51 protein-coding genes and 2 pseudogenes (1 of these 53 cut by a window edge) are annotated in these 56,122 nt (G+C 67.9%); 38 read left to right on the forward strand and 15 right to left on the reverse strand.

Annotated features, from left to right (window positions below; translation table 11 throughout):
* The 7 genes and pseudogenes from ACTJI2_RS17590 to hemC form a co-directional block, all read left to right on the forward strand.
* Positions 1-227: pseudogene (locus ACTJI2_RS17590) on the forward strand (methyl-accepting chemotaxis protein); the annotation flags it as partial.
* A 164-nt stretch (positions 228-391) separates the two neighbouring features.
* The gene (locus ACTJI2_RS17595; protein ID WP_440842886.1) at positions 392-1,939 is read left to right on the forward strand and encodes a serine hydrolase; all 1,548 of its coding nucleotides are present in this window, start codon (positions 392-394) and stop codon (positions 1,937-1,939) included.
* A 64-nt stretch (positions 1,940-2,003) separates the two neighbouring features.
* Positions 2,004-3,269 carry a serine hydrolase domain-containing protein gene (locus ACTJI2_RS17600; protein WP_440842887.1) on the forward strand — a complete coding sequence of 422 codons (1,266 nt, stop codon included), beginning with the start codon at positions 2,004-2,006 and terminating at the stop codon, positions 3,267-3,269.
* A gap of 101 nt (positions 3,270-3,370) precedes the next feature.
* On the forward strand, positions 3,371-4,342 hold the full coding sequence (locus ACTJI2_RS17605) for an energy transducer TonB (protein WP_440842888.1): 972 nt from the start codon (positions 3,371-3,373) through the stop codon (positions 4,340-4,342).
* A 40-nt stretch (positions 4,343-4,382) separates the two neighbouring features.
* Positions 4,383-5,066: an alpha/beta hydrolase gene (locus tag ACTJI2_RS17610; protein ID WP_203323349.1), complete on the forward strand. Its 684-nt coding sequence runs from the start codon at positions 4,383-4,385 to the stop codon at positions 5,064-5,066.
* 110 nt (positions 5,067-5,176) lie between these two features.
* Complete coding sequence (locus tag ACTJI2_RS17615; protein ID WP_183639410.1) at positions 5,177-5,917, forward strand: LytR/AlgR family response regulator transcription factor; 741 nt, start codon at positions 5,177-5,179, stop codon at positions 5,915-5,917.
* Positions 5,918-5,986: 69 nt separating this feature from the next.
* A complete protein-coding gene (hemC, locus tag ACTJI2_RS17620; protein ID WP_440842889.1) occupies positions 5,987-6,910 on the forward strand; it encodes a hydroxymethylbilane synthase in 924 nt (307 codons plus the stop codon).
* 323 nt (positions 6,911-7,233) lie between these two features.
* On the opposite strand, the gene ACTJI2_RS17625 is transcribed toward hemC, so the two are convergent.
* Together ACTJI2_RS17625 and ACTJI2_RS17630 are read right to left on the reverse strand one after the other, a co-directional pair.
* Complete coding sequence (locus ACTJI2_RS17625; protein ID WP_183641243.1) at positions 7,234-7,956, reverse strand: DUF481 domain-containing protein; 723 nt, start codon at positions 7,954-7,956, stop codon at positions 7,234-7,236.
* Positions 7,957-8,398: 442 nt separating this feature from the next.
* On the reverse strand, positions 8,399-9,016 hold the full coding sequence (locus ACTJI2_RS17630) for a hypothetical protein (protein ID WP_183639408.1): 618 nt from the start codon (positions 9,014-9,016) through the stop codon (positions 8,399-8,401).
* A gap of 168 nt (positions 9,017-9,184) precedes the next feature.
* Here ACTJI2_RS17630 and ACTJI2_RS17635 point away from each other — a divergent pair, with 168 nt between their 5' ends.
* Positions 9,185-9,316, forward strand: a complete 132-nt coding sequence (locus tag ACTJI2_RS17635) for a hypothetical protein (protein ID WP_255443159.1) — start codon at positions 9,185-9,187, stop codon at positions 9,314-9,316.
* Here the strand turns inward: ACTJI2_RS17635 and ACTJI2_RS17640 are convergent.
* Positions 9,313-9,993 carry a hypothetical protein gene (locus ACTJI2_RS17640; protein ID WP_203323352.1) on the reverse strand — a complete coding sequence of 227 codons (681 nt, stop codon included), beginning with the start codon at positions 9,991-9,993 and terminating at the stop codon, positions 9,313-9,315. The two genes, ACTJI2_RS17635 and ACTJI2_RS17640, sit on opposite strands and share 4 nt — an antisense overlap.
* A gap of 143 nt (positions 9,994-10,136) precedes the next feature.
* Between ACTJI2_RS17640 and ACTJI2_RS17645 the strand changes: the two genes are divergently transcribed.
* Positions 10,137-11,108 carry a helix-turn-helix transcriptional regulator gene (locus tag ACTJI2_RS17645; RefSeq protein WP_183639406.1) on the forward strand — a complete coding sequence of 324 codons (972 nt, stop codon included), beginning with the start codon at positions 10,137-10,139 and terminating at the stop codon, positions 11,106-11,108.
* A gap of 326 nt (positions 11,109-11,434) precedes the next feature.
* Here the strand turns inward: ACTJI2_RS17645 and ACTJI2_RS17650 are convergent, their stop codons facing one another.
* Complete coding sequence (locus ACTJI2_RS17650; protein WP_225562324.1) at positions 11,435-12,034, reverse strand: lipocalin family protein; 600 nt, start codon at positions 12,032-12,034, stop codon at positions 11,435-11,437.
* A 165-nt stretch (positions 12,035-12,199) separates the two neighbouring features.
* Between ACTJI2_RS17650 and ACTJI2_RS17655 the strand changes: the two genes are divergently transcribed.
* The 11 genes from ACTJI2_RS17655 to hslU all read left to right on the forward strand — a co-directional run bounded on the left by ACTJI2_RS17655 (position 12,200) and on the right by hslU (position 23,222).
* Complete coding sequence (locus tag ACTJI2_RS17655; protein WP_183639405.1) at positions 12,200-12,523, forward strand: hypothetical protein; 324 nt, start codon at positions 12,200-12,202, stop codon at positions 12,521-12,523.
* A 101-nt stretch (positions 12,524-12,624) separates the two neighbouring features.
* Positions 12,625-14,724 carry a prolyl oligopeptidase family serine peptidase gene (locus ACTJI2_RS17660; protein ID WP_203323353.1) on the forward strand — a complete coding sequence of 700 codons (2,100 nt, stop codon included), beginning with the start codon at positions 12,625-12,627 and terminating at the stop codon, positions 14,722-14,724.
* 164 nt (positions 14,725-14,888) lie between these two features.
* Positions 14,889-17,009, forward strand: coding sequence for a S9 family peptidase (locus tag ACTJI2_RS17665; RefSeq protein ID WP_440842890.1), 2,121 nt, complete (start codon positions 14,889-14,891; stop codon positions 17,007-17,009).
* Between the two features lie 359 nt (positions 17,010-17,368).
* The gene (locus ACTJI2_RS17670; RefSeq protein WP_141455385.1) at positions 17,369-17,782 is read left to right on the forward strand and encodes a YbaN family protein; all 414 of its coding nucleotides are present in this window, start codon (positions 17,369-17,371) and stop codon (positions 17,780-17,782) included.
* Between the two features lie 40 nt (positions 17,783-17,822).
* The gene (gene lptM, locus ACTJI2_RS17675) at positions 17,823-18,071 is read left to right on the forward strand and encodes an LPS translocon maturation chaperone LptM (RefSeq protein ID WP_440842891.1); all 249 of its coding nucleotides are present in this window, start codon (positions 17,823-17,825) and stop codon (positions 18,069-18,071) included.
* Positions 18,068-18,928, forward strand: coding sequence for a diaminopimelate epimerase (gene dapF / locus ACTJI2_RS17680; RefSeq protein WP_440842892.1), 861 nt, complete (start codon positions 18,068-18,070; stop codon positions 18,926-18,928). Before lptM ends, dapF begins: the two co-directional genes overlap by 4 nt.
* Positions 18,916-19,596: a DUF484 family protein gene (locus tag ACTJI2_RS17685; protein WP_425504705.1), complete on the forward strand. Its 681-nt coding sequence runs from the start codon at positions 18,916-18,918 to the stop codon at positions 19,594-19,596. Before dapF ends, ACTJI2_RS17685 begins: the two co-directional genes overlap by 13 nt.
* Before the next feature lie 93 nt (positions 19,597-19,689).
* Entirely contained in the window at positions 19,690-20,646 is a 957-nt protein-coding gene (xerC, locus tag ACTJI2_RS17690) for a tyrosine recombinase XerC (RefSeq protein WP_192198077.1), read from the forward strand.
* 78 nt (positions 20,647-20,724) lie between these two features.
* Positions 20,725-21,021: a hypothetical protein gene (locus ACTJI2_RS17695; protein WP_203323357.1), complete on the forward strand. Its 297-nt coding sequence runs from the start codon at positions 20,725-20,727 to the stop codon at positions 21,019-21,021.
* A gap of 180 nt (positions 21,022-21,201) precedes the next feature.
* Positions 21,202-21,753 carry an ATP-dependent protease subunit HslV gene (gene hslV / locus ACTJI2_RS17700; protein ID WP_141455391.1) on the forward strand — a complete coding sequence of 184 codons (552 nt, stop codon included), beginning with the start codon at positions 21,202-21,204 and terminating at the stop codon, positions 21,751-21,753.
* Between the two features lie 104 nt (positions 21,754-21,857).
* On the forward strand, positions 21,858-23,222 hold the full coding sequence (gene hslU / locus ACTJI2_RS17705; RefSeq protein ID WP_183639397.1) for an ATP-dependent protease ATPase subunit HslU: 1,365 nt from the start codon (positions 21,858-21,860) through the stop codon (positions 23,220-23,222).
* Positions 23,223-23,259: 37 nt separating this feature from the next.
* Here hslU and ACTJI2_RS17710 read toward each other — a convergent pair whose 3' ends face one another.
* Both ACTJI2_RS17710 and ACTJI2_RS17715 read right to left on the reverse strand, forming a co-directional pair.
* Positions 23,260-23,949, reverse strand: coding sequence for an alpha/beta hydrolase (locus ACTJI2_RS17710; protein ID WP_183639396.1), 690 nt, complete (start codon positions 23,947-23,949; stop codon positions 23,260-23,262).
* A gap of 177 nt (positions 23,950-24,126) precedes the next feature.
* Complete coding sequence (locus ACTJI2_RS17715) at positions 24,127-24,576, reverse strand: nucleoside deaminase (RefSeq protein ID WP_183639395.1); 450 nt, start codon at positions 24,574-24,576, stop codon at positions 24,127-24,129.
* A gap of 116 nt (positions 24,577-24,692) precedes the next feature.
* Between ACTJI2_RS17715 and ACTJI2_RS17720 the strand changes: the two genes are divergently transcribed.
* Positions 24,693-26,297, forward strand: coding sequence for a hypothetical protein (locus tag ACTJI2_RS17720; RefSeq protein ID WP_440842893.1), 1,605 nt, complete (start codon positions 24,693-24,695; stop codon positions 26,295-26,297).
* A gap of 12 nt (positions 26,298-26,309) precedes the next feature.
* On the opposite strand, the gene ACTJI2_RS17725 is transcribed toward ACTJI2_RS17720, so the two are convergent.
* A complete protein-coding gene (locus tag ACTJI2_RS17725) occupies positions 26,310-27,410 on the reverse strand; it encodes an HlyD family secretion protein (protein WP_440842894.1) in 1,101 nt (366 codons plus the stop codon).
* A complete protein-coding gene (locus tag ACTJI2_RS17730; protein ID WP_440842895.1) occupies positions 27,407-29,071 on the reverse strand; it encodes an MFS transporter in 1,665 nt (554 codons plus the stop codon). The genes ACTJI2_RS17725 and ACTJI2_RS17730 overlap by 4 nt, the downstream gene beginning before the upstream one ends.
* Positions 29,072-29,173: 102 nt before the next feature.
* Between ACTJI2_RS17730 and ubiE the strand changes: the two genes are divergently transcribed.
* The 4 genes from ubiE (at position 29,174) to ACTJI2_RS17750 (ending at position 33,840) form a co-directional block, all read left to right on the forward strand.
* Complete coding sequence (ubiE, locus tag ACTJI2_RS17735) at positions 29,174-29,935, forward strand: bifunctional demethylmenaquinone methyltransferase/2-methoxy-6-polyprenyl-1,4-benzoquinol methylase UbiE (protein ID WP_192198072.1); 762 nt, start codon at positions 29,174-29,176, stop codon at positions 29,933-29,935.
* Positions 29,936-30,199: 264 nt separating this feature from the next.
* Positions 30,200-32,131: a M1 family metallopeptidase gene (locus tag ACTJI2_RS17740; RefSeq protein ID WP_192198071.1), complete on the forward strand. Its 1,932-nt coding sequence runs from the start codon at positions 30,200-30,202 to the stop codon at positions 32,129-32,131.
* 3 nt (positions 32,132-32,134) lie between these two features.
* Positions 32,135-33,115, forward strand: a complete 981-nt coding sequence (locus ACTJI2_RS17745) for an alpha/beta fold hydrolase (protein WP_440842896.1) — start codon at positions 32,135-32,137, stop codon at positions 33,113-33,115.
* Positions 33,112-33,840 (forward strand): hypothetical protein, encoded by a 729-nt coding sequence (locus tag ACTJI2_RS17750; protein WP_440842897.1) that lies wholly within the window; start codon positions 33,112-33,114, stop codon positions 33,838-33,840. Before ACTJI2_RS17745 ends, ACTJI2_RS17750 begins: the two co-directional genes overlap by 4 nt.
* Positions 33,841-33,877: 37 nt before the next feature.
* On the opposite strand, the gene ACTJI2_RS17755 is transcribed toward ACTJI2_RS17750, so the two are convergent.
* Positions 33,878-35,368: a diguanylate cyclase gene (locus ACTJI2_RS17755; protein ID WP_440842898.1), complete on the reverse strand. Its 1,491-nt coding sequence runs from the start codon at positions 35,366-35,368 to the stop codon at positions 33,878-33,880.
* 120 nt (positions 35,369-35,488) lie between these two features.
* Positions 35,489-36,421, reverse strand: coding sequence for a carbohydrate kinase family protein (locus tag ACTJI2_RS17760; protein WP_141455403.1), 933 nt, complete (start codon positions 36,419-36,421; stop codon positions 35,489-35,491).
* A gap of 334 nt (positions 36,422-36,755) precedes the next feature.
* On the opposite strand from ACTJI2_RS17760, the gene ACTJI2_RS17765 reads away from it, so the two are divergent.
* The 8 genes and pseudogenes from ACTJI2_RS17765 to ACTJI2_RS17800 all read left to right on the forward strand — a co-directional run bounded on the left by ACTJI2_RS17765 (position 36,756) and on the right by ACTJI2_RS17800 (position 46,640).
* Positions 36,756-37,802, forward strand: a complete 1,047-nt coding sequence (locus ACTJI2_RS17765; protein WP_141455404.1) for a rod shape-determining protein — start codon at positions 36,756-36,758, stop codon at positions 37,800-37,802.
* Between the two features lie 181 nt (positions 37,803-37,983).
* Positions 37,984-39,102: a rod shape-determining protein MreC gene (mreC, locus tag ACTJI2_RS17770; protein ID WP_440842899.1), complete on the forward strand. Its 1,119-nt coding sequence runs from the start codon at positions 37,984-37,986 to the stop codon at positions 39,100-39,102.
* Positions 39,099-39,578 carry a rod shape-determining protein MreD gene (gene mreD / locus ACTJI2_RS17775; RefSeq protein ID WP_183639385.1) on the forward strand — a complete coding sequence of 160 codons (480 nt, stop codon included), beginning with the start codon at positions 39,099-39,101 and terminating at the stop codon, positions 39,576-39,578. Before mreC ends, mreD begins: the two co-directional genes overlap by 4 nt.
* Before the next feature lie 7 nt (positions 39,579-39,585).
* Positions 39,586-41,433: pseudogene (gene mrdA / locus ACTJI2_RS17780) on the forward strand (penicillin-binding protein 2); the annotation flags it as partial.
* A 143-nt stretch (positions 41,434-41,576) separates the two neighbouring features.
* Positions 41,577-42,695, forward strand: coding sequence for a rod shape-determining protein RodA (gene rodA / locus ACTJI2_RS17785; RefSeq protein WP_440842900.1), 1,119 nt, complete (start codon positions 41,577-41,579; stop codon positions 42,693-42,695).
* A gap of 147 nt (positions 42,696-42,842) precedes the next feature.
* Positions 42,843-43,991, forward strand: a complete 1,149-nt coding sequence (mltB, locus tag ACTJI2_RS17790; protein ID WP_183639382.1) for a lytic murein transglycosylase B — start codon at positions 42,843-42,845, stop codon at positions 43,989-43,991.
* Positions 43,988-45,322, forward strand: a complete 1,335-nt coding sequence (locus ACTJI2_RS17795; protein WP_440842901.1) for a septal ring lytic transglycosylase RlpA family protein — start codon at positions 43,988-43,990, stop codon at positions 45,320-45,322. Before mltB ends, ACTJI2_RS17795 begins: the two co-directional genes overlap by 4 nt.
* Positions 45,323-45,440: 118 nt before the next feature.
* A complete protein-coding gene (locus ACTJI2_RS17800) occupies positions 45,441-46,640 on the forward strand; it encodes a D-alanyl-D-alanine carboxypeptidase family protein (RefSeq protein ID WP_183639380.1) in 1,200 nt (399 codons plus the stop codon).
* An 81-nt stretch (positions 46,641-46,721) separates the two neighbouring features.
* Here the strand turns inward: ACTJI2_RS17800 and ACTJI2_RS17805 are convergent, their stop codons facing one another.
* A complete protein-coding gene (locus tag ACTJI2_RS17805) occupies positions 46,722-47,180 on the reverse strand; it encodes a helix-turn-helix domain-containing protein (protein ID WP_183639379.1) in 459 nt (152 codons plus the stop codon).
* A gap of 75 nt (positions 47,181-47,255) precedes the next feature.
* On the opposite strand from ACTJI2_RS17805, the gene ACTJI2_RS17810 reads away from it, so the two are divergent.
* The 4 genes from ACTJI2_RS17810 (at position 47,256) to ACTJI2_RS17825 (ending at position 50,504) form a co-directional block, all read left to right on the forward strand.
* Positions 47,256-48,104 carry a class I SAM-dependent methyltransferase gene (locus tag ACTJI2_RS17810; protein ID WP_183639378.1) on the forward strand — a complete coding sequence of 283 codons (849 nt, stop codon included), beginning with the start codon at positions 47,256-47,258 and terminating at the stop codon, positions 48,102-48,104.
* On the forward strand, positions 48,101-48,598 hold the full coding sequence (locus ACTJI2_RS17815) for a DUF2938 domain-containing protein (RefSeq protein ID WP_440842902.1): 498 nt from the start codon (positions 48,101-48,103) through the stop codon (positions 48,596-48,598). The genes ACTJI2_RS17810 and ACTJI2_RS17815 overlap by 4 nt, the downstream gene beginning before the upstream one ends.
* A 260-nt stretch (positions 48,599-48,858) precedes the next feature.
* Positions 48,859-49,467 (forward strand): hypothetical protein, encoded by a 609-nt coding sequence (locus tag ACTJI2_RS17820; protein WP_440842903.1) that lies wholly within the window; start codon positions 48,859-48,861, stop codon positions 49,465-49,467.
* Between the two features lie 110 nt (positions 49,468-49,577).
* Positions 49,578-50,504 carry a DUF2268 domain-containing putative Zn-dependent protease gene (locus tag ACTJI2_RS17825; protein WP_203323372.1) on the forward strand — a complete coding sequence of 309 codons (927 nt, stop codon included), beginning with the start codon at positions 49,578-49,580 and terminating at the stop codon, positions 50,502-50,504.
* On the opposite strand, the gene ACTJI2_RS17830 is transcribed toward ACTJI2_RS17825, so the two are convergent.
* From ACTJI2_RS17830 to ACTJI2_RS17840, 3 genes are all read right to left on the reverse strand, one after another.
* On the reverse strand, positions 50,501-51,214 hold the full coding sequence (locus ACTJI2_RS17830; RefSeq protein WP_440842904.1) for an ankyrin repeat domain-containing protein: 714 nt from the start codon (positions 51,212-51,214) through the stop codon (positions 50,501-50,503). The genes ACTJI2_RS17825 and ACTJI2_RS17830 overlap by 4 nt on opposite strands.
* 103 nt (positions 51,215-51,317) lie before the next feature.
* Positions 51,318-51,878, reverse strand: a complete 561-nt coding sequence (locus ACTJI2_RS17835) for a hypothetical protein (protein WP_440842905.1) — start codon at positions 51,876-51,878, stop codon at positions 51,318-51,320.
* Between the two features lie 239 nt (positions 51,879-52,117).
* Positions 52,118-54,034 (reverse strand): TonB-dependent receptor domain-containing protein, encoded by a 1,917-nt coding sequence (locus ACTJI2_RS17840; protein ID WP_440842906.1) that lies wholly within the window; start codon positions 54,032-54,034, stop codon positions 52,118-52,120.
* A 145-nt stretch (positions 54,035-54,179) separates the two neighbouring features.
* On the opposite strand from ACTJI2_RS17840, the gene ACTJI2_RS17845 reads away from it, so the two are divergent.
* Positions 54,180-55,076, forward strand: coding sequence for a LysR substrate-binding domain-containing protein (locus ACTJI2_RS17845; protein WP_440842907.1), 897 nt, complete (start codon positions 54,180-54,182; stop codon positions 55,074-55,076).
* Here the strand turns inward: ACTJI2_RS17845 and ACTJI2_RS17850 are convergent.
* On the reverse strand, positions 55,073-56,122 hold the 3' portion of the coding sequence (locus ACTJI2_RS17850) for a pyrroloquinoline quinone-dependent dehydrogenase (protein WP_440842908.1). The gene runs 1,014 nt beyond the window's last position; the window shows 1,050 of its 2,064 coding nt (coding positions 1,015-2,064); its start codon lies beyond the right edge, outside the window; it ends in the stop codon at positions 55,073-55,075. The genes ACTJI2_RS17845 and ACTJI2_RS17850 overlap by 4 nt on opposite strands.

Below are 56,122 nucleotides of genomic sequence, written 5' to 3' on the forward strand. Positions count from 1 at the left end.
AACAGTCCGCCGGCATCGAGCAGGTCAACCAGACCATCACCCAGATGGACGAGACCACCCAGCAGAACGCGGCGGTGGTGGAAGAGGTGGCGGCCACGGCCGGCGATCTGCGGCAGCAGGCGCAAGGGCTGGAACAGGCGGTGTCGGTGTTCCGCCTGGCCGGCTCCGCCGGTGAAGAGGTACGCCGTTGGGTTACCGAGGCCGGCCGGCGCGTACTCGCGCCCTGATTGGCTGCGACGCTTCCCGCGTTTGCCGCATCCCGGGAAAGGTGGGTCGGACGGAAGGTCCGGCCCGCCTCTTTCTTCGCCCCTGCTTCAACCCTCCGCGCGCACGCGGCATCGAAACAGGACGTCGCCCGCCGGATGCGGAGCGCAAAAAGGACCGGAAGCGCATGAAAACCCTGCCGTTGCTGTTCGCCGCCCTGATGACCCTGTGGCAGATATCGACCGGTTCACTGCAGTTGCCGGCCACCGGCGGCGGTGGCGACAGGCAGGCCAGTGCCACGGCTCCGGCGCAGGCGCCGGCCGGGCTCGACGACTACCTGCGGACGAAAATGCAGAACCGGCGCATCCCCGGCATGCAGGTGGCGGTGATCCGCGACGGTCGCATCGTTTTTTCCCGCAGCTACGGCAAGGCCAACCTGCAGGACGACGTGGCGGTGACGCCGGACACGGTGTTCTCGATCAACTCGGCCACCAAGACCTTCACCGGCGTGGCGATCCTGCAACTGGCGCAGGCCGGCAAGCTGTCGCTGGACGATCCGGTGTCGCGCCACCTGGCGGATCTGCCGCGCGAGTGGCAGGCGATCACGGTGCGGCAACTGCTCAACCACACGTCCGGCCTGCCCGACATCCTGGTGCCGCCGCGCGCGCAGGGTACCGGCTCGCTGGTGGGCGAAGGCGGCGAGGAATCGGCCTGGGACACGGTGCGTACACTGCCGATGGCGTTCCCCACCGGCAGCGCCTATCGCTACAACCAGACCAACTATGTCCTGCTGGGCCGGATCATCGATTCGCTGGGCGGTGTTCCGTTCACCCGCTTCATCGCCGAACGCCAGTTCGCGCCGGCCGGCATGCGCCACGCCGGCTTCGGCGACTCGCGCGACGTCACGCCGCGTCGCGCGCAGCCCTACCGTTATCCGGGCGGCGCCACCTCGCCGGCCGCCGGCGCGTTGCAGCATGCGTTCGACGAGTTCCCGGCCATGCTGCGCACCGGTGCCGGCATCAACGCCAGCGCCGAGGACGTCGCGCATTGGCTGATCGCCCTGCAGGACGGCCGCCTGCTCGACCGCGAACATCTGCGTGACCTGTGGGCGCCGGGCCGGTTCAACGATGGCCGGCTCACGTCGTGGGCATCGGGCTGGCCGTTGATCGACCGCGAGGACCATCCGGCGGTGGCGGGCATCGGTGGCCGCCGGTCGGCGTTCTTCGTCTATCCGCGGGATGGGCTGTCGGTGGTGGTGCTGACCAATCTGGCCGGCGCCAACCCGGAGGAATTCATCGACGAGATCGCCGGGTTCTACCTGCCGGATTTCAGCGTGGCCAACGGCGGCGGCCTGCCGCGCAACGTCAAGGCGCTGCGGCGTGGCCTGATCGCGCGCGGCTGGGATCAAGGTGTCTCCATCGTCGCCGGGCTCAAGCGGCAGGATCCGGACTACGAACTGCGCGAGGACGATCTCAACACCTGGGGCTACCGGCTGGTGACCGACGGCCAGCGCAGGGAAGGGATCGAGGTGCTGAAGCTCAACACCGTGCTGTATCCGAAAAGCGGAAACACCTTCGATTCGCTGGCCGAGGCCTATGCGATCAGCGGCGATCGCGAGGCGGCGATCCGCAACTACCGCCTTTCGCTGGAACGCGATCCGGCCAACCGCAACGCGGTGGAGCAACTGCGCGCGCTGGGCGCGCCGTCGCCGGCCGGGACGCGTGCCACGCACTGAATCCGCTTGCCCGGCGGTGCGGACTGATATCCAATCGGTCCCTTGACCACGGGGAGCGATGCAGATGCGCGAAAGTGCTGCCGGCCGGATGGGCCGGCGTGGTTTCCTGGTGGCCGCTTCGGCCTGCGCGGCGATGGCGGCGCTGCGATCGCCGCCGCTGCGCGCGGCGGACGCGGCCCGTTACGATCATCCGTGGATTCCCTCCGATGCCTTCCTCGCCGACCTGCCCGAATGGATGCGCGCGTTCGGCGTGCCCGGCGTGGGCATCGCGGTGGTCGAGGAGGGCGAGTTGGCCTGGCACCGCGCGTTCGGCGTGTCCGATGTGGGCAGCGGCGCGGCGGTGGACGCGGACAGCGTGTTCGAATGCGCCTCGCTGAGCAAACCGGTATTCGCCTACGTGGCCCTGCAATTGGTCGATGCGGGCGTGCTGCAACTCGACCGGACCCTGGCGCATTACCACCGCCCCGACTACCTGGCCAAGGACGATCCGCGCCTGGATCGGATCACCGTGCGCGACGTCCTGCGCCACAGCAGCGGCCTGCCGAACTGGCGCGAACATCCGGATCGCGAACCCTTGCGCACGCTGGCCGAACCCGGCAAGGGCGTGAACTATTCGGGCGAGGCATTCTTCTGGCTGCAGCGGGTCGCCGAGACGGTGACCGGCGAAAGCCTGGACCGGCTGGCGCGGAGGCACCTATTCGAACCGGCCGGCATGCGCGACAGCACCTATACCTGGAACGCGCATGCGGCGCGGCACTCGGTGACGGGCCAGCCAGCGCCTGGCGCGACACCGGTCGTGCAGACCTTCCGTAGCCAATGGTCGCTGCTGCAACCCATCGCCGAAGCGCAGGGCAAGCCGTTGCCCGAGTGGGTCTGGGAGGATGCGGTGCGCGCGCTGCCGCGGGCGCAGGCCGTCGCGCCCACGGGCATGTTCGTCTGGCCCGGCGATCTGCTCGCCAATGCCGCCGCCAGCCTGCGCGGGCCGGTGCAGGACTATGCGCGTTTCATTGCCCATGTGATGCGTCCGGATGCGGGCCCGCCGCGCGCAATCACTGAAACCACGCGGCAGGCGATGCTGGCGCCGCAGATGCCGTTGCGCGCCGGCTGGCTGGACAAGGGTCTGGGCTGGAACCTGGAGCGCATCGACGGCGATGCGCGCTGGTTCTTCCACGGCGGCGCCAACGCGGGTCGCTACAAGACCTTCACCGTCGGAGATCCGCATCGACGGCGCGGACTGGTGGTGATGACGAATGGTGGCGGCGGCACGGGCGTCTACCAGCGCATCGTGCGCGCGGCCACCGGCCGGGACATGCTCGCCTTCGATCTGTGATCGCCGGAGCGATGCGCCGGAACCGCGCCGGATCATCGCTTTGACGCGGTTCCGTCATCCAGGTCGCGTACTCTGCCGCCCGCTCAGGGGGCAGTCTCACGATGAAATCACGCGGTTACCGGATCTTTCCCGTTCTGTTGGCGCTCGGCGCCTGCCAACCCGCGCCGCCCGTGGCCGCGCCCGATGCGAAGGCGCCGGCGATCGTATCCGTGGCCACGCAGCCGCCGGTGTCGCCGGACGGCGTCATCGACAACAGCGAACTGCAGCGCCTGGCCAGCCAAGCGCTACAGGCGAACCGCCTGTACGCGCCGGCCGGCGACAACGCGGTGGAGTTCTACCTGGCGGCGCGCGTGCGGCGTCCCGATGACGCCGCCATCCGTGCCGCGCTGACCGAAATCCAGCCGTATCTGCTGATCGCCACCGAACAGGCGCTGGAGCGCCGCGACGGCGCCGAGGCCGCGCGCCTGTTCGAACTGTTGCGCCGGCTGGATCCGCAGGCGCCGGCCCTGCCGCGTCTGCAGGCCGGCTTGGCGGCGCTGCCGGCGGCGCCCGAACCCGCGCAGGCCACCGCGGACACGCAAGCGCGCCTCCCGCCGCAGGACATCTCGCCGCAGGGCGGCCGATCGCAGGGCCCTGCGCCGACCTCCGCGCCCGTCGCGTCCGCGCCGGCGCAGGTACCTCGCCCGACCGCATCGGAAACCCCCAACGCCGCGATGGCTTCGCCGCCGCCTGCACCAGCGCTTCCCCCGCCGGAGCCCGCGCGCGCGGCGGTGGCGAGCCCGGTAGCCGCGCCCGCGCGCACGGCCGCAAGCTCCTCCTCGCCGCGCCTGCTGCAGGACGCGCAGCCGCGTTATCCGTTGCCGGCACTGCGCAATCGCGTGGAGGGCGAGGTGGAACTGGCGTTCGTGATCCGTCCCGACGGCAGCGTCGGCGACGTGCGCCTGACCGCAGCACGGCCGCAGGGCGTGTTCGACGCGGCCGCCGTCGCGGTGGCCTCGCGCTGGCGTTTCGAGGCGACCGGACGCGCGCAGTCGTGGCAGCGCACCGTGCGGTTCCGCCTGCCGCCCCAATAGCCGGCTGGCACCCGTCGTTCGCTGCGGCGACAATGACGGCATGAACGACACCACCACCGAACTGCTGGAAACCGTCGAACAGGAAACCGGCGCCGCGCCGGCCTGGTCCGTGCTGTGGCTGCATGGCCTGGGCGCCGATGGCCATGATTTCGCGCCGCTCGTGCCGGAACTGGTACGTCCGGGTTGGCCCGCGCTGCGCTTCGTGTTCCCGCACGCGCCGGTGCGCGCGGTGACCATCAACAACGGCGTGCGCATGCGCGCCTGGTACGACATCGTCGGCATGGACTTCGCCACCCGTGCCGAGGCCGATGGCATCGAAGCCTCGATCGTCCAGGTCGAGGCCCTGATCGCGCGCGAACTGGCCCGTGGCATCGCCCCGGAACGCCTGCTGCTGGCCGGCTTCTCGCAAGGTGGCGCGATCGCCCTGTCGGCCGCGCTGCGCCGCGGCCAACCGCTGGCCGGCGTGATCGCCCTGTCCACCTACCTGCCCGGCATCGACCAGGCCCACCGCCATCTCGACGCGGCCGCGACGCGCCAACCGGTATTCATGGCGCACGGCATCGGCGACCCGGTAATCCCGCTCATCCATGCCGAACGCAGCGCGCAGGCCCTGCAGGCCATGGGATTCGCCGTGGACTGGCACCGCTATCCGATGGCCCACCAGGTCTGCGCCGAGGAAATCCGCGATCTCGGTGACTGGATGTCGCGCGTTTTCGCGTTGTAGGGAGAAATCCGCGAGAAATCGCGATTCTTCGCCATGGATGACGTCCGCAACGACGGGGGCTACCATCGGCGAGGACGTCCCTGGCGTTCGAACGTGAGGAAGCCCGTGCCGTGAAGGTGGTCATTGCCGACGACGAACCGCTGGCCCGCGAGCGCCTGCGCGCACTGCTGGCCGAACAGCCCGGCGTGGAAGTGGTGGCCGAGGCCGAGAACGGCGTGGGCGCCTTGCAGGCCTGCGCCGAGCACAAGCCGGACGTGGTGCTGCTGGACATCGCCATGCCCGGTGTCGACGGACTGGAAACCGCGCGCCATCTGGCCGCCTTCGATCCGCGCCCGGCGGTGGTGTTCTGCACCGCCTACGACGCGCATGCGCTATCCGCCTTCGAGGCCGCGGCAATCGATTACCTGATGAAGCCGATCCGGGCCGAACGCCTGGCGGCGGCGCTGGAGCGCGCGCGCATGTTCATCGCCGGCCGCGCCAACGGCGGCGGCGCGCAGGATCCCGGTCCGGCGCGCCAGGTCCGTACCCATCTGTGCGCGCGGATGCGCGGCAGCCTGCGGCTGATTCCGATCGAGGAAGTGCATTACCTCCAGGCCGAGGAGAAGTACGTGGTGGTCCACCACGCCCGCGGCGAGGATCTGATCGAGGAATCGCTGAAGTCGCTGGAAGAGGAATTCAACGGCCGCTTCGTGCGCATCCACCGCAACTGCCTGGTGGCGCGGCACGAACTGGTCGAACTCAAGCGTGCCGGCGACGGCCATGTCCAGGCCATCCTGCGCCACGGCAAGGCCCCGCTGGAAGTCAGCCGCCGCTGCGTGGCCGGCCTGCGCGAGACGGTCAAGCATCTCTGACGCCGCCTTCGGGGCGCCGGTTGCCCGATGGACCGTGCCCACCGGCGCGGTGTGCGGGATAATGCGCCGATGAAACTCCGCATCGCCACCCGCAAGAGCCCGCTCGCCCTCTGGCAGAGCGAACACGTCGCCGAACGCCTGCGCGCCGCCCACCCGGACCTGGAAGTGGAACTGGTGCCGATGAGCACCCGTGGCGACGAGGTGCTGGATCGCTCGCTGGCGGCGATCGGCGGCAAGGGCCTGTTCCTCAAGGAACTGGAACTGGCGATGCTGCGCGGCGAAGCCGATTGCGCGGTGCATTCGCTCAAGGACGTGCCGATGGAACTGGAGCCGCCGTTCGCGCTGGCCGCGATCCTGGCGCGCGCCGATGCCGCTGACGCCTTCGTTTCCAACCGCTATGCGGATCTGGACGCGTTGCCGCAGGGCGCGATCGTGGGCACGTCCTCGCTGCGCCGGCAGGCGCAGCTGCGCGCGCGCCGGCCGGATCTGCAACTGCGGGACCTGCGCGGCAACGTCAACACCCGCCTGGCGAAACTGGATGCGGGCGAGTACGACGCGATCGTGCTGGCCTGCGCTGGCCTGCAACGGCTGGGCTTCGACGCGCGCATCCGCGCGCGCCTGCTGCCGCCGGCGTGGTTGCCGGCACCGGCACAGGGCGCGGTCGCGGTGGAATGCCGCGACGACGACGCGGCGACGATGGCACTGTTCGCCGCGCTGGACGATGCCGATACCCGTTGTTGCGTGGAAGCCGAGCGGGCGATGAACCGCGCGTTGCATGGCAGTTGCCATGTGCCGGTGGCGGCCTTCGCGACCCTTTCGGCCGACGGCGCCGAACTGCACCTGCATGGCCTGGTGGGATCGGCGGCGGATGGCCGCGCGGTGCGTGCCGACGGCACCGGCGCGTCGCGGTTTCCGGAAGAACTGGGCAAGGCGATTGCCGCGCGGTTGCTGGCGGATGGCGCCGGCGATCTGCTGGATGCTGCGCTGGCCTGAAAAGCAAATCCCCCCCGGTCCCCCTTTTGCAAGCGCTCCTCAACAGCCGAATGGCTGGTCAAGGGGGAGGTAAAAGCCGTTAGCCCCCTTGGAAAAAGGGGGCGGGCGCCCGCGCCAGCGGGTGACGGGGGATTTGCCTGCTGGAGTGGGGAAGGCAAGTTCACCCGCTCGCCTTTTTTGCTTCTCAGCAGCCGGATGGCGGGGCGAGAAGAGATACAAAGGCGGCTACCGATCGTACCGATAGACCTGGCATGGAAAAAGCAGGCCCCGTCGACACCGCGATTGGCGAAGCAGGGTATCCGGACAGCGGAGCAAGCTCCGCTCTACTTGAACTTGTAGACCACGTTCATGGTGGTCAGGGTGTCGGTGCGCTTGAGGTTCTCGGCGGCGTCGCTGTTGTGGCGTGCCTGCCAGCCGGCCTTCAGTGCCAGGTGCGAGTTCATCGTCACCGACAGGCCGAGATCGTTCTGGGCGAAGGTGTTGTACTCGCCGGATTCCACCAGCAGCTTGTTGACCAGTTCGGTGTTCTCGCTCAGCGAAACCCGCAGGTCCACCAGGCCGCGGCCGATCATGCTGGATTCGTTGCGCTCTTCCAGGGTGTCGTAGGCGCGGCGGAACCCCGGGCCGACCTGCAGATCCAGTTGCGCGCGCTCGTTGTCGACCACGCGGTTGCCGTAGCTGACGCTGACCGAGGTCTGCCGGCTGAAGGTGCCGAAATCATCTTCCTCATGGCGCAGCGAAGTATTGACCGTGCCGCGCGAATCGGTGCGATAGGCGCCGTTGCCGGTGAGCGTGTAGCGGTTGGCGGTGGTGCGGCGATCGCGCTTGATCGTCCCGTCGGGCTGGGTCGACTTGTATTCGGAACTGGCGCGCAGGCCGGACAGGCTGCCGCTGTACTTCCAGGCGCCGCCATCGGCGTAGTTCAGATCCAGGCGCGCATTGAGGCTTTCGGTGGTGCTGTTGCCGTGGGCCGAGGCGAATCCGAGTTCGCCGCCGCCGCTCCATGGGGAACTGGGTTGCAGCGGCTCGGCCGGCGCTTCGGCCATCGGGCGCGGCGGCGGCACCGGCAGTGGCGGTCCCTTGTGGCTGACCGCGAGGGATTCCTTCTGGGTCACCGCGCCGCCGGCCTTGGCTTTCGCGCCGGTGGCCTGGGTGCTCGTCTTCAGGTTGTTGACCTGCGGGTTGCTTTCCTGCGCATGCGCAAGCGGCGCGCCGGCCAGGCACAGCAGGGAAAGGGACAGGGCAAGCAGGTTGGGACGGGGCATGAAAGGCCTCGGCGGGCGGGGGACGCGATTCCGGCGTCGTCGCCATGTGAACGTTGAAAACGGTTACAGGATAACAATCCGAACATCCAGCCTCAAGGCAAGTGATTGTTTGGATTCAGATTCGTGACCGATTCTGCCATGCTTTCATTCACATTTGTGGCGTCTGGACGCCCCCGGATCAGGTGCGTTTCACGTTTTCGCACACCGATGTGACGGAGAAGGTTCAGCGCATGCATCGGAATGCGTATTCATCCAGTTCCCAGCCCAGCCGCTCGCGCCCCTGGTCGCTGAGGTCGGTCATCAGGCTGTCCACGTTGTGGCGGATGCGCCGGCAGGGATCGGTGTCGTAGCCGGGGCCGGCGAACAACTCGCCAATGAACTTCACCACCTGCTCCGGGCTGACCGAACGGCGCATCACGAATCGCCCCGGCTGCTCCCCGCCGGGCAACCGGGTCCGACGTTGACGCAGCGGATTGCTGCCGAAATCCGGCACCGGATCGCCCGTCCGCGCCCACGCGGCACCCTGCGCCAGGAAATCGGCCGCGGAGGCGGGACCGGCAGGTGGTTGGACGGAGACGGGAACCTTATTTGTGGTTGGACGGGGAGCGGTCGGGGAAGCCGCGTCGGCGGGTACGGCAGGTGCCCTTGTCGGCGCACTGTTGGCAGGAATGAATGGGATGGCCGGCGCTTCGCGTGGCCAGAAGCGGAGCCGCAGAACGGAACCATCGCCCGCCATCGAGGCCAGGGATGCCGGCTGCCGCAAAAGCAGGTCGATCATTAGCGCATGCAGTGCAATGACGACGATGATGGCAATGCCATGGTGCCTGATGCGTTCGGACAACCTTGTCGCTCTCCCTTCCCGGCCTTGGAGTGTGGCCGCGCGCGGGTTAAACGGGAGTTAGACGTGGGGGTGTTTCGTTCGATGTGACTTTCGGAACTTTCCGGTCCCCGCACCGCCGCGACAACATGCCGGCGACACGACCTTGTCCCGAAAGCGCAGGTATCCGCCATGCCCAGGAAAATCCTCATCGGTCTGTTGCTGGTGGCGCTGGCCTGCGCCATCGCCGGTTCCGGCTACGCGTTCGGCAAGTATCTGGCGCAGCGCGATCACGCGGCCGGGGGATCGGCCGCGACCGTCTAGGGCGACTCGATGGTGATGGTGGGATCGTTGAAGCGCGAATAGGCCAGGGTCATGGTGTAGGGACCGCCGTTGGCGGTCTCGCCGCTGTGCTGGAGCTGCAGCGGACGCCCCTCGCGATCGATCCAGTACAGGAACTCGCCGGGCTCGGGTTGGGTATGCCGCACGCGATAACGGCGCGCGCGCTGGCCGGCGAGATCCTCCTCGCCCAGGAACTCGGCCGACAGGCCGCTGCGGTTCTCGCGGATCTTCATCGGATCGCGCCATTGGCTGACGGTGCCTTCGGGAATCGGCACCTTGGTCTGCTGGCCGTGCATTTCCATGTACATGGTGTCGCCGATGATCACCTGGGTACCGACCGGCATGATCATGCGGTAGCGGTCTGGTGCGACGAAGTCCATTTCGTTCTGCATCGGCTGGCTGCCCTCCACGGTCATCACCGCGTGGAAGCTGCGCGCCGCCAGGAATTTCTCCATCGACGCGGTGACCTCGCCCAGCGCATCCACGGCCGGCGCCGCGGGCGCCGGGGCGCGCGCGGCGTCGGGTCCGGGGGCGGGCGTTCCGGTCGCGGCCGGTTCCGGTTGCCGTGAGCACGCCGCGGCCAGGGCCAGGGCAGCCGTCGCCAGCAGCAAGGGAAGGAATCGGGATGGTCGGGGAGGCGACACGCGGCTGGGGAACATGGTGGAACTCCGGGTGTGGGAACGGCGGCCGCTTGGGTCCGTGCGTTGGGGGAGTCCGGGCGGCGCGTTCACGCCCCGGGACCCTATCGATGCCAACGCGAACCGGGCGTCGAAAACGGCCACGGCTCGGCCATAATCATGGCATGGACAAGATCGAACGCATCACCGCCCTGCATCGCATCCTGAAGGCCTCGCGCTACCCGGTCACGGTCAAGCGCCTGCAGGAGGAACTCGGTTGTTCGCGCGCCACCGTCTATCGCGATCTGGCCTACCTGCGCGACGCGTTGATGGCGCCCATCGAGGGCGACGGCGAGGCCGGTTTCCGGTACGACGCGGCCGAAGGCGAGCGGTTCGAACTGCCCGGCCTGTGGCTGAGCTCGGAAGAACTGTATGCCCTGCTGGCGGCCCAGCAGCTGCTGGTGCGCACCGGTGGCGGCGTGCTGTCCGGCGCGCTGGCGCCGTTGCAGAAGCGCATCGAGGGGTTGCTCGCCGATCACGCGGGCGTGTCCCAGTGGCCGGTGGATCGGGTGCGGGTGATTCCGCATCGCGGACGCCGGCTGGACGAGGCCAGCTTCCGCACCGTCGCCTCGGCCGTGCTGGAGCGCAAGCAGCTCGCGTTCGAGTATCGCGCCCGCTCCACCGACGAGCGCACCCGCCGCACCGTGTCACCGCAGCGCATCACCCACTACCGCGACAACTGGTACCTGGATGCCTGGGACCACGAGCGCAGGGCGCTGCGCAGCTTCGCGGTGGATCGCATCGGCGGCGCGCGCCTGCTGGAAGAGGCGGCGCAGGATCTGGCCAACGACGACCTCAACCAGCACCTGGCGTCCAGCTACGGCATCTTTTCCGGTGAACCGAAGGGATGGGCGACGATCCTGTTCAGCCCCAAGGCCGCGCGTTGGGTCGCCGACGAGCAGTGGCATTCAAAGCAGCAGGGGCGCCACCTTCCCGACGGCCGCTACGAGTTGAAGGTGCCCTACAGCGTTTCCCGCGAATTGCTGATGGACATCCTGCATTACGGCGCGGACGCGGAAATCATCGAACCGTCGGTGCTGCGCGAGCAGGCCAAGTCCCTGCTGGAACTGGCGCTGTCCAATTACGGGAAGCGTTGAGCGGTAGTGTTTCGGTCAGCGGAGCAAGCTCCGCTCTACGGGTACTCGCTGTGGGTATCACTTGTCGGGAAAGATGTCTCGAACTCCCGTAGCCCCCTTGACCAGCCATTCGGCTGTTGAAAGCGAAAAAGGGGGCGGGCGCCGAAGGCGACGGGGGATTGACCAGCCATTCGGCTGTTGAGGAGCGCTTGCTCTTGGCGCCAAAAGCAAATCCCCCTCGGTCCCCCTTTTACGCTTTCAACAGCCGAATGGCTGGTCAAGGGGGAGGCAAAGCGCAGCTTGATTCCCGATTCCCGATTCCCGATTCCCGACTCCCGACTCCCGACTCAGGGATTCTTCGGTTCCGCAAACCCCGGTTTGCCCACCTGCGAAGGCAGCTGCGGCTCGCGGACCAACTGGCGTGCGTTGACGCCGTGGTCGCGCATCTTGCGGATGAGCTGCTGGTAGAGCGCGTCGTCCATGTCGGGGGAGCGCGAGAAGATCCAGCCGAGGTCGCGCTCGGGATAGCTGATCAGCGCCCAGGAGTAGTCGGGCGCGACTTCCAGGATGCGGAACTTGGCGGGTACCACGCCGACGAACCATAGGGTCCAGTCGCGGTTGCCGCTGCCACCTTTCACCGACGCGCGCGCTTCGCGAACTTGTTCAGGTTCATCGAAGCCTTCGCGGTGGAGATAGCGCACGCCGATGCGGTCGCCTTCGCGGGCGGTGTACTCGTACCGGCCGGTCACGTGGCCGCGTTCGGCGAAATAGGGAATGTGCGCGGTCACGTACCAGGTGCCCATGAACCGCGGCAGGTCGATATCCGTCGCCTGCACCGGTGCCTCCAGGCCCATCGATCGGGTCTCGCTCTGGCTGGCACAGGCGGTCACCGCGGCAATCAGGGCGCACGTCAGGACGGCGCGAAGACGGCACAGCGATGGGGACATGCGGGACTCCTGGGTGATGGATCGTCACAACCCGCCGCCGGAACGGTGGGCAGGGCGAATATCGCATATCGGCATGAAGGCGAGAATCTCTGAACGGATACATCGCGTCGCAATCCGTGAGAAGGCGGCGCGGCAGGCTGGAGCCCTGTCCATCGGAGCCCTGCCATGCGCGACTTTGCCCACTCGATTTCCGCCGACGCCCGTCCCTCCCGCGCGCCGGACCCGCAGCTCGAAAGGTTGTTGCGCCGCGTGGTTGCGATCGGCCTGGCGCTGGTGCTGCTGTTCCCGCTGGCCCGCGGGCAGATTCCCTGGCTGGGATGGGCGCCGCTGTGGCTGGTCGGCATGCCGCTGGCGGCCTGGTGGGCGCTGCACCGCTTCCGCCTGCCGCAATGGCCGGTGCGCCGCGACGCGGCCGGACGCCGGCGGAACCGTCCGCAGGCCCGGCGCCGGGCGCGGATGCCGCGTACCGCCGGGTTGCGGGCGGCCTGAGCCGTCCGTGGGCCTGACGCGCACTGACGTTCGACAGGGGAGGGCGGCCACGGACTTGTGCTAGCGTGAAGGAATTGTCTTCGCAATCCGGAGTTTCCTTCATGTCCAAGCTTGTCCATGCCTGCCTAGCGGCAGGCCTCGCCGCTGCTGCCGTCAGTGGCCACGCCCAGGAGCAGAACAACGTGGCCAACGACCCCTACGCATGGCTGGAAGAGGTGGAAGGCCAGAAACAGCTGGACTGGGTGCGGGCGCAGAACGCGAAGGCCGAGGCTGAAATCGCTTCCACGCCGGAGTTCAAGCAACTGGAGGCCAGCATCCTGGCCATCCTGGATTCGGACGCCAAGATTCCGGGCGTGCAGAAGATCGGCCCGTACTACTACAACTTCTGGAAGGACAAGCAGCACGAGCGCGGCCTGTGGCGCCGTACCACCCTGGAGGAGTACCGCAAGCCGCAGCCGCAGTGGGAAACCGTGCTGGACCTGGACGCGCTGAACAAGGCCGAGGGCAAGAACTGGGTCTGGCACGGCGCCGACTGTCGCAAGCCCGACTACACCCGCTGCCTGATTGCGCTCTCGCGCGGCGGCGCCGACGCCGACGAGACCCGCGAATTCGACCTGACCACCAAGACCTTCCTCAAGGACGGCTTCTACCGTCCGGAAGCCAAGGGCGGCCTGGGCTGGAAGGATGCCGACACCGTCTATGTCTTCACCGATTTCGGCGACGGCAGCATGACCACCTCCGGCTATCCGCGCATCGTCAAGGAATGGAAGCGCGGCACCCCGCTGTCGGCCGCCACCGTCGTCTACGAAGGCAAGCCGGACGACATGTACATCGCCGCCTTCCATGACGACACCCCGGGCTTCCAGCGCGACTTCGTCAGCCGCACGCTGGCCTTCTACAACGACGAACTTTTCCTGCGCGGCGCCGACGGCAAGCTGGTCAAGATCGACGTGCCCAATTCGGTCAACAAGGGCGCCTTCCGCGAATGGCTGACCCTGGAACTGCGCGAACCGTGGACCGTCGGCGGCAAGACCTACAAGGCCGGCTCGCTGCTGGTCGCCAAGCTCGACGACTTCATGGCCGGCAAGCGCGAGTTCGACGTGCTGTTCGAGCCGACCGACCGCACCTCGCTGGCCAGCTTCACCTTCACCCGCCACCACCTGGTGCTCAACGTCCTGGAGGACGTCAAGAACAAGCTCAGCGTGCTGACTCCCGGCGAAGGCGGCTGGAAGAAGAGCGAATTCGTCGGCGCGCCCGCGTTCGGCACCCTCGGCGTCAGCGCGGTCGATTCGGATGAAAGCGACGCGGTCTGGCTGACCGCCACCGACTACCTGACCCCGACCACCCTGTCGCTGGCCGACATCGGCAAGCAGCCGGAACAGCTGAAGACGATGCCGACCTTCTTCGATGCCTCGAAGGACGTCATCGAGCAGCATTTCGCCACCTCCAAGGACGGCACCAAGGTGCCCTACTTCGTGGTGCGTCCGAAGGACCTGAAGCTGGACGGCAACACCCCGACCCTGCTGTACGGCTACGGCGGCTTCGAGGTTTCGCTGACCCCGGCCTACTCCGGCGCGGTCGGCAAGGGCTGGCTGGAGAAGGGGGGCGTGTACGTGGTCGCCAACATTCGCGGCGGCGGCGAGTACGGTCCGCGCTGGCACCAGGCCGCGCTGAAGGCCAACCGCCACAAGGCCTACGAGGACTTCGCCGCGGTCGCGCAGGATCTGGTCGCGCGCAAGATCACCACCGCCAGCCGCCTGGGCACCCAGGGCGGCAGCAACGGCGGCCTGTTGATGGGCAACATGCTGACCCAGTACCCGGAACTGTTCGGCGCGATCGTCGTGCAGGTGCCGCTGCTGGACATGAAGCGCTACAGCCACCTGCTGGCCGGCGCGTCGTGGATGGCCGAGTACGGCAATCCCGACACCGCCGATTGGGACTACATCAAGACCTTCTCGCCGTACCACCTGTTTGATCCGGCCAAGACCTATCCGGCGACCCTGTTCACCACCTCCACCCGCGATGACCGCGTCCACCCGGGCCACGCGCGCAAGATGATGGCCAAGATGCTGGAAGCCAACAAGGACGTGCGCTACTACGAGAACATCGAAGGTGGCCACGGCGGCGCGGCCAACAACGCCCAGGCCGCGCACATGAGTGCGCTGGCCTACACCTTCCTGTGGCAGCAACTGGCCAAGTAACCGCAAGCGCGTGAATGCCTTCCCCGTTCGCAGGGAAGGCGAACAGCTCCCTTCCCCCGCCCGCGGGGGAAGGTGCCCGAAGGGCGGATGGGGGCAAGCCCGGCGACTGCGGTCGCCAACCCCCGATCTCCCACCATTGCATCCCGCCGGAACGGACCCCATCCATGAAACCGACTTCCTTCCTGTTCGCGACCGTACTGATGACCGCTCCCTTCGCTTCCGCCGCCGCCGACCTCACGCCGCCCGATGCCGCCAGGAAGCCGCACGTGGTCAAGGCGCCATTCGGTGCCGAGCGCAATGACGAGTACTACTGGCTGCGCGACGACGATCGCAAGAACCCGGAAATGCTGGCCTACCTCAAGGCCGAGAACGCCTACGCCGACGCGCTGATGGCGCCGCTCAAGCCGTTGCAGGACGCCATCTACAAGGAGATCGTCGGCCGCATCAAGCAGGATGACAGCAGCGTGCCGTACCGCGAGCGCGGCTACTGGTACTACACCCGTTTCGAGACCGGCAAGGACTATCCCGTCCATGCCCGTCGCAAGGGCAACATGGAAGCGGCCGAGGAAGTGCTGCTGGACGTCAACGCGCTGGCCGAAGGCAAGGGTTACTACAGCGTGGGCGACTACGAGGTCACTCAGGACAACGGCATCCTCGCCTACGCCGAGGATGCGGTGGGCCGTCGCCAGTACGTCATCAGGTTCAAGAACCTGGCCACCGGCGAGTTGTACCCGGATCAAATCACCGGCGTCTCGCCCAACCTGGTCTGGGCCGACGACAACAAGACGCTGTTCTATGTCGAGAACGACCCGGAGACCCTGCTGACCGTGCGGGTGAAGAAGCACGTGCTCGGCACGCCGGCCTCGCAGGACGTGCTGGTCTACGAGGAGGAGGACGACAGCTTCTACATGGGCATCGGCCGTACCCGCGACGACAAGTTCATCTGCATCGGCGTGGAAAGCACGGTGTCCTCCGAATCGCGCTGCGCGCCGGCCGCCAACCCGGCCGAGTTCACCGTGCTGGCGCCGCGCGAGCGCGACGTCGAGTACAGCGCCGACCACCTGGACGGCCGCTGGGTCATCCGCACCAACTGGAAGGCGCAGAACTTCAAGATCATGACCGCGCCCGACGGCGCCACTTCCCGCGAGCAGTGGAAGGAGTGGGTGCCGCACAGCGACAAGGTCTACATCGAGGGCTTCGAACTGTTCGACGGCTTCACCGCCATCAGCGAGCGTTCCGAGGGCCTGGAGCGGATCCGCCTGTTGCGTGCCGACGGCAAGGAGGAGTACGTGAAGGCCGACGAGCCGGCTTATTCGATGGGCCTGGACGTCAACTCCGAACACGACACCGACTGGCTGCGCTACAGCTACACGTCGATGACCACCCCGGCCACGACCTATGAGTTGAACACGAAGACCGGCGAGCGCCGCCAGCTCAAGCAGCAGCCGGTGATTGGCTACGACGCGTCCAAATACACCACCGAACGCGTATGGGTCGAGGCCCGCGACGGCACCAAGGTGCCGGTGTCGCTGGTCTACCGGAACGGCTTCAAGAAGGACGGCACCGCCGCCCTGCTGCAGTACGGCTATGGCAGCTACGGCGCCTCGATGGATCCGGGCTTCAGCGGCCCGGTGGTCAGCCTGCTGGATCGCGGCATGGTCTATGCCATCGCCCACATCCGCGGCGGCCAGGAAATGGGCCGTGCGTGGTACGACAACGGCAAGCTGCTGCACAAGAAGAACACCTTCAATGACTTCGTCGACGTCACCGACGCGCTGGTCAAGCAGGGCTACGCGGCCAAGGATCGCGTCGCCGCGATGGGCGGCAGCGCCGGTGGCCTGCTGATGGGCGCGATCACCAACCTGGCGCCGGACAAGTACCGCGCGATCGTCTCGCAGGTGCCGTTCGTGGACGTGGTCACCACCATGCTGGATCCGACCATCCCGCTGACCACCAACGAGTACGACGAGTGGGGCAATCCGGAGAAGAAGGAGTTCTACGACTATATCGTCACCTACTCGCCGTACGACAACCTCAAGTCGCATGCGTATCCGGCGATCTTCGTCGGCACCGGCCTGTGGGACTCGCAGGTGCAGTACTGGGAACCGGCCAAGTACGTCGCCCGCCTGCGCGACGTCAACACCGGCAAGCTGCCGGTGCTGTTCCGCACCAACATGGAAGCCGGCCACGGCGGCAAGTCCGGCCGCTTCCGCCGCTACCAGGAAATGTCGGAGTACTACGCGTTCGTGCTGGATCAGCTCGGGGCGGATACCGCGGTCAAGTAATCCGCTCTCGCTTCATCGCGATGCTTGCAGAAGAGCCGGGCCATGCCCGGCTCTTTTTTTGTACCTGGCTCATGGAGTGATTTTCCTTATCGAGCGCCCCCATCCCAGCCTTCCCCCGTAAACGGGGGAAGGGGCTTTCCTGACGTACTTGTTTTCCTGTCAACGGAAATAGTACTGCCCCCTCCCCCGCGAGCGGGGGAGGGCTGGGGTGGGGGCAAGCCGGCGCCATGACATCGGCCGATCGGCACCAGGTATCGAACGTTGATGCGCCTGCCCGGTTCACAAGGATGATGTGATACGGCGCCGCATGCGTCATTCGGTGGCTGACGCGGCGCGCCCACATGCGGTAAAAGGTGCCGGTGAACGACGACACGCCGCCGCCGGCTTCCTCGCGACGCTTCCGCTGGGCGTGGTGGCTGCTGGCCTACGCCAGCCTGGGCACGGGCATCCTGGGCATTTTCGTGCCAGGGCTGCCGACCACGGTGTTCATCCTGATCGCGGCCTATGCGGCGTCGCGTGGGTCGGATCGCCTGCACCACTACCTGCTGTCGCATCCCCGCTTCGGGCCGATGATCCGCGACTGGCAGGCCCACGGCGCGGTGTCGCGCCGGGCCAAGTGGGCGGCGACCTGGGCGATGCTGGCCTGCGCGCTGATCCTGCTGGCGGTGATGCTGATCGCCGGATCCCACCGGCTGTGGATGGTGCTGCTGCCGATTGGCTGCATGGCGGCGGTGGGGACCTGGCTGTGGCGCCGCCCGGAACCGCCGCGCTGACGCCATTCCGATTCATCCCCGGCTGGCTATACTGCGCCGCATGAACCGATCGCTCCGTCTGCTGTCCGCCGCCATCGCCATGGCGCTCCTCGCCGCCTGCGGCGCCAAGGGTCCGCTGTTCCTGCCGGAGAAGCCGGCGCCGGAGACCGAGATCCCGGCCGAAGCGCCGGTCGAACCGGCTGCCGAAGGCACCGAAACCGCGCCGGCCGATTCGACGGATTCGACCGACACGGCGACGCCGCCCGCCAAACCCATCGCGGAGCCGGCCAACCCGCCCAGCACGCCATGAGCGCACGGCCTCCGGCCTCGGCGATGATTTCCTTCACCAAGATGCACGGCGCGGGCAACGACTTCGTCGTGCTCGATCTGCGCGACGACATCCCGCCTCCGGGGCCCGAACTGGCCGCGCGCCTGGCCGATCGCCACTTCGGCGTCGGCTGCGACCAGATCCTGACCATCGAGCCGCCGCGCAGCGCCGGCGCGGTGGCGTCCTACCGGATCTGGAATTCGGATGGCTCCACTTCGCAGCAGTGCGGCAACGGCGCGCGCTGCGTGGCGGCCTGGCTGATGCGCGACGGCGTCGCCAGCGGCAAGCGCTTCCGGGTCGACAGCCCGCTGACCGCGCACGACGTGGAACACCTGGGCGGCGATCGTTATGCCATCGCCATGGGCGTGCCGCAGTTCGTGCCGGCGCGGATTCCGCTAGCCGGGTTCGAACAGGTGCAGGACGAGTACGACGTGCGAGTGGACGAGGATCTGCGGCTGCGTTTCGGCGCGGTGTCCATGGGCAATCCACACGCGGTGGTCGAGGTGGCCTCGGTGGCCGACGCGCCTGTGCTGAAGGTCGGCCCTGCCTTGCAGCAGTCGACGTGGTTTCCGGAGTCGGTCAACGTCGGTTTCGCCGAGGTGGTTGCGCGTGACCGCATCCGCCTGCGCGTCTACGAGCGCGGCGTCGGCGAGACCCTGGCCTGCGGCAGCGGCGCCTGCGCCGCGGCGGTGGTGCTGATGAAGCGTGGTCGCATCGATCGCGCCGCGACGGTATCGCTGCCGGGCGGCGATCTGCACATCCAATGGCCGGCGGACGATGCCGAAGTGGTGATGTCCGGCCCGACCGCATTCGTATTCGAAGGGGAATGGAACGCATGAACGAGAACGAGAAGCTGGGTGCCCACGAAATCGCCGCCTGGCTGCGCCGCCACCCCACCTTCCTGAAGCAGTTCCCGGACCTGGCGCTGAGCATGGTGGTGCCGCGCGACGATGGTCGCACCGCCTCGCTGGCCAGCTACCAGCTGGAAGTGCTGCGCGACAAGAACCGCGAGTTGTCCAAGCGCCTGAACGATCTGTTCGCCAACGCGCAGGAAAACGAGCGGCTGGCGGTGCGCACGCACCAGCTGACCCTGTCGTTGCTCAAGCAGAACAGCGCCGCCGACACCCTGCGCGCGATGGCCGCCTCGCTGGCCGAGGACTTCAACGGCGACCGCGTCAGCATCGTGCTGCTCAAGCCGGTGGCCGGCCTGGAAGGGGCGGAATGGTTGCAGGTGATTGCCGAAGGCAACGCCATCCTGGCGCCGTTCCGCGATTGCCTGAAGGACGGCGAGCCGATCTGTGGCCGCCTGCAGCCGGAAAAGAACGTCGTGCTATACGCCGCCCGTGCCGAGGAAGTGCAGTCTTCCGCCCTGCTGCCCTTGCCGGGCGTGGGCCTGGTGGCGGTCGGCAGCCTGGACGGCAACCGTTTCTACCCGGGCATGGGCACGCTGTTCCTGCGCATGATGGGCGAGGCGCTGACCACGGCACTGAAACGGTTCGAGGGCTGAGGACCAAGGCGTCCCGGCGCCTCGTCCAACTCTCCGATCCGTCATTCCGGCGTATGCTGGAATCCATTGCGCGGGACGCTGGCGCGGCAGTCGATGAGCAGGAACCGTCAACACAAGTCGGATATCGAGCCCGCACCGGCTACTCGCCAGGGCGAAGCCGGTCTTGACGAACCGGTCGGTGTCGTCGAGGAATTCCTTGCCCACCTGCAGGTCGAGCGGCGCATGTCCGCGCATACGCTGGATGCCTATCGCCGCGACCTGACCGCGCTCGCGGGGTGGTCCACGGAGCAGGGCGCCGACGTGATCGGCCTGCACACCGAGCAACTGCGCAGCTTCGTCGCCAGCGAGCACCGGCGCGGGTTGTCGCCCAAGAGTCTGCAACGCCGACTGTCGGCCTGCCGCAGCTTCTATCAATGGCTGTTGAAGCACGGGCGCATCGCCGCCAGCCCAGCCGCCGCACTGCGCGCACCCAAGGCGCCGCGCAAGCTGCCGCAGGTGCTGGACGCCGACGAGGCGACGCGACTGGTGGAAGTGCCGACCGACGTGCCGCTGGGCCTGCGCGATCGCGCGTTGCTGGAACTGTTCTATTCCTCCGGCCTGCGCCTGAGCGAGCTGTGCGCGCTGCGCTGGCGCGATCTGGATCTGGCTTCCGGCTTCGTGACCGTGCTTGGCAAGGGCAGCAAGGAGCGCAAGGTGCCGGTCGGCTCCCACGCGCGCAACGCGCTGGAGGCGTGGCGCGCCGAACAGGGCGGCACCAGCGAGGCGCATGTGTTTCCCGGTCGCGGCGGCGGCCCGATTTCCCAGCGCGCCGTGCAGATCCGGCTCAAGCAGCTGGCGCAGCGCCAGGGCCTGTTCAAGCACGTGCACCCGCACATGCTGCGGCACAGTTTCGCCAGCCATATCCTGGAATCCTCCGGCGACCTGCGCGGCGTGCAGGAACTGCTCGGCCACGCCGACATCGCCACCACCCAGATCTACACGCATCTGGATTTCCAGCATCTGGCGAAGGTGTATGACGCGGCGCATCCGAGGGCGAAGCGGAAGCGGTGAGCTTGGCCTCCGCTTTTGCCGGCCATTTCACGATGAAAATTGATTGAAAAATAGGTTTTGTCGAAATGGATGTGCGTCATGAGCGGGATGAAAATGCAGATATGGATCATCCTCATGGCCGCCGACTTGGTGGTGTATTACGCCGCCTGGTTTTATGGCTGGAAGCGGCTAGGTAAAGTCGCGCTGGACGAAAGAGCACGATTGCAAGTACCCAATCCCTGGCGGGATTTCTCATACGAACTGCTTGCATTCACGGCTTCACGTGTTTTCCTGCGTATCACGGATGCGAGAGCCAGACGGGCATTCGGGCTGACATTGGTGATGACACCAGTTCCCATCGCGCTGGTTGTCGGATTCTGGATTGCTGTTTCCTGAGCAGCTCGCCGGGGCGGCGCTTTGGCATCATGGGGTGGGAACGGGCTGGGTGCGCGCGGTGCCTATGACAGGCAATCGCGGCAACCCTGGACAGGATCTGAGGCGACGCCCTTCCCCAAAAGTCACGCTTGATCCGCCTCCGGGCGTCCCCACCTCAGGGAGAACCCCCCGGAGGCCTCCATGGACCCAAGCCAGAATCCCAACGTGTTCCACGCCACCACCATCATCTCGGTCCGCCGCGACGGTCATGTCGCCGTGGCCGGTGACGGGCAGGTGACGCTGGGGCATACCGTCATGAAAGGCAATGCGCGCAAGGTGCGCCGGCTGGGCCGCGATGGCCAGGTGCTGGCCGGCTTCGCGGGCGCCGCCGCCGACGCCTTCACCCTGTTCGAACTGTTCGAGGCCAAGCTCGAGAAGCACGGCCAGTTGCAGCGCGCCGCCGTGGAGCTGGCCAAGGATTGGCGCACCGAGCGCCGCCTCGGCAAGCTGGAAGCGCTGCTGGCGGTGGCCGACAAGGAAACCTCGCTGATCATCAGCGGCACCGGCGATGTCATCGAGCCGGAGGACGGCATCATCGCGATTGGTTCGGGCGGTTCCTACGCGTTGTCCGCCGCGCGCGCGCTGCTGGCGCACACCCAGCTCGATGCGAAGTCGATTGCGGTCGAGGCGCTGAACATCGCGGGCGATATCTGTATCTATACCAATCGCAACGTGGTGGTTGAAGAGCTCTAGTTCCGGGATTGGGGATTCGGGATTGGGGATTCGCGGAAGCGGGTCCGGATCCTGGTCCTCCCGTCCTCTTTCATTCCCTGTTTCCCACGAATCACGAATCCCCCATGGCCAATCTCGAATCTTCCACCATGACCCCGCGCGAGATCGTGCAGGAGCTGGACCGGCATATCGTCGGCCAGCATTCGGCCAAGCGCGCGGTCGCCATCGCGCTGCGCAACCGCTGGCGCCGCATGCAGCTGCCCGAGGCGCTGCGCAATGAAGTGATGCCCAAGAACATCCTGCTGATCGGTCCCACCGGCGTCGGCAAGACCGAAATCGCGCGCCGGCTGGCGACGCTGGCGAACGCGCCGTTCGTCAAGGTCGAAGCGACCCGCTTCACCGAGGTCGGCTATGTCGGCAAGGATGTCGAGCAGATCGTGCGCGATCTGGCCGACACCGCGGTCAAGATGTATCGCGAGCAGGCCAAGGTGCGCGTGCGCACCCAGGCCGAGGAGCGCGCCGAGGATCGCATCCTGGACGCGCTGCTGCCGCGCCGCAGCGTCGGCGTCGGCTTCGATCCGGAAGCCGCGCGCAACGAGCCGTCGGCGCAGGACAACGACACCCGCATCAAGTTCCGCAAGATGCTGCGCAACGGCGAGCTGGACGACCGCGAGATCGAGCTGGAGCTGGCCGCCAATGTCGGCGTGGACATCATGACCCCGCCGGGCATGGAAGAGATGGGCCAGCAGCTGCGCCAGATGTTCTCCAACCTGGGCGGCGCCAAGACCCACAAGCGCACCGTGACCATCAAGGCCGCGCGTCCGCAGCTGATCGAGGACGAGGCCGCCAAGCTGGTCAACGAGGACGATATCCGCACCGCGGCCATCGAAGCCTGCGAGCAGAACGGCATCGTCTTCATCGACGAGATCGACAAGGTCGCCAAGCGCGGTGACAACATCGGCGGTGGCGACGTCAGCCGCGAAGGCGTGCAGCGCGATCTGCTGCCGCTGGTGGAAGGCTCCAACGTCAGCACCAAGTACGGCACGGTCAAGACCGACCACATCCTGTTCATCGCCTCCGGCGCGTTCCACCTGGCCAAGCCCAGCGATCTGATTCCGGAGCTGCAGGGGCGTTTCCCGATCCGGGTGGAGCTGTCGGCGCTGTCCAAGCAGGATTTCATCCGCATCCTGACCGAGCCCAAGGCGGCGCTGACCAAGCAGTACGTCGAGCTGATGAAGACCGAGGGCGTGGCGCTGGACTTCAGCGACGACGCCGTCGATCGCCTTGCCGAGATCGCCGCGCAGGTCAACGAGCGCCAGGAAAACATCGGCGCGCGCCGCCTGCACACCGTGCTGGAACGCCTGCTCGATACCCTGAGCTACGAAGCCCCCGACCGCGACGGCCAGGCCGTGTCCATCGACCGCGCCTACGTCGACTCGCACCTGGGCGAACTGGTGCAGGATCCGGATCTGAGCCGGTACATCCTGTAACTACGTTCGTGGAACCCGGAACTTGGAGACGAACCCGTCAGCCGGCCGTCCGCGCCGCCTCGTCGATCAATCCGGCCACCGCCGCGGCCTGCGAGGCCAGCGAGGCGTGGCTGGCATCCAGCGCCAGCAGCGCGCGCGGATTCATCCGTTCGGCCATGTGCTTCTGGTTGTCGGGATGGATCATGCGGTCCTGGGTCGAGAGCTGATACCAACTGGGTTTTTTCTTCCAGGCCGGTGCTGTGACGGTGTCGCCGAAGGTACTCGCCAACGGTGCTTTCTGCGCTATCGCCATGACCAGTGCGTCGTCGGCATCCAGATCCTGGCAGAAGCTCTCGTGGAATTTGTCGTACCGGATCCACAGATAGCCGTCGCTGTCGGGTGCGAGGTTGGCGATCGCGGCGGGTGGATGCGCCTGGCTGATGCCGCCCGGGCTTTCGCCCGCATCCGGGGCGAAAGCCGCGATGTAGACCAGGCCGGCGACGTTGGGCTGGTCGCCAGCCTCGGTGATCACCGCGCCGCCGTAGGAATGCCCGACCAGCAGCACGGGGCCGGGCTGCTGGGCGACCATCTTGCGGGTGCGTTCGGCGTCGTCGGCCAGCGAGGTGAGCGGGAGTTCGACCGCGCGGATGCGGTCGTGCCCCTTGCGCGAGAGTTCCAGGATGACGTTCCGCCAGTGCGCCGCGCCGCCCCAGAAACCATGGACCAGGACGAGGGTGGGTGTGCTCATGAGCCGACTCCCTTGATTGAGTGGTGTTGCCCGATGACACCGTGGCCCGGCCATGGCCGAGACGAACTGGACTATGGCAGGCCGATCGTTCATTCCGGGTCTGCATCCGGTGTCGCCCCGATGACGCTGCGGCAATGCCGGGTGGCCGCCCGGGGACGGCCGGGCCGCGGACGGCCCTCAATCCTCGCCGATGTCCTCGTTCCACACCTCGGGGTTGGCGCGGATGTAGTCGCCGAGCAGGGCGATGCATTCCTCGCTGCGCAGGTCGATGACGTTGACGCCGCTCTCGCGCAGCCAGTCGATGCCGCCACGGAAGTTCACCGATTCGCCCACCACCACCGTGCCGATGTTGAACTGGCGCACCAGCCCGCTGCAGTACCAGCACGGTGCCAGGGTGGTGACCATGATGGTGTCCCGGTAGCGGCGCTGGCGTCCGGCCTTGCGGAAGGCATCGGTCTCGCCGTGCACGGAGGGATCGTTCTCCTGGATGCGGCGGTTGTGGCCGCAGCCAAGCAGGCGACCGTCGTCGTGGTACAGCGCCGCGCCGATCGGGATGCCGCCTTCGGCCAGGCCCTGGCGGGCTTCGGTGATGGCGGTCTCAAGCAATGCGCGATAGTCGATGGACATGGACGATTCCGGGTGGCGGGCAGGGCGTGATACTGCCATGCTCGGAGGCCGGAACGGGCGTGGGGTCCCGCTCCGCCCCGGCTGCGGCCGGGGCACCGGCGACAAGGGGAGAAGCCATGAAACACCGTAGTCGACGGTCGCGCTGGCAGACCGCGTGGTCCGCCTGCATCGTCGCGCTGGGCATTGCGCTGGGCGCGGCCCATGCGCAAGCGCAGGCCGCAGGCGCCACCATCGTCCAGGGACGCCTGGCGCTGCACTGGGGCGATCCCGCGCCCGTGCCGCGCCAGCAGAAAGCGCCCCCCGCGCGGCTGCGTGCGGTGTTGCTGGCCGATGATGGCCGCCGCATCCCGCTCGATCCTGCCCAAGCCAAACGCGCGGCGGTGGACCTGTATGCACTGGCCAATCGCCGGGTCGCGGTTTCGTTGCCGGCGCAGGCGCGGGGTATCTCCGCCCGGGAACGCTTCGTGGATGCGATCGTGCCCGCGGATCGGCTGGCCCAGGCGGCGCCCGTACGGGGCGGCAAGCAGGTTGCCGCCGCGGCCGCGGTGATGGGCAACACCCGCTGGGTGACCGTGATGTGCAAGTTCTCCGACATCGCCACCGAGCAGAAGGACCGGGCGTTCTTCACCAGCCAGTATGGCAATGCGATCGGGCAGCTCGGCCACTACTGGAGCGAAGTCTCCTATGGCCAGATCAACCTGGCGGGCAGTTCGGCCTATGGCTGGTTCAGCCTGCCCAATCCGCGATCCAGCTATGTGACCACGGTCGAGGGGAAGGACGAGGCGGATCTGGATCGCCTGTTCCAGGATTGCGTCGCCGCCGCGGACGCGCAGGTGGATTTTACCGGCGTGCAGGGCATCAACATGATGTTCAACGGCGATCTGGATGGCTATGCCTGGGGTGGTGGCGCGTGCGCGGTGATGGACGGCGCGCGCCGATGCCCGCGCACCACCTGGAATCCACCGTGGTCGTTCGCCAATCTCGCGCCGCTGGCGCACGAGATGGGGCATGGCTACGGGCTGCCGCATTCGGACAACTCGGATGGCGACGACGATACCTACGACAATCCGTGGGACGTGATGAGCGATGGTTGGCGCAACGCGGTCGCCGATCCGGTCTACGGCACGCGGCCCAAGCACATCAACATGATCCAGCGGGACCGCCTGGGCTGGGTGGCGGGCGCGCGCAAATGGGTGGTTCCCGCCACGCTCACGGGCAGCTGGCAGTTCGAGCTGGAGTATGCGGCCCTGGCCGATGGCACCGGTCGCCAGTTGGTGGTGCTGGATACGCCGGAGCAGGCCGATCCCGCGCTCACGGTTTCGTACACGCTGGAGGCGCGCAGCCGGTCGGGCAATTACGAGGCGGCGCTGGCCGGCAGCGCGGTGATCGTGCATCGCGTGCGCGGCGGCACCGCCTACAGCGAAGACGCCGACATGCCGCCGGCGAACGTGGCCAACAACGAGGGAACGATGTTCAAGGTGGGCGAGACGTGGTCCGCGCCGAATGGTGGCTACCGGCTGCGCGTGGACGGCGCCACCGCGCGGGGATTCCTGGTCACGCTGACCGCGGGCGGGCAGGTCACCGGCGGGCCGTTGCCCGCGCGGGTGGGCACGCCGCCGGCCAGTGCGCCCGCGCCTGCGGTCGCCGGCCCGGGTCGGATCGGCGCGCGTCCGCCGCTGCTTCGTCGCATGCCCTTCCGCGATCCTCGCCGGATCCGCTGATGTACGCGCCGCTCAGCGGTCCGCGGCGGCGGTGTCCACGCTGACCACCACCGACATGCCCGGACGCAGTCGTGCCGCGGCGGCCTGGCCGGAATCGATCGCGATCTTCACCGGAATGCGCTGGGCGATCTTCACGTAATTGCCGGTGGCGTTGTCCGGCGGCAGCACGCTGAACTCGGAACCGGTGGCGGGCGAGATCTCCAGCACGCGCCCGCGCAGGCGTTCCCCGCCGAGCGCATCGACGGTGAAGCTGGCCGGCTGGCCCAGCCGCACCTTCGCCATCTGGGTTTCCTTGAAATTGGCGATCACCCACATCGTGTCCGGCACCAGCGCCATCAGCTGGGTGCCGTTGGTGACGTAAGCGCCCTGGCGCACCGTCACCTGGCCGAGCTGGCCGTCGCGCGGGGCGTGGATGCGGGTGTTGTCGAAATTGATCTGCGCCAGTTGCACCGCCGCGCGCGCGCTGGCGACCGCCGCTTCCAGCACCGCGAGGTTGACGTCGACGCTGCGCACGCCCTGGCGTGCGACCTCCAGCCCGGCGCGGGACTGGCTGAGGTTGGCTTCGGCCTGCGCGTTGGCGGCGAAGGCCGTATCGCGGTCCTGCTCGGAAAGCAGATGCTCGTGGGCGAGCTGATCCGCGCGCCGCAGCGCCGAACGGGTGCGTCGTTCCTGCGCCGCGTTGCTGGCGATCACCGCGCGGCTCTGGGCGACGTTGGCCTCGGCGCTGCGGTGCTGCTGGGTCCAGTTGGCGAGATTGGCCTCGGCGGACTGCAACTGCGCGCGTGCCTGGTCCAGCTGTTGCCGGTAGATCCGATCATCGATCGCCACCAGCAGCGCGCCCTTGCGCACATGCTGGAAATCCTGCACCGGCACGTCGGTGACGTAGCCGCTGACCTGCGGGCTGATCAGGGTCGTCTGTCCACGCACCATCGCGTTCTCGGTGGTCTGGAGCGCGCTGGTGAAGGGCGGCAGCTGCCAGGCGTAGAGCACCACGCCCACGCCCAGCAGGGCCAGCAGTGCGAATCCGGTCAGGCCCAGCAGGCGGCGCCGGCGGCGTGCGGGCTGGCGGGCGGCCGGTTCGGCATCGGGAGGAGGATTGGCGGCTGTGTTCATGCTTGCGTCGGCCGTGGAGAAGGGGAAGGCGAAGGCGGTGCGGGCGTGGGGGGCGGCGGATTCAGTCGTCGCCACCACAGATCCGCGTAGATCCAGAGCAGGGTGAAGATGGCCAGCCAGGCCACCATCAGGAAGACATCGTTGTAGGCCAGCACGTTGGCCTCGCGGGTCACGGTCGCGCCCATCGCGCGCATGCCCTGCGCGTTGCGCAGGACCGGATCGCCGAGCGTGTGCGCATAGCCGGCCGCCGTTCCCTGCACGCGGGCGGCCACCTGCGGATCCAGCAGGGTGATGTGCTCGGCGAGCTGGCTGGCATGGAATTTCTCGCGCACCACCTGGAACGTGCCCAGCAGCGCGGAGCCGAGCAGGCCGCCCATGTTCTGGGTCATGCCGAACAGCACCACGAAGCTGATCAGGTTGCCGGGCTGGGACAGGATCGCGCCGATGCCGCTGATCATCGCCGGGCCGATGAAGAAGGTGCTGCCGAACGCCAGCAGGAACTGGCTGAAATACATCTGTTCGGGGCGGGTCAGGTTGCTGGAATGCGCGTCCATGAACGCGCCGGTGGCGATCAGCAGCACCGCGAACATCAGGTGCTGGCCGGTGTGCTGCGGGCGGATGGTCAGCGCGCTGACGGCGACGCCGGCCACGCAGCCGACCAGCACCCACGCGTACATCGTGTGCAATTCGTCGTTGTTCAGGCCCAGGTTCTGCATGAACCCCACCGCGCCGATGCTCTGCTCGGACAGTACGATGCGGATCAGCACGATGGACAGCGCCAGCCGCATCATCGTGCCGCTGGCCAGCCAGCGGGTGTTGATGAGCGGATTCTTCCGGTAATGCTCGATCGCCACCGAACTGATCAGCAGCACGATCGCCATCGCCAGGGTCACCCCCAGCCACGGATTCTCGGTCCACCACAGATAGCGACCCAGCGACAGCACCGCGGCCAGGCAGGCGGCGCCGCCGGCGAACAGGGAGAAGGTCAGGAAATCCAGCTTCTCGAACACCTTCGTGCGATCGCTGGGCGGCAGCTTGAGCACCAGCACGCAGGCCAGCGCCACGATCGCCAGGCCCAATTCGAACAGATACAGGCCGCGCCATTCGCCATACTGCAGCAGCTCGGTGGAGAAGATGCGCGCCAGCGGCAGCGCCAGCTGGCTCATGCCCAGCCCGATCACCACCGCCTTGAGCCGCATCCGCGCCGGAAACGCCTGGATCATGTAGTACAGGCCCAGCGTGCTCAGCGCCGCGCCGACCAGCCCGTGCGCGGCGCGCACCGCGATGGCCGAACCGAGATCGTTGACGAACAGGTGGGCGAACGCGATCAGCGCGTACAGCACCAGGAAGATCTCGGTGAACAGCCGCAGGCCGTACTGCTGGCGGAACTTGACCAGCAGCAGATTGGCCGAGACGTTGGTCATCACGTAGGCCGCCGGCAGCCACGCCATCTCCCAGGCATAGGCGCCCAGGGTGCCTTGCAGGTTCAGCAGGTTGGCGGTGACCAGGGCGTTGCTCAGGCCGCCGGTGAGCGCGACCACCACGCCGACGATGGCGAACTGGATGCGCCGGCGGACCGGGTGCAGCGGGGTGGAGGGCGACCCGGGGAACGTGGGGCGCTCGTGCGGCAGCCATTCGCGGGGGGTATAGCGGCTGCTCACGGGCGGGTCGGCATCCTCTGGAAGACGAATGGCGTTGTCACCACGGTATTGTCCCACGGCCGCGCCGGCAAGATCCCCCCGGACGGTGCGATAATCCGTCCCATGAGCGAATCCCCCTACCAATCAGGCACCACCCATTTCGGTTTCCGCGACGTCGACGCCCGGGACAAGCAGAAACTGGTCGGCGAGGTGTTCACCTCGGTCGCCGGCAAGTACGACCTGATGAACGACCTGATGAGCCTGGGCATCCATCGGATCTGGAAGCGCTATTTCGTCGGCACCTGCCAGGTCAAGCGCGGCGATCGCGTGCTGGATCTGGCCGGCGGCACCGGCGACATCGCCGCGCTGCTGAAGGATCGTGTGGGCGAGACCGGCGAGATCGTGCTTGGCGACATCAACGCCGGCATGCTGTCGGTCGGCCGCGATCGCATGACCGATCGCGGGCTGGTGTCGGGCATGGACTACGTGCAATGCAACGCCGAGGCGCTGCCGTTCCCCGACCGCAGTTTCGATCTGGTCACGATCGCCTTCGGCCTGCGCAATGTCACCGACAAGGATGCCGCGCTGCGCGAGATGCATCGGGTACTGAAGGTTGGCGGCCAGGCGCGGGTGCTGGAATTCTCGGAAGTGACCGCCGAGTGGTTCAAGCCGGTCTACGACTTCCACTCGTTCAAGGTGCTGCCGAAGCTGGGCCAGCTGTTCGCCCGCGACGCCGGCAGTTACCAGTACCTGGCCGAGAGCATCCGCAAGCATCCGCCGCAGGAACAGCTGAAGGCGATGATGGACGAAGCCGGCTTCGCCCGCGCCAGCTACAAGAACCTCAGCGCCGGCATCGTCGCGGTGCATACGGGTTATCGCGTTTAAGCGGTTCCTCCCCCTTCATGGAAGGGGAGCAAGGTTCTGCGCCAAGAGCAAATCCCCCGTCACCCGCTGGCGCGGGTGCCCGCCCCCTTTTTAAAAGGGGGCTATCACGTCGTCACGTGCTTGCAGCGACTGGCTTTTCCTCCCCCTTTTGAAAAGGGGGACCGAGGGGGATTTGCTTCTGGAGCCATCCCCAAGCTGCGCCGCATCAAGGCATCCGCCGCGCGGGCGGGTAAACTTGCCGCTTCCCTGTCGCAGGAATCCCTGATGCGCGCCGTACTGTTGACCCTGTCCTGCGCCGCCGTGCTGGCGGCCGGCTGCTCCCAAGAATCCGCCCCCGCTCCCGAAGCTCCCGCCGCCAAGCCCGCGCCGACCGCCGTGAAGACCGAACGCAGCCACGACGAAAGCTCCTACGCCGAGCCGACCAAGGTCGTCATCAAGGATCTGGCGCTGGATCTGGCGGTCGATTTCGACCAGAAGCAACTCGGCGGTACCGCCAGCTACACCCTGGAATGGAAGGACAAGGCGGCCAAGCAGCTGGTCCTGGACACCCGCGACCTGAGCATCGAGAAGGTCGAAGGCCAGGACGCCGCCGGCGCCTGGGCGCCGCTGCAGTTCAACCTGGCGCAGGCCGACAAGATCTTCGGCAGCAAGTTGACCATCGAGGCGCCGGCGCAGAACGCGCACGTGCGCATCGCCTACAAGACCTCGCCGCAGGCGTCGGGCCTGCAGTGGCTGGCGCCGTCGATGACCGAAGGCAAGCAGTTGCCCTTCATGTTCAGCCAGTCGCAGGCCATCCACGCGCGCAGCTGGGTGCCGCTGCAGGACACCCCGAGCGTGCGCTTCACCTACAGCGCGCACGTGACCTCGCGTCCGGACGTGATGGTGTTGATGAGCGCGGACAACGATCCGGCCGCGTCGCGCGATGGCGATTACAGCTTCAAGATGCCGCAGCCGATTCCGTCCTACCTGCTGGCCATCGCGGCCGGTGATCTGGTGTTCAAGCCGATCTCCAACCGCAGCGGCGTGTGGGCCGAACCGTCGATGGTCGAGAAGGCGACCAAGGAGTTCGAGGACACCGAGAAGATGATCGGCGTGGCCGAATCGCTGTACGGCCCGTACCGCTGGGAACGCTACGACATGCTGGTGCTGCCGCCGTCGTTCCCGTTCGGCGGCATGGAGAACCCGCGCCTGACCTTCGCCACCCCGACCGTGATCGTCGGCGACAAGTCGCTGGTCTCGCTGATCGCGCACGAGCTGGCGCACAGCTGGTCAGGCAACCTGGTGACCAACGCCAGCTGGAAGGACATCTGGCTCAATGAAGGCTTCACCACCTACGTGCAGGACCGCATCACCGAGGCGCTGTACGGCAAGGAACTGGCCGAGATGGAACGCCAGATCGACCAGACCGAACTGCTGGACGAGGTGAAGAACATGTCGCCGGCCGATCAGGCGCTGGCGCTGCCGCCGCTGACCGATCGCGATCCGGATGATTCGCTGAGCCAGGTCGCCTACGTCAAGGGCGCCTGGTTCCTGAAGTTCCTGGAAGAGCGTTTCGGCCGCGCCACCTTCGATCCGTTCCTGCGTGGCTGGTTCGACGACCACGCCTTCCAGAGCGCGACCACCGACCAGTTCGTCGAGTACCTGAAAAAGAACCTGCTGCCGAAGAACCCGAACGCGGTGACCGAGGCCGAACTGAACGCCTGGCTCAACGAGCCCGGCATTCCCAAGTTCGCCGCCAAGGCGCAGTCGCGCGGTTTCTCCAATACCGACACCGCGCGCATCGCCTGGCTGGGCAGCGGCCAGTTGCCGAACCCGCAGGTGACCTCGGGCTGGGTGACCCAGCAGTGGGTGAGCTTCATCAACGGCATGGGCGAGAAGCTGACCGTCGAACAGCTGGCGCAGCTGGACAAGGCCTACCACTTCACCGGCACCCAGAATGGCGAGATCGCCATGCGCTGGTATCCGCTGACCGTGCGCAGCGGCTACCTGGATGCGCGCCCGGAGCTGGGCAAGTTCATCGAGCGCGTCGGTCGCCGCAAGCTGATCATGCCGATCTACGAGGAACTGGTGAAAACCCCGGACGGCCTGGCCTTCGCGGAGGAGAGCTTCGCCCGCGCCAAGCCGGGCTACCACCCGATCACCACCGCGTCGGTCGAGGCCCTGCTGGCCAAGGCCAAGGCGGGCGAAAGCAAGTAAGCGATGCGTCGCCCACGCATCTCCTGGAAAACGGTCGCCGTCACGGCGGCCGTTTTCGTTTGCGCGCTGCTGATCTGGGTATGGCGCGATCCGATGGTGCTGGTGCGCGGCGAGCTGGCGCGGCAGCGCTGGATGGCGGGATTGAGCCTGCATCACGCCGAGGTGGCCGGGCATCGCTGGGCCTATGCCGAACGTGGAGCGAAGGATCCGGCCGCGCCGACGCTGGTGATGATCCACGGCTTCACCGGCAGCAAGGAAAACTGGTATCCGCTGGCCGAGCGCCTGGTGGGGCAGTACCGGGTGGTGATTCCGGATCTGCCCGGTTGGGGCGCGAGCGAACGCAAGGCGGGCGAGGACTACGGTTTCGACGCGCAGAACCGGCGGCTGGCCGAGTTCATCGCCCGGGTCGCGCGCCGGCCCGGCAGTCCGCTGGTGTTGCTCGGGCATTCGATGGGCGGCGGCATCGTCGCCCTGACCGCGGCGGATCGTCCGGATCTGGTGGACCGGGTCGCGCTGATCGATGCGGCCGGGGTGCGCTTCCGCGACAACGTGTTCGGCGAGCAGGTGCTGGCCGGACACAATCCGTTCGCGGTGCATGACGAGGCTTCGCTCAAGCGCTACCTCGATACGGTGTTCCACCGCGAGGAAGCCAAACCGTCGATTCCCTGGCCGGCCTCGCGCGGCCTGATCGACTGGCGCCGAGCGCAGGCGCCGTTCGAGCAGGCGGTGCTGGATCGCATCGGCCGCGGGCCGGAAGCCTTCCTGCCCGGACAGGCCGCCGCGCACGTCCGCCAGCCCACGCTGCTGTTGTGGTGCGCGCAGGATCGGGTGATCGATCCGAGCGCGCTGGAGCTTTACGCCGAACGCATCCCGCAAGCGGTTAAAGTGCGGCTGTCCGACTGCGGCCACATGTCGATCATGGAACGTCCCGACGACGTCGCCGCCGCGGTCGATTACCTGATACGCAACGGAGTCCCCCGATGAAACGCACCCTGATCGTCCCGGCCATGCTGGCCAGCGTCCTGGCCCTGTCCGCCTGCGGTGACCGCGAGGCCGAGCAGCGTGCCGCCGCACAGGCCCAGGCCGCCGCCAACGAGGAGGCGGCCACCCAGCTGGCCGGCAAGTTCGATGCGGCACAGGCCTCGCGCGACTGGGAAATGGCGCGCATCCATGGCGTGGCCCTGCTGGATCAGTATCCGGACAGCCAGGCGGCCACGCGCATCAAGCCGCTGCTGGAAGAGGTGAAGGCCAAGGCCGAGGGCGCGCGCGAGGAGCGCCGCCTGCAGGCATTGTGGGACTACGCCCAGATCGCCACCGATGGCGGCACCCAGCGCACCGCCGCCATCCACAGCAAGGATCCGGTCGACGTGGACGGCAGTGGCGCCAAGCCGGTGCAGCTGATCTTCCGCGATCATCCCAAGTGGAAGCGCAGCAGCTACCTGGTCCTGCAGGCCAGCGACTTCCGCTGCCCGGGCGGCTGCAAGGTCAAGGTGACCGCCGATGGCGCGCCGGCCCGGGCGATGGATGCCTGGCGCCCGGACACCGACGAGGCGATCGCCATGTTCATCACCGACCAGAACGCGCTGTGGAAACTGGCGGGCAAGACCAGGATGCTGGAAATCGAGTTCCCGGTGAAAGCGGGCGGCACCCGCAAGGCGGTGTTCGAGACCGGCGGCCTGGACGGCAGCCAGATGCCGGGTTGGGAGTGATCCCGCGCGTGCCGCGGTCCGTCTCGAACCCGGGAGCCTAGGACTCCGACGCCGGCAATGGCGCCTGTTCCATCCGGTTGCGGCCATTGAACTTGGCCTGGTACAGCGCGCGATCGGCGCGCTTGAGCAGGGTTTCCAGCGAGGCGCCGTCGGCCAGCGGCGGCTGCATCGCCAGGCCGATGCTGATGGTGATGTCCAGGCGGCGGCCGTCTTCCAGCGCGAACGGTTGCGCGGACACGCGCAGCAGTTGATCGGCCAGCCGCAGCGCGTCGCGCTCGCCGACGCCCGGTGCCAGGATGGCGAATTCCTCGCCGCCGAAACGGCCCAGCAGGTCGCCTTCGCGCAGCAGTCCGCGCGCGCGTTCGGCGAAGGCGACCAGCACGGTGTCGCCGGCGGCATGGCCGTGGCGATCGTTGATCGCCTTGAAGTGATCCAGATCCACCATCAGCATGGCGAGACCGCCACCCTGCGTGCGGGCGCGTTCCAGCGCGGCCTCGCCGCGGCGCTCGAAGGCGCTGCGGCTGAGCGTCTGGGTCAGCGCGTCGTGGTTGGCGGCATGGTTGAGCGCGTTGAGCAGCCGGTTGCGCGCGGCATGGGCGCCGGCCACGGTCAGCGGCGCCACCGCGACCAGCGCCATGCCGATGCGCATCGAGACGATCGCGGCCATGTCGTCCTGCACGTGCAGGTCGATCCAGCCATTGGCGATGCCCACCAGGGTCCAGATGCACAGCAGAGCGGTGGCGGTCGCGGTGGTGAACAGCCGGTAGCTCAGTGCGCACCACAGCAGCGCCGGCACCGGGAAGGCAATCGCGCCGGGACCGCCAATCGCCACGCCCAGCAGCACCGTCAGCAGCAGGGACAACGCGGGCAGGCGGTGGCCGGGCATGTTCAGGAAGCGCGCCAGCGGTTCGCGCCAGGCGTGGCGCAGCTGTCGCGGGGAGGGCAGCAGCAGGATCACCGGCACCAGCGCCACGTAACTGACCAGTTCGGCCGAGAACCAGATGCCGATGGCCTGGACCAGGTCGGCGCCGATCAGCGAGCGGGCGATCAGGCAGCCCGAAAGCGCGGCGGCGAAGGCCGCCCCGGCGCAGACCATCAGCACCCGCAACATCGACTGCGCGCGCTGCAGGCCCAGATCCTCGCGCCGGAACCGGTGGAACAACAGGTAGCCGACCGCCACGCCGGCCAGGTTGGCGCCTGTCAGGCGCAGGGTGGCGGACAGATCGCTGCCGGTAAGCAGGTCCGCGCCCATGTAACCGGCCGCCGCGGCGAGCCAGCCCAGCGGGGTCGCCAGCGCGGGCCGGCGCGCGAACACGCCCAGCAGCAAGGCGTTGGTGGGCCAGAACGAGGCCAGCTGGTGCTCGGGACGGCTGAGGATGCCGAGCCAGGAAGCGACCAGCACCAGCAGGCCGATGCCGGCGGCGGCCGCGAACTGGCGGAAAACGAGGGAAAAACGGGATGGCGGAACCGCCGGAGTGGTGTCCTGGGAGTTCCCCTCGCGGGGATGTCCTGCGTGCGTACCTGTCATTGCCGCCTTGCGCGGACGGTCGTGTTACCCGCCCTTCGCCATCACCTTACGCCGGAATGGTGACGGATTTCATCCCGCCGCCGCGGACCAGGTCCGGGATGCATCCCGGCCGCGCCGGAATCAGAGCGAGTAGCCGAACTGCTGCTTGAACTGCTCGTTGAATTCGTCGAAGTCGAAGCGCTGGTTCTGGGTGCCGGGGTGCTCGACCTTGAGCGCGCCCATCAGGTTGCCCATGCGGCCGATGGTCAGCCAGTCGTAGCCCTTCTCGATGCCGAAGATCAGGCCGGCGCGGAAGGCGTCGCCGCAGCCGGTCGGGTCGGTGACCCGGCGCTCGTGGGCCGGCGGGATGTCGTAGGTCTTGTCGGGGGTGTGGATCTGCGAGCCGTGCGGGCCACGGGTGGTGATGTAGGCCTTGACCCGCTTGACGATGTCGGTTTCGCTCCAGCCGGTGCGTTCCTGCAGCAGGTTGGATTCGTAGTCGTTGACGGTCACGTAGTCGGCCAGTTCGATGAACTGGCGCAGTTCCTCGCCGTTGAACAGCGGCATGGCCTGGCCGGGATCGAAGATGAAGGGAATGCCGGCCCCGGCGAACTCGGCGGCGTTCTGCAGCATGCCCTCGCGCCCGTCCGGGCTGACGATGCCGAAGGTCACCCCGGGCACGTCCTTCACGTGGTTCTCGTAGCTGCGCATCATCGCGCCCGGATGGAACGCGGTGATCTGGTTGTTGTCGTGGTCGGTGGTGATGAAGGCCTGCGGGGTGAACAGTTCCTCGATCACCTTGACCTGGCTCAGGTTGATGGCCTGCTCCTGGAACCACTCCCGGTACGGGCCGAAGTCCTGGCCCACCGTGGCCATCGGGATCGGGTCGCCGCCCAGCAGCTTGAGGTTGTAGGCGATGTTGCCGGCGCAGCCGCCGAACTCGCGGCGCATGCGCGGGACCAGGAAGGACACATTCAGGATGTGCACCTTGTCCGGCAGGATGTGGTTCTTGAACTGGTCCGGGAACACCATGATGGTGTCGTAGGCGAGGGAACCACAAATCAGTGCGGACATCGGCAAGGCTCGGCGGGTGGACGGCGGCCGGCCATGCCTGGCCGGTCGAAAAAAACGGGACGGCCACCCCGGTTCGGGCAGGCCGGTGCGAAGGTTACCGGCTGAGGGCGCGCGGGGCCAGTCTTGATCCGCCCCCGGCGAACCGTACGTGGAGGCCGCCGGCGGTATCCATCCGCATCGGTCGAACCGTCGCCATGCGCGTTTTTCCCCGCATTTTCACGAGATTTTTCCTTGCCCGCGCACAGGCGGGTTGCTAGGCTAGCCGACTTCGTTTCGTGCCCAAAAAATCGCCAGCCCCGCTGCGCGATCCGCCACCAGCAGGACCCACTCCCCGATGTTCAAAAAGCTCCGCGGCATGTTCTCCAACGACCTGTCCATCGACCTGGGCACGGCCAACACCCTCATCTACGTACGCGGACAGGGCATCGTGCTGAACGAACCGTCGGTGGTGGCGGTGCGCCAGGACCGGGCGATCGGCGGCTCCCGTTCGGTCGCCGCGGTGGGCGCCGAGGCCAAGCAGATGCTGGGCCGCACCCCCGGCCACATCACCACCATCCGGCCGATGAAGGACGGCGTGATCGCCGACTTCACCTACACCGAGGCGATGCTCAAGTACTTCATCAAGAAGGTGCACAAGTCGCGCGTGCTGCGCCCCAGCCCGCGCGTGCTGGTGTGCGTGCCGGCCGGCTCCACCCAGGTCGAGCGCCGCGCCATCAAGGAATCGGCCGAGGAGGCCGGCGCCCGCGACGTCTACCTGATCGAGGAACCCATGGCCGCCGCCATCGGCGCCGGCATGCCGGTCACCGAGGCCCGCGGCTCGATGGTCATCGACATCGGCGGCGGCACCACCGAGGTGGCGGTGATTTCGCTGAACGGCATCGTCTACTCGCAGTCGGTCCGCATCGGCGGCGATCGCTTCGACGAATTCATCACCAACTACGTCCGCCGCAACCACGGCATGCTGATCGGCGAAGCCACCGCCGAGCGGATCAAGCTGGAAATCGGCTGCGCCTACCCGCAACCGGAGCTGCAGGAAATGGAAATCTCCGGCCGCAACCTCGCCGAGGGCGTGCCGAAGATGATCAAGATCAACTCCAACGAAGTGCTGGAAGCCCTGCACGAGCCGCTGTCGGGCATCGTCAGCGCGGTCAAGCTGGCGCTGGAACAGACCCCGCCGGAGCTGTGCGCCGACGTCGCCGAACGCGGCATCGTGCTGACCGGTGGCGGTGCCCTGCTGCGCGACCTGGATCGCCTGATCTCCGAGGAAACCGGCTTGCACGTGCAGGTGGCCGACGATCCGCTGACCTGCGTGGCGCGCGGCGGCGGCCGCGCCCTGGAGCTGGTCGACATGCACGGCAACGAGTTCTTCGCGCCGGAATGAGGCTGGGGATGCGGAACCGGGGGCGGGGAATGGGTGTCTGTTCTTTCCGTGGTTCCGGTTCGCGCGTCCACCCGCCGTTTTCGCGACGGGGATCTGAAACACCCGCAACGACTCCCGACCCGGAATGCCGCCCGCGCGCATTCCGGCTTTCCCGATTCCCCCCATCCGATTCCCGGCCCTGATGCCTGCCTACGCCGGTCCTCCCGTCGCCTCCCGCCCCGGAGAAGTCGCCAGCACCCTGCGCCTGCTGGGCTATCTGGCGCTGGCGATCGCCCTGATCGTGCTGGATCACCGCGGCGGCTGGCTGTCGCAGGCGCGTGCGCAGGTCAGCGTGGTGACCCAGCCGCTGTGGTGGCTGGCGGGCCTGCCCGGGCGGGTCGGCACGCGGGTCAAGGACGATGCGGTGACCCGCACCCGGCTGATGGAGGAAAACCGCCAGCTGCGCAATGAGCTGCTGGTGGCCAATGCCCGCCTGACTCGGCTCAGCACGGCGGCGGCCGACAACATGCAGCTGCGCGCGTTGCTGGGCGTGGCCGAGAGTCGTGGCCTGGACGTGCAGCTGGCGCCGATCCTCGACATCGATCTGGATCCCACCCGCCAGCGCCTGGTGCTGGATGCCGGCAGCGGCGACGGCGTGCGCATCGGCCAGCCGGTCATCGACGCCGGCGGCCTGATGGGACAGATCACGCAGGTGACCCCGGCGCATGCGATCGTCCTGCTGCTGACCGATCCCGATCACGCGGTGCCGGTGGTGGTCGCCAGCAGCGGCGTGCGCCTGATCGCCTACGGGCGCGGCCGCCGCGATCTGCTGGAACTGGCCGATATCCCGCTCAACAGCGGGGTCAAGGTGGGTGACGTGGTGGTCACGTCCGGCCTGGGCGGGCGGTTCCCCGCCGGCTTCCCGGTCGGGACCATCGCCGCCCTGAGGCCGGACGACAGCCATGCCTTCCTGGTTGGCGACGTGCGCCCGGCCGCGCAACTGGATCGCGGCCGCGACGTCCTGCTGCTGCGCTCGGCGCCGCCGCTGCGCCTGCCGTTGCCGGCCACGCGTCCGGCCAACGCACCGGTCGATCCGGACAGCGTGCCGGTCACGCCGGCCGTGAACGGCGTGACGCCGGCAACGGGCGGCGCCGCCAATGCGGCCGGTGCCGCGACACCCGGCTCCGTCGGCACGGCAACGACCACCCCTTCACCCGCCGGTACATCGGCCAATCCGCCGCGCATGAACGCCGCGCCCTCCCCGCAGACGCCGCCGCCGTCGGCCAGTCAGGCCACTCCGGCCACGGAGCCTGCACGATGAGCCGTATCCGCAGCGGCTGGATCCTGCCGCTCAGTTTCATCGTCGCCCTGTTGCTGGGCCTGCTGCCCTTGCCGGAGATGTTGCAGCCGCTGCGTCCCTACTGGCTGGCGCTGGTGCTGGCCTACTGGGTGATCGAAACGCCCGAGCGCGCCGGCCTGGGACTGGCGATGGGCGTGGGCGTGATCGCCGACGTGATGTTCGGCAGCCTGCTGGGCGAACAGGCGCTGCGGCTGGTGATCATGGCCTTCATCCTGCAGCGGTTCCGCCTGCAGCTGCGGTTCTTCCCGGTATCCCAGCAGGCGCTCGCCATCGGCGGCCTGCTCATCAACGACCGTATCGTCGACGCGGCCATCCACTGGCTGCTCGGTGAACCCCGGTTGCCCTGGAATTACTGGTGGGCGCCGTTGCTGGGCATGCTGCTGTGGCCGTTGATCTACGTGTTGCTGGACATGCTGCGCCAGGGCCGGCGCAACTGATCCGGCCATGATCAGCCGCCGCGCCGCCAAGAATCCGCACGCCGAGGCCGAGCAGTTCCGGCGTCGCGCGATGCTGGGCTTCGCGGTGGTCGCGCTGGCGCTGATCGGCCTGGGCGGCTGGTACTTCAAGCTGCAGGTGCTGGATCACGACGAGTACGCCACGCGTTCGGAAGCCAACCGGATCAAGCCGCGCCCGGTGGTGCCGGGACGTGGTGCCATCTACGACCGCAATGGCGTGCTGCTGGCGGAGAACGTGCCGGCGTTCCGCCTGGACGTCACCCCGGACAAGGTCGGCGATCCGGCCCGCCTGATCGCCGAACTGGGTCGGGTCATCGCGCTGGCGCCGGAAGACATCGCACGCTTCGAGGCCACCCGCAAGAGCACGCGCGGGTTCCGCCCGATCACCCTCAAGCTGCGCGTCAGCGAAGAGGAAATGGCCCGCTTCGCGGTGGATCGCTGGCGCTTCCCCGGCGTGGAGCTGGTGCCGTACCTGACCCGGCGCTATCCCTACGGCGACCTGTTCGCGCACATCATCGGCTACGTCGGCCGCATCGACGAGAAGGATCTGGAAGTCCTCGGCGAGGGCAACGCCGCGCTCACCCACATCGGCAAGACCGGCCTGGAGCGCTATTACGACGAGGCGCTGCGCGGCAAGGTCGGCTACGAGAAGGTCGAGACCAACGTCGAAGGCCGCGCGCTGCGGGTGGTCGGCCGGGTGCCGGCGGTGGCGGGCACGGACCTGCGCCTGAGTGTGGACCTGAAACTTCAACAGGCGCTGGTCGCCGCGTTCGGCGAACACGAAGGTTCGGCGATCGCGATGGATCCGCGCACCGGCGAGATCCTGGCGATGGTCAGCCTGCCCAGCTACGACCCCAACCTGTTCGTCAACGGCATCTCCAGCAAGGATTTCAAGGCGCTCAACGAGAATCCCTCGCGCCCGCAGTTCAACCGCCTGGTGCTGGGCGGCGTGGCGCCCGGTTCGACGCTGAAGCCGCTGATCGCGCTGGCCGGCCTGGACAGCGGCCTGCGCCGGCCCGAGGACAAGGTGTTGTCCACCGGCATGTTCTACCTGCCCGGCACCAGCCGTGGCTGGGGTGACGCGCATCGCGGCGGCCACGGCTGGACCGATCTGCGCAAGTCGATCGCGCAGTCGGTGAACACCTACTACTACCGGCTGGCGCTGGATCTGGGCATCGAACGCTTCGACGATTACATGACCCGCTATGGCTTCGGCCATCCGACCGGCATCGACCTGACCGGCGAGATCAGCGGCATCCTGCCGTCGCCCGCCTACAAGGCCAAGAGTCGCAAGGAGCGCTGGTATCCCGGCGACACCGTCAACATCGCCATCGGCCAGGGCGACTGGAAGGTCACCCCACTGCAACTGGTGCGGGCGATCTCCGCGATCGCCGACGGCAACCTGCGCCAGCCGCACCTGGTGCGCGATCAGCGCACCGGCTTCGACGCCGCGTGGACGCCGCTGCCGGTGGCCACGCCGCTGCCGATCAGCCCGAGCCCGGCCAATGTGCAGGTCGTCCGCGAAGGCATGATGGCGACCATGCAGCCGGGTGGCACCGGCGCCTCGATGGCGCGTGGCGCGCCCTACCTGATGGCGGGCAAGACCGGCACCGCGCAGGTGATCAGCCGGCGCGGCACCGCCGCGGTCAATCCCAAGAGCCTGCCCATGCACCTGCGCCATCGCTCGCTGTTCGTGGGCTTCGCTCCGGCCGATGCGCCGGCCATCGCGATCGCGGTGGCGGTGGAAGGCGGCGGCTACGGCGGCACCACCGCCGCGCCGATCGCGCGCAAGATCCTGGACGCCTTCATGCTGGGCAAGATGCCGGAGGGGGTCGATGATCCGGAAGCGGCGAGCAGCGATCCCGAAGCACTGCCGGTGACGGCCGCACCAGGCACCCCACCACCCGCCACGACGAATGCGCCCGCGGCCACGCCCGCCGCGCCATCGCCGGCCGGTCCCACGCTGCCGGGACGCGCGCCATGATCGAAATGCTGCGCTGGGCCATCGATCTGCTGCGCTACCTGTTGCGCACACTGGACTGGCCGCTGCTGGGCGCGCTCGGCGCGCTGATGGCGATCGGACTGGCGGTGCTGTACAGCGCCGGCGGCGAGGATCTGGGGGCGCGCCTGTTGCTGGCGCAGGGCGCGCGCTTCGCGGTCGGGCTGGTGGCGATGTGGGCTTTGTCGCGGGTATCGCCGGTGCGCCTGCGCGGCTGGACGCCCGGCGTGTTCATCGCCTCGCTGCTGCCGCTGCTGCTGGTGCTGTTCATCGGCACCGGCAAGCATGGCCGCCACTGGATCGACCTGAAGGTGTTCTACCTGCAGCCGTCCGAGCTGCTGAAGATCACCCTGCCGATGATGATGGCCTGGTACCTGCATCGCGAGCCGCTGCCGCCGCGCATCAGGACGGTGATCGTCGCCGGCATCCTGATCGCCATTCCCACCAGCCTGATCCTGCTGCAACCGGATTTCGGCACCGGCATGCTGGTCGCCGCCAGCGGCGTGTTCGCGCTGCTGCTGGCCGGCCTGCCGTGGTGGTGGGTGGGCGTGGGCGTGGGCAGCGTGGCCGCCGCCGCGCCGGTGGCGTGGTTCTGGTTCCTGCGCCCCTACCAGAAGGATCGCATCCTGACCTTCCTCAATCCGGAGAACGATCCGCTCGGCACGGGCTGGAACATCATCCAGTCCAAGATCGCCATCGGCGGTGGCGGGCTGTCGGGCAAGGGCTGGGGGCAGGGCTCGCAGTCGCACCTGAACTACCTGCCCGAACACACCACCGACTTCATCTTCGCGGTGCTGTCCGAGGAGTTCGGCTGGATCGGCGTGGCGGTGGTGCTGGCGCTGTACCTGTTCGTGATCGGGCGCTGCCTGTGGATCGCCATCGAGGCGCGCGACACCTATTCGCGCCTGCTGGCCGGCTCGCTGGGCCTGGCCTTCTTCGTCTACGTGATCGTCAACGGCGGCATGATCTCCGGCCTGCTGCCGGTGGTCGGCGTGCCGATGCCGCTGCTGAGCTACGGCGGCACCTCGGCGGTCTCGCTGCTGGCCGGCCTGGGCCTGGTGATGGCGGTACGCGCGCACCGGCCGGTGCATGGGTATTGATCGGGCCGGGATTGGGGATTCGGGATTGGGGATTTGCAAAAGCAGAAGCAGAGCTTTCGCTGTTCACGAATCCCGTATCCCGAATCCCGAATCCCGGCCCCTAAAACATTCACTATTCCTCACGTTGAGCATGCTACCCTCGCGCCGATGATTCGACGCGCCCTTGTCTGCCTGATCACCTTCGGCCTGGTTGCCTGCGCGACTCCGCCGAAGAACCCGCCGACCGCCGCGCCCGCGGCGAGCGGAGCCCAGTCACCCGCTCCGAAAACTTCGGCCAATCCGGCCGAAACATCGGTGGAGCGCGTGGCCGACGTGCCGATCCTCGTGGAGGATTTCGCCACCGCGCGCGCCAACTTCGTGCGCGATACCGCGGCGCGCTACGGCATCGACCCGCAGTACATCGATTCGGTGCTGTCGCAGGCGGTGTTCCGCGACGACGTGATCGCGCTGATGTCGCGACCCGCCGAGCGGGTCAAGCCGTGGAGCGAGTACCGGCCCAACTTCATCACCGCCTCGCGCATCAGCGGCGGGCAGGCATTCCTCGCGAAGCATCGCGACGCGCTGGCGCGCGAGGAAAAGGCCTACGGTGTACCGGCCGAGATCGTCGTCGCCATCATCGGCGTCGAGACCAGCTACGGCGGCTACACCGGCAAGCACCGCGTGCTGGACGCGCTGTACACGCTGGCGTTCCGCTATCCGCGCAGCGGCAATCCCGCGCGCGCCGCCTACGAGCAGCGCCGCGAGCTGTTCTTCCGCGACGAGCTGGCGCAGCTGTTCGCGTTGGGCCGCGAGGAGAAGCTGGACATCACCACGCTTATCGGCAGCTACGCCGGCGCGATGGGCATGGGCCAGTTCATGCCGTCCAGTTACCGCGAGTTCGCGGTGGACGGCAACGGCGACGGCCGCCGGGATCTGTTCAACAGCGTCGATGACGTGTTCGCCTCGGTCGCCAATTACTTCCGCAAGAAGGGCGGCGAGCGCGGCGGCTGGGTGCCGGGCGGTCCGGTGGTGGCGCGCGCCGAACTGCAGGCCGGCTATCCCGAGTTCAACCCGGACACCTGGACCCCCGACTACACCCTGGCCGATCTGGCCCAGCGCGGTTACCGTCCGCTGGAGCCGGTCGCCGCCGATGCCACCGCCACCCTGGTGTCGCTGGAAGGCAGCGCCGGCAAGCAGTATTGGCTGGGCTTCCAGAACTACTACGCGATTACCCGCTACAACAACTCCAAGATGTACGCGATGGCCGTGTACCAGCTGTCCCAGGCCATCGCCGGCAGGGAGATTCCGCCCGCATGAAATGGCTTCTGCCCGCGCTGCTCACCCTCAGCCTGGCGGCCTGCAGCACGGCGCCGAAGAAACCGGTCCCCCCGCCACTGTCCGGCAAGGGCAAGCCGGGGTCATCGACCGCGCACCAGGGTCGCGGCCCCGCCAGTGGCAAGGACTGCTCGTTCTATGCGCCGGCGCAGGAAGATCCGTCCACGCGCGGCAACTACACCGCCGGTGGCCTGTACAAGCCCGGCGTCTCCGACACCACCCCCGACCACCTGCCGGATCTGGACTGCATCGCCGAGCCGATGGTGACCGCCGAGGCGCGTTCGCCGATCGGCAACCGCTCGCCGTACACCGTGCTGGGAAAGAAGTACCAGGTGCTGGACAAGGTCGATGGCTACGTCGAGCAGGGCACCGCTTCGTATTACGGCAACAAGTTCCATGGTCGCCGTACCTCCAACCAGGAGGTGTACGACATGTACGCCTTCACCGCCGCCCACAAGACCCTGCCGCTGCCCAGCTTCGCGCGGGTCACCAATCTGGACAACGGCCAGTCGGTGGTGGTGCGGGTGAACGATCGCGGGCCCTTCCATGACGGGCGCGTGATCGATCTGAGCTACGCCGCCGCCTACAAGCTGGGCATCACCCAGCGCGGTACCGGCCGGGTGGAAGTGCGCGCGCTGACACCGGGCAAGGACGAGCGTGGCTATGCCGCCGCGCCCTCCGCATCCACGCCCGCCGTCCCGGCCAGCAGCGGCATGGATGCGCTGGTCGAGAAGCTGCCGGCGTCGAATCCGGCGGCTCAGGCCGCTGCCGCAACGGCTACCGCGGCCAACGCGGCGGTCGTCGCCACGGTGGATAGACGCGGCAGCCGGCGCTACCAGGTCATTCCGGACACGAAGAATCCGGCCAGCGCCGACCGCTTCGATGCGTGGATGCAGGCCAACGGCGTGCGCGTGGCCACCGGCAAGCCGGCTGCACCGGCACCCACCGGGACGCAGGCCACCGCCGTCTCCACGATGATCGCGTCGCCCGCGCCCTCCCGCGCGGCGGCATCGACATCGACGCCGGTGACATCGGCAGGCGCGTCGTCGATTGCGCCTGGCGTGATCCCGCGCGCGCTGGGCGCGCCGCTGCAATTGCAGGTGGGCAGCTTCGCCAGCCGCGAGAATGCCGACCGGGCGCTGGCCCGGCTGGTCGCGGCGGGCATCGCCGGGGCCAGCCTGAGCGATGTGCAGAGCAACGGACGGGTGCTGTGGCGACTGCGGGTCGGCGCGACCGACCCGGCCGGCGCCGATGAACTGGCCGGTCGCATCGCCAAACTGGGCTTCGGACGCCCGCAACTGGTCCGCGACTGAACCGCGCTACGGTTTTTTCGCCTGTTTTTCGGCCTTGGTGGATTCCCAGCCGCCAATGCCTGCCTAAAATGTCGTTTTCGTCGAACGGGCCCCGCGCCCAGTCAGGAGTTCGCAGCAGATGAAGTTCCGTTTCGCCCTGGCCGCCCTGGCCACCGCCGCCTTCGGCGCGGCGATCGCGCAGACCCCGGCACCGCAGCCGGCGCCGGTCGCCCCCCCCGCCGAATCCGTCGCCATCCCGCCGCCGCCCAAGCCGGTCGGCACCGCATGGGTGTTGATGGACTACATCACCGGCCAGGTGCTGGCGGGCGAGAACTACGACCAGCGCGTCGAGCCGGCCAGCATCACCAAGGTGATGACCTCCTACGTGCTGGCGGCCGAGCAGAAGAACGGCAAGATCCGTCCGGAAGACCAGGTGATGATGAGCGAGCGCGCCTGGCGCGAGGGCGGCGCCGGCACCGACGGCAGCTACAGCGGTTTCGCGGTCAACAAGACCGCGCCGCTGCTGGACATGGAAAAGGGCATGGCCGTGCAGTCGGGCAACGATGCCGCCATCGCGCTGGCCGAACACGCCGCCGGCAGCCAGGAAGCCTTCGCGTCGCTGATGAACAACTATGCCGCCAAGATCGGCATGAAGGGCTCGCGCTTCGCCAACGCCCATGGCCTGTCCGCGCCGGAGCACTATTCCACCGCCTACGATCTGGCCCTGCTGGGCCGCGCGCTGATCCGCGACTATCCGGAAACCTACGCGTTCAACAAGATCAAGGAATTCACCGTCGGCACCATCACCCAGCCCAACCGCAACCTGCTGTTGTGGCGCGACGGCAGCGTGGACGGCATCAAGACCGGCCACCATTCCGGTGCCGGCTACTGCCTGATGAGCTCGGCCAAGCGCGGTGACCAGCGCCTGATCGCGGTGGTGATGGGTTCGACCTCCGAGAAGCAGCGCGCCGACGACAGCCTGGCGCTGCTCAACTGGGGCTTCCGCTTCTATGAAACCCACCGCCTGTACGAGCCGGGCAAGGTCATCGCCAGCCAGCGCGTGTGGAAGGGCCAGGCCAAGGAAGTGCAGCTAGGCGTGGCCCAGCCGATGCTGGTCAGCGTGCCGCGTGGCCGCTACGCCGATCTGAAGCCGAGCATGAACGTGCCCAAGACCCTGGTCGCGCCGATCACGAAGGGCCAGGCCATCGGCGACGTGAAGGTCACCCTGGACGGCAAGGTCGTCGCCCAGGCCCCGCTGGTGGCGGTCAACGCCGTCGAGGAAGCCGGCTTCTTCAAGCGCCTGTGGGACGCCTTCTGGATGTGGTGGGAGTCGGACTGATTTCCACATCCAACACGCAATGATGACGAAGCCGGCGCAAGCCGGCTTCGTCGTTTTCGCATCCTCGATCCCGATCAAGGGTCATCGAGGGCCCGCAACACGCGCGCGCGACCGATGCTTCCTGGCGTTCCGGCCGGGCGTGGCGAGCGCACCCGCCGACGCCGCCTTCAGGATCCGCCGGAACGTCGGGCATTCCATGTGGCTGGGCGCGCGACAGGCGGCGGCGTGGCGCAGGCCGTCGCGCATGGCGCCGAGCTGGCGGATGGTGCGGTCCAGCTCGGCGCTCTTGTCCAGCAGCATCCGCCGATCGATGCGCGGCTGCCCGTCGGGCGCGAACATCGCCGCGATCTCGTCCAGCGAAAAACCGGCGGCCCGGCCCAGCGCGATCAGCGCGAGCCGGTCCAGGACGCGGGCGTCGAACACGCGCCGCAGCCCGTGCCGACCGATGGCGCGGACCAGGCCTTTTTCCTCGTAGTACCGTAAGGTCGAAGCGGGTACCCCGGTGCGTTCGGCCACCTGGCCGATATCCAGTTCCTGCATGGGCTTGACTTCAAGTCGACTTGAAGTCGCACAGTGCCCTTCCTCCTCCCCCGGCGCAAGCGGGCGCAGAAAACCATGGATACGAAGACGATCGCCGATGAGCAGGCCAGGCTCTGGAATGGCACCGGCGGCCAGGCCTGGGTGGACCAGCAGGCGCTGCTGGACGCGATGCTGGAACCGTTCATTCCCATCCTGCGGGAGGCATTGAACGAGCCTGCCGCGCGGGTGCTGGACATTGGCTGCGGCACCGGTGCCGCCACCCTGGCGATGGCGCGGGTGTTGGCGGGGCAGGGCGAGTGCATCGGTGTCGACATTTCCGCGCCGATGCTGGCGCTGGCCCGCGAGCGTGCGCAGCGCGAAGACCTGCGCGTGCGGTTCGTCCAGGCCGACGCGCAGACACACCCGTTTCCAGCGGAACACTTCGATCGGATCATCTCGCGCTTCGGCGTGATGTTCTTCGCCGATCCGGTACGGGCGCTCGCCAACCTTCACCGATCGGCAAGGCCGGATGCACGATTGTGTTTCATCGCCTGGCGCAGCGCCGCGGACAATCCGTTCATGACCACGGCGGAACGTGCCGCCGCACCGTGGCTTGCCTTGCCCGAGCGGCGTGCGGATGGTCCCGGCCAGTTCGCGTTCGCCGACCCGCATCGCGTCCATCGACTGCTCGAGGAAGCCGGCTGGCGCGACATCGAGATCCGTCCGGTCGATCCGATCTGCTCGCTGCCCGAATCCCGGTTGGTTTCCTACATCACCCGGCTGGGGCCGGTGGGACAGGCATTGCAGGAGGCGGATGCCGAAACCCGGACGCAGGTCGTCGGCGCCATGCGTGCCGCGTTCGAATCCTACGTGCGGGGATCCGAAGTCCGCTTCACCGCCGCCTGCTGGCGGATCGATGCGCGCCGAGGGAGTGCAGCGCGATGATGCCGCCGTCGGAATTCGTCGTGCATGCGATTGTGCTTGGCCTGGGCGCCACCGCGCTGATGGATGCCTGGATCTGGCTGCGCCAGCGCTGGTTGGGCGTGCCGGGACTGAACTACACACTGCTTGGACGCTGGGTGGCGTGGTTGCCGCGTGGCCGTTTTCTTCACGATCCCATCGCGGCCACTCCACCGGTGCATGGCGAGCGGGTGATTGGCATCGCGGCGCATGTGCTGACCGGGATTGTCTTCGCTGCGATTCTGCTGATGTTCGGAGGTGAAGCGTGGCTTCGCGCGCCAACGCTTCCGCTATCCCTGATGGTCGGCATCGGTTCCGTGGTTGCGCCGTTTCTGATGATGCAGCCCGGCATGGGGCTGGGCATCGCCGCCCGCCGCGCGCCGCATCCCGGCCGCACACGCCTGCACAGCCTGGTGACGCACGCGATGTTCGGCGTCGGCCTGTATCTGAGCGGAAAGATCCTGTCGTGGATGGCATGACCGCATCAACGCGAATCGCCGGCGCGAGGGTGCGTTGCGCAGCAACAGCACTGGCGTGAAGGATGACGTCTTCCGCGTCGCCACGAGCATGCGGACAGACAAGCGGACTCAACCTGTATTCCGCGACGGGCGGAAAGGCCGGAATACTTCCGGCACATGCACGCGTCCGGCATCGCCTCGAGCATGCGGGCCGGACGTCCATCCGGTGGAGGCAGCAGATGAACCCGTGTCGTTCCGTTCTCCCATGGTGTGCCCGGCGCGTGCTTCCGGGTGTATCGGGACTGGTGCTGCTGGCGGCCTGGGTTGCCGGCGCCGGCGCGGTCGAACCCCGCCTTCGCGTCGATGGCGCCAGCGTGGAATCGTTCGAACCGCCAGCCACGGTGCGGGTGCCGGCTTCCGCCGAATACCTCGGCAACCGGCGCTGGGTGCTGTACGGCTATGCAGATTGCGATCTGCATGTATACGCGCAGAAGGACGCCAAGGGCATGGTGCAGCGGCTGTACTGGATACAGTCGGAAGCCTACATTCCCAGCCGGCCCGAACTGACCCATGCCGGCGATTACGCCAAGTCCCGCGCGCTGAAGATGGGTGGACTGGATTTCCATCTCGACACCTGGGGTCGCGCGCTGAGCGACGAGGCGCCCGCCGACTCGGATCTGGAACAGGTCGAACAGTTGGTCGCCGCCGCGAAGCTCGAGTTGCCGCAGCACATGGCCTTCGTCCGTCTGGTGCATTTGCCGGACGCGGCGCAGCGCAAGGAACTGATGCTCATCTATGCCGAGCGCGCCGATACCGACGCCGCGCCCGACGACAGCGTGGTTGCGCGCATGCAGCAGGCCATCGGTCTGGAAAGCCGGCCAGGGCCCTAGCGCCTGGAGCGGATGACGCGGCATGGCGGGAGTCACCGTGACCAACGGCCATTGATCCGGTACCTGTCCCCTCCGTAGCGTGGTCCGCATTCCCCACGGAGCAACGGAACATGCGCTTGGCATTGATGGCGGTGATGGTGTGCGCGGTGCTGGGCGCGACCACATCGCAAGGATGGGCGGCGGACGCGAAGGCTGGCGATCCGGTTGTCGATATCGACGATGTCGAGCGCTTCTACCGGCTCTACGACAGCGTCCAGGGACACCCGAGCGCCGAACAATTGCAGCGCGATTACCTGGATGCTGGATCCGAGGGACTACACCACTTCGCCAAGGCCCGCCGCATCACCGGCGAGGCGATCGCCGCGAACCTGGCGAAGAATCCGCAGGCCTACATCGATGCCAAGCGCTGCATGGAAGTGCTGCCGGACACCCGGAACCGGCTCAGGGCTTCCTTGCGGAAACTGGTGGAACTGTATCCGGAAGCGCGCCTGCCCACGGTCACGATAGCGGTGGGACGCGGCAAGCCGGTCGGCACCGCCAGCGCCGACACTGGCGTGCAGATCGGACTGGAAGCGCTGTGCGCGACCGACTGGCTCAATCCCGACCTGGAGGATCGCTTCGTCCACGTGATCGCGCACGAATATGTGCACGTCCAGCAGGTGCCGGCGTTCGTCGAAACCGAGCAGGCCACGGTGCTGGAGAGCGCGCTGATGGAAGGTGCCGCCGAATTCGTCGGCGAGCTGATCTCCGGCGAGGTCGCGTACCTGCATCTGAAACAGAACACGAAGGGGCAGGAGCTGGCCATCGAAACCAAGTTCCAGGCCGACATGGACAAGCGCGATCTGTCCGACTGGATCTACAACAGCAAACCGGGAAACCCGGGCGATCTCGGCTACTGGGTCGGTTACCGGATCGTGAAATCGTATTACCAGAACGCCAGCGACAAGCGGCAGGCGCTGCGTGACATCATCGGTTTGCAGGATGCACGGGCGTTCCTCGCACGCAGCGGCTGGCGGCCGGGCATCGAGCTGCGCTAGCGGCGCGACAGATGCGGCTTGCCCACGCCCATCACGCCCCAGCCGGTGCCATGGTCGTAGGTGGAATTGCGCGCCGGATGGATGAAGTGATCGCCGAAGCAGAGCTTGCGCAGGATGGCGTCGGGCCGCAGGTGCCAGCTGGCCCAGCCCAGCGGTGAATCGCCATTCCGGTCGCGGGCATCGATGCGCGCGCCCGCGGCCAGCAGCAGATCGATGGCGCGCTCGCTGCCGAATGCGGCGGCGCGATGCAGCGGCGTTTCCCCCTGGGTGCGGGCATCGCGCATGAAGCTGCCGGTTTCGACGCCCGGCAGGGTGGCGCAATCGGGATCGGCACCGGCGGCCAGCAGCATGTCAACGATGGCGTCGTAGGCGGGGCGATTGGCCTTGCACAGGGCCAGATGCAGCGGCGATTCGCCGGTGTCGGGCAGGACGTGGCCGGGGTTGGCGCCCTGTTCGATCAGGAACTGGCACAGCGGCCAGTGGCCGTGGAAGACCGCATACCCCAGGCCGAGATTGTCGCCGAGCGATGCGAGGGTTTCACCATGGGCAAGCAGGAAGCGGATGGCGCTGACGTCGCCGTAGTACGCGCACCACTGGATGAGCCGAACACCATTTCCATCCGCGTCGGTGGCGGCATGGCCGTCGTCGACATGCTCGAACACCAGATCGGTGCGGCCATCGCGGATGCGGTCGAGGCGATCGCTGTTCATGGGAAGGCGCTCCACCGGGTTCCGATCCGGTGGGTCGATTCTGCCATCGGAACCGGAACCCCTCGTCCGCCGTTCGTCCGACGCATGCCAGACGCTGGCGGGGTCATGGCAACGAGCGTGTACCGGAGCGCGCCGCGGCGAGGAACAGCGCCGCCGACACCAGCCACAGGCCGGTGAACACCACCGTCGCCGGCCACGGATGATCCATGCCGGAGAACTGGGCAACCAGGCCGATCGTGGCCTGGGCGATGGCGGTGGCGGTGAGCGCGGCGGCCATGCCGCCCGGACGGAAGCGTGTGATGAACGCACCGGCCACGCCCATCGCCAGCACGCCGGCATACCAGAGATTGTAGGAATTGGTTTCGCTGCCGACGAACCCGACCGCCAGGTTCACCCACACCAGCAGGAACGCGGTGCCGACCGCGAGCAACGCGCCCGCCCGGTACCGCCAGTTGCCACCCTTGCGCATCGCCACGTCACAGGCGCCGCAGGCGACGGCGAGCATGCCGCCGAAGACGACGAAATCGGACAGCGTCCAGTTCACTTCGTCGGTGAACTGCATGGCGATCAGCGGCAACGACAGCAGGCAGGCGGCGGCGCCCCACATCAACAGGCGCCAGCCAGTGAAGTTCGAATGATGAGCATGTTGCGTATCAGCGGTCATGAGCGCGTCTCGTCTGGACGGAAGCAGTATCCCCGTCCAGCATGGAAAGGCTATGGAGCGCATGTGAAGCGGGGAAGAAGTGGGTCCCGGTCGGGCCCGGGTCACGCGCCGCCCGGCCGGTTGGCGGGATGGACAGGCGGTCGCGTGGGAAGACACGGGCCGTCGCGGACGTTGCCGCGCATTCCGAGTCCATCGGGACGCGGCCGGGAGAACCCCGGGGCGGGTCGGAGCCTCCGGTTTCATTCCCCCAGCGACAAGCTCAGCATCACGCGACGCGCGGGTTCATGCGATTGCATGCCGCTGCTGTCCGCCGACCAGCCGTAGACATCACCGGCGTTGTAGACGCGCAGGCGCACCATGGCGCCCATGCCGCCGACGTGAAAACGATAGCGGGCGCCCACGTTGACCACCGTATAGCCGGCGGTCCGGAAACGGTCGAATGGATCCGCGGGACGCGAACCGGTGTAGGTCGCATCCACATCGAACGACCAACTGGAGTGGCGCGGCGGCCGGTACTCGGCACTGACCAGCAGCAGACGTTCGGCGCGTCCAACCGGACGCTCGCCGATGCGCCCCGCGTCCACGGCATCGCCTTCCAGGCGTGCGCGCATCCAACTGATTCCCAGCAGCGCCCGCAGGCCAGGCGCGGGCTCGGCGCCGAGGGAGACTTCGAGTCCGCGATGGCTGACCTGGCTGAGGTAGCGATAGCGCTCCTCGTCGTCGAATCCCGGCTCCGGCTTGCTGATCCCGAAGACCGTGCCGATGAGCGTGGTGCGCGCATCGGGCTGCCACTTCACCCCGATCTCGGTCTGTTTCGCGAGGGCGGGCGGAAGCACTTCGAACGCGTTGGCCGCGTGCTGCGGCGCAACGCCCGCTTCCTCGATTCCGCGCACGAACGAGGCGAACGCAGTGGTCCGGCCGGAGACCGGCAGCACCGCCGCGGCGTTGTAGAGCCACGCGCGGCTCGCGCGCTCGCGCCGTGTTCCCGTCGCGGCCATGGCGATTTCCTCCAGCGCAGTACGTCGGAGTGCGGTGGTCAGCGAAGCGCCGCCGCGCCATTGTCGTTGCCAGCCGATCCCGAATTCCTGCTGGTCCACCCGCGTCCGCGCCCGCGGACGCTCTGGGAACGCCGGTTCCTCCAGCGACGGCACGTCGCCGAACAACCAGACGCGGCCGAGCGCCCACCGGTCGACCTGAGGACCGACGTGGTCCGAACGCCGCAGGCGCGCAAGCAGGTTCAGCCGGTCCTGATGGCCCGGCCGGGTCCAGTCGCGTCCGGCCAGTGCTTCGTAGGCGCGCGCACGCACGGTGCGGTTTCGCGCCACCGATACCGAGGCATCGGCCCAGCCATCCGGCGTGACGCGCGAGAACACGTTGAAATCCGAGCGCGGGCGATCCACCCGGGAGAGGATCGCCGACAACGAATAGTCCCACTGGTTTTCCCGCGGCGTGCTGGTCACGATGACGCCTTGAGTGGTGTTGCGGGTGTCGAAGCGCGACCAGGATTGGCCGGGATAGATGAGGCGATCTGGATGCGGCAGGCGCGCGCCGGCGGGCAGGTAGCCCACGTCCGCCTGATAGCGTTGCGCGTAGTAGCCGTGGAAGGCCGTGGCGCGCCAGTCCCCACCCAGCGCCAGGCGCGACACCACGCCCGCGCTGTGGTAACGCGCTTCGTTGCCGAACATGTATCGGGCGCGCGGCGATCCGATCACGCCGCCGGCCCAGGAGAGCGCGCGATCATCGGGCCGGTACGCGAAATGCGCGCGCAGGTACGGACGCGGCTGGCTGTCGAGCAGGTGCTGGAAGCCCACTTCGAGCCGCAGGCGATTCCGATTTGCGGGCAGCAGCCGATATTGGACGATGCCCGACGGTGCCGGGAATCCGATGTCCAGCGCATTCGGGCCTACCCGGATGCGCGAGCCTTCCACCAGCGTGTCCGGCGGCGCGGCGGCGCGTACGAAATAAGCCTCGTCCAGCCGGTAGTTACCCGCCTGCTGGAGGTCGAAGCCACGCACCAGCGACTCCGAGTACAGGCCGATGCTTTCGGTGCCGATCCGGCTGCCGAAGGCGTCATCGGCCCGCGTCTCGACATCTTCTTCCTGCTTACCGTCGGTCGCGGCGCAGATCGGCGCGAACAACGCGATTGCGCCGTGCATTGCGAATGCGAGCGCATGGCGATGGGCAATGGGTGGGCTGGCGGGCACGGACGGCATGGACGACATGGCGCGGCGGTTGGACAGCGCTACTGTGCGCGGCGGCGGCGTGTTGACATAGCGCACTGATCGATGCTGAGCTGTGCGTATGGATCACAGCACACTGAACCTGCCCCCCATCGAAAGCCTGGTCGCCGTGCTTGAAGCGCGACGCACCGGATCATTCTCGGCCGCCGCCGCCGCGCTTGCGGTGACCCATGGTGCGATCAGCCGCCGCGTGCACGCGGTGGAGCATTGGCTGGGGACACCGCTGTTCGAGCGCCACGGGCGCGGTGTGCGGATCACGCCGGCCGGACAGCGTTTCATCACCGAAGTCGAACAGGCATTGGCATCGATCCGGGATTCGGCCGACCGCTGGCGGCCACGACAGGATCTGCCGGTGGTGACGATCAGCGTGGTGCCCTCGTTCGCGCGGCTCTGGTTGCTGTCGAGACTGCCGATTCTGCAGGGCACGCCGCCGCACGTGCGGATCGAGCCTGTCCTGGATCATCGCGTTGTCGAACTCGGTGACGGCGGCGCGGATCTGGCGGTGCGCTACGGACGCGGCCGCTGGTCCGGAGTCGAGTCGCGGCCATTGTTCGGCGAGCGCCTGTTCCCGGTCGCCGCACCGGCATTGGCGTCGCGGCTGGGCGTGCGCGCGTCTGCGGCGCGCATCGCCCAGGAAGCCTTGCTGCATGACTCCGACGCCTCGCAATGGCGCGCATGGCTGGCCGAAGGCGGCATCCGCTTCCGCGCCAAGGCGGCCGACCGGCGTTTCGAGGACTACGATCTGGTACTCGCGGCGGCGGAAGCCGGGCTTGGCGTCGCCCTGCTGCGCTCACCGCTGGCGGATGATCGCCTGCGCTCCGGGTCGCTGATGCGGGTGTCTCCGGACAGCATCCCGAACGCTTCCGGACACTATCTGGTGATGCCGCGCGGCGCGCGGAGCGCCGCCCAGCAGCGGGTCGCCGACGACATCCTCGCGCTTGGCGGCGCCTTCGCCTAGGTGGCCGAGTCCGTGCGCGACGACCGCCGCCGTCGCCACCGCTGCCCGATCACGACGAGACCCGCCAGCACTCCCAGCGCCACCATCGCCAGTACCGTCATGCGTACCGCTACACCATGCTGGAACACCACTTCCTCGCCCTCGCCATCCAGCGTGTAGGCGATGACGTAGTCGCCCATCGGGCCGAGGCCTTCCCGCCCGCCCGCCGCGATCACCACGTACTGCCGCCCTTTCACCGCGTAGATCGATGGCGTGGCCTGTCCGCCGGCCGGCAGCTTGGCGTCCCACAGGATCTCGCCCGTCCTGCTGTCGAGGGCGCGGAAGCGCGCATCGGCGGAGGCGCCGATGAAGGTCAGGCCGCTGGCGGTGGTGACCGCGCCGCCGAGCACCGGCATGCCGACGTTCAACGGCAGCCACGGCAGTTCCTCCTCCAGCGTACCGAGCGGACGCTCCCACAGCACCTTGCGCGCACGCAGGTCCACTGCGACCACGCGCCCCCACGGCGGCTTGACGCACGGCGTTCCCTTGGCCGAGGCCAGCACACCGCGGCGCATGCCGTAGCGCGTGCCGTCCATGCTGTTGAACTCCTGCTCCGGATAGGCGTCGTCCTTGTCCCAGTCGAAGTCGGGCCGCGGAATCAGCGCCACCTGCATCGGCAGATCCGACACCGGCAGGATGGCGATCTGGCGCTGCGCGTCGATCGCGATGCCGCCCCAGTTCACCCCGCCTGCCCAGCCGGGCAGGGCGATGGTGCCGCGCACGCTGGGCGGGGTGAAGATGCCTTCCGAACGCAGCCGCGCGATCTGTTGCGCGCAATCGCGGCGCTCGCCGGGCGTAGGGCCCCAGGCATTGTCCGGCGTCAGCGGCGCGTGGCGCGCCAGGCGCAACGAAGGCTCCGGCATCGGCTGGGTCGGCCAGGCCTGCTCGCCGGGCACATCCGAGGCGGGCACCGGCACTTCGCTGATCGGGAACACCGGTTCGCCGGTGCGCCGATCGAAGGCGAACAGGAAACCGGTCTTGGTCGCCTGCAACACCGCATTGCGCGG

Origin of the sequence: Pseudoxanthomonas sp. 22568 (assembly GCF_052044485.1) — a bacterium.
Taxonomy (GTDB): Bacteria; Pseudomonadota; Gammaproteobacteria; order Xanthomonadales; family Xanthomonadaceae; genus Pseudoxanthomonas_A; species Pseudoxanthomonas_A beigongshangi.

Excerpts from the sequence above, each read along its gene's own strand:
- ACTJI2_RS17595 (WP_440842886.1), top strand. The coding sequence starts at position 392 with ATGAAAACCCTGCCGTTGCTGTTCGCCGCCCTGATGACCCTGTGGCAG.
- ACTJI2_RS17645 (WP_183639406.1), top strand. The coding sequence starts at position 10,137 with ATGGACAAGATCGAACGCATCACCGCCCTGCATCGCATCCTGAAGGCC.
- ACTJI2_RS17765 (WP_141455404.1), top strand. The coding sequence starts at position 36,756 with ATGTTCAAAAAGCTCCGCGGCATGTTCTCCAACGACCTGTCCATCGAC.
- ACTJI2_RS17740 (WP_192198071.1), top strand. The coding sequence starts at position 30,200 with ATGCGCGCCGTACTGTTGACCCTGTCCTGCGCCGCCGTGCTGGCGGCC.
- lptM (WP_440842891.1), top strand. The coding sequence starts at position 17,823 with ATGAACCGATCGCTCCGTCTGCTGTCCGCCGCCATCGCCATGGCGCTC.
- ACTJI2_RS17800 (WP_183639380.1), top strand. The coding sequence starts at position 45,441 with ATGAAGTTCCGTTTCGCCCTGGCCGCCCTGGCCACCGCCGCCTTCGGC.
- ACTJI2_RS17815 (WP_440842902.1), top strand. The coding sequence starts at position 48,101 with ATGATGCCGCCGTCGGAATTCGTCGTGCATGCGATTGTGCTTGGCCTG.
- ACTJI2_RS17845 (WP_440842907.1), top strand. The coding sequence starts at position 54,180 with ATGGATCACAGCACACTGAACCTGCCCCCCATCGAAAGCCTGGTCGCC.
- ACTJI2_RS17605 (WP_440842888.1), top strand. The coding sequence starts at position 3,371 with ATGAAATCACGCGGTTACCGGATCTTTCCCGTTCTGTTGGCGCTCGGC.
- ACTJI2_RS17805 (WP_183639379.1), bottom strand. The coding sequence starts at position 47,180 with ATGCAGGAACTGGATATCGGCCAGGTGGCCGAACGCACCGGGGTACCC.
- hslV (WP_141455391.1), top strand. The coding sequence starts at position 21,202 with ATGGACCCAAGCCAGAATCCCAACGTGTTCCACGCCACCACCATCATC.
- rodA (WP_440842900.1), top strand. The coding sequence starts at position 41,577 with ATGATCGAAATGCTGCGCTGGGCCATCGATCTGCTGCGCTACCTGTTG.
- ACTJI2_RS17825 (WP_203323372.1), top strand. The coding sequence starts at position 49,578 with ATGCGCTTGGCATTGATGGCGGTGATGGTGTGCGCGGTGCTGGGCGCG.
- ACTJI2_RS17795 (WP_440842901.1), top strand. The coding sequence starts at position 43,988 with ATGAAATGGCTTCTGCCCGCGCTGCTCACCCTCAGCCTGGCGGCCTGC.
- ACTJI2_RS17725 (WP_440842894.1), bottom strand. The coding sequence starts at position 27,410 with ATGAACACAGCCGCCAATCCTCCTCCCGATGCCGAACCGGCCGCCCGC.
- ACTJI2_RS17750 (WP_440842897.1), top strand. The coding sequence starts at position 33,112 with ATGAAACGCACCCTGATCGTCCCGGCCATGCTGGCCAGCGTCCTGGCC.
- ACTJI2_RS17655 (WP_183639405.1), top strand. The coding sequence starts at position 12,200 with ATGCGCGACTTTGCCCACTCGATTTCCGCCGACGCCCGTCCCTCCCGC.
- ACTJI2_RS17715 (WP_183639395.1), bottom strand. The coding sequence starts at position 24,576 with ATGTCCATCGACTATCGCGCATTGCTTGAGACCGCCATCACCGAAGCC.
- ACTJI2_RS17610 (WP_203323349.1), top strand. The coding sequence starts at position 4,383 with ATGAACGACACCACCACCGAACTGCTGGAAACCGTCGAACAGGAAACC.
- ACTJI2_RS17625 (WP_183641243.1), bottom strand. The coding sequence starts at position 7,956 with ATGGCCGAAGCGCCGGCCGAGCCGCTGCAACCCAGTTCCCCATGGAGC.
- hemC (WP_440842889.1), top strand. The coding sequence starts at position 5,987 with ATGAAACTCCGCATCGCCACCCGCAAGAGCCCGCTCGCCCTCTGGCAG.
- ACTJI2_RS17685 (WP_425504705.1), top strand. The coding sequence starts at position 18,916 with ATGGAACGCATGAACGAGAACGAGAAGCTGGGTGCCCACGAAATCGCC.
- dapF (WP_440842892.1), top strand. The coding sequence starts at position 18,068 with ATGAGCGCACGGCCTCCGGCCTCGGCGATGATTTCCTTCACCAAGATG.
- ubiE (WP_192198072.1), top strand. The coding sequence starts at position 29,174 with ATGAGCGAATCCCCCTACCAATCAGGCACCACCCATTTCGGTTTCCGC.
- ACTJI2_RS17710 (WP_183639396.1), bottom strand. The coding sequence starts at position 23,949 with ATGAGCACACCCACCCTCGTCCTGGTCCATGGTTTCTGGGGCGGCGCG.
- ACTJI2_RS17635 (WP_255443159.1), top strand. The coding sequence starts at position 9,185 with ATGCCCAGGAAAATCCTCATCGGTCTGTTGCTGGTGGCGCTGGCCTGC.
- xerC (WP_192198077.1), top strand. The coding sequence starts at position 19,690 with ATGAGCAGGAACCGTCAACACAAGTCGGATATCGAGCCCGCACCGGCT.
- ACTJI2_RS17745 (WP_440842896.1), top strand. The coding sequence starts at position 32,135 with ATGCGTCGCCCACGCATCTCCTGGAAAACGGTCGCCGTCACGGCGGCC.
- ACTJI2_RS17650 (WP_225562324.1), bottom strand. The coding sequence starts at position 12,034 with ATGTCCCCATCGCTGTGCCGTCTTCGCGCCGTCCTGACGTGCGCCCTG.
- ACTJI2_RS17640 (WP_203323352.1), bottom strand. The coding sequence starts at position 9,993 with ATGTTCCCCAGCCGCGTGTCGCCTCCCCGACCATCCCGATTCCTTCCC.
- mreD (WP_183639385.1), top strand. The coding sequence starts at position 39,099 with ATGAGCCGTATCCGCAGCGGCTGGATCCTGCCGCTCAGTTTCATCGTC.
- ACTJI2_RS17600 (WP_440842887.1), top strand. The coding sequence starts at position 2,004 with ATGCGCGAAAGTGCTGCCGGCCGGATGGGCCGGCGTGGTTTCCTGGTG.
- ACTJI2_RS17830 (WP_440842904.1), bottom strand. The coding sequence starts at position 51,214 with ATGAACAGCGATCGCCTCGACCGCATCCGCGATGGCCGCACCGATCTG.
- ACTJI2_RS17810 (WP_183639378.1), top strand. The coding sequence starts at position 47,256 with ATGGATACGAAGACGATCGCCGATGAGCAGGCCAGGCTCTGGAATGGC.
- ACTJI2_RS17720 (WP_440842893.1), top strand. The coding sequence starts at position 24,693 with ATGAAACACCGTAGTCGACGGTCGCGCTGGCAGACCGCGTGGTCCGCC.
- ACTJI2_RS17695 (WP_203323357.1), top strand. The coding sequence starts at position 20,725 with ATGAGCGGGATGAAAATGCAGATATGGATCATCCTCATGGCCGCCGAC.
- ACTJI2_RS17835 (WP_440842905.1), bottom strand. The coding sequence starts at position 51,878 with ATGACCGCTGATACGCAACATGCTCATCATTCGAACTTCACTGGCTGG.
- hslU (WP_183639397.1), top strand. The coding sequence starts at position 21,858 with ATGGCCAATCTCGAATCTTCCACCATGACCCCGCGCGAGATCGTGCAG.
- ACTJI2_RS17840 (WP_440842906.1), bottom strand. The coding sequence starts at position 54,034 with ATGCACGGCGCAATCGCGTTGTTCGCGCCGATCTGCGCCGCGACCGAC.
- mltB (WP_183639382.1), top strand. The coding sequence starts at position 42,843 with ATGATTCGACGCGCCCTTGTCTGCCTGATCACCTTCGGCCTGGTTGCC.
- mreC (WP_440842899.1), top strand. The coding sequence starts at position 37,984 with ATGCCTGCCTACGCCGGTCCTCCCGTCGCCTCCCGCCCCGGAGAAGTC.
- ACTJI2_RS17755 (WP_440842898.1), bottom strand. The coding sequence starts at position 35,368 with ATGACAGGTACGCACGCAGGACATCCCCGCGAGGGGAACTCCCAGGAC.
- ACTJI2_RS17665 (WP_440842890.1), top strand. The coding sequence starts at position 14,889 with ATGAAACCGACTTCCTTCCTGTTCGCGACCGTACTGATGACCGCTCCC.
- ACTJI2_RS17760 (WP_141455403.1), bottom strand. The coding sequence starts at position 36,421 with ATGTCCGCACTGATTTGTGGTTCCCTCGCCTACGACACCATCATGGTG.
- ACTJI2_RS17660 (WP_203323353.1), top strand. The coding sequence starts at position 12,625 with ATGTCCAAGCTTGTCCATGCCTGCCTAGCGGCAGGCCTCGCCGCTGCT.